Here is a 57,671-nt window from a genome sequence, read left to right on the forward strand (position 1 = left end):
CACTATAAAATTTATCCTCATGCAACGTTTCTTTTTTCCAGCAACCATTTTACTTGCAGCACTGCTCATCTACAGCTGTGGTTCAGACACTAAACCTGCCACTGATAAAGCAGCGGCCGATTCCAGTCTGGCTTCTTCAGGCGCCAAAACAGCTACTGCTGCAACTGACGAAGCGAAAGGGCACGGCAAATTCACACAGGTAACGCTAACAGATCCTCCAGATCAGGCTATGGCTGGTAAAGGCAAAAGCACTTATGACGTCAAATGCGGCGCCTGTCATAAGCTCACCAATGAAAAACTGGTGGGTCCCGGATGGAAAGGTGTAACCGAAAGAAGAAAGCCTGAATGGATCATGAACTTCATCACCAATACAGACGAGATGATAGACAAAGATCCGGCTGCACAGGCCATGCTGGAAGAATGTATGGTACGTATGCCCAACCAGCACTTATCTGATGATGACGCCAGAAATGTGCTCGAGTTCATGCGGTCTAACGACGTAAAAAAATAATTACTGAATCTTATCCCATCGCTATATGAAAAAAACTAGCCTCATGCTGGGCCTGGCCGTAATTGCTGCTGCCACGCAAAGCTGTAAAATGAAAACGGCCGCTACTGCCGTACAAGGGGATGCTGCCGCTAAAACCTATGTAGCTCCTGGTAAATACGATGAGTATTATAATTTCGTTTCCGGTGGTTTCAACGGACAGGTATCTGTTTATGGATTGCCTTCCGGCAGGCTGCTGAAAATCATTCCTGTATTTTCTGTTTTCCCGGAAAACGGTTATGGCTACAACGAGGAAACCAAAGCCATGCTCAACACCACCAATGGTCCTGTTCCCTGGGATGATCAACATCACCTGGATCTGTCGCAAACCAACGGCGAGCAGGATGGACGCTGGCTTTTTGCCAATGCCAATAACACTCCCCGCGTAGCAAGAATTGATCTGACTACTTTCAAAACAATGGAAATACTTCAGATCCCCAACAGCGCAGGTAACCACTCCTCTCCTTTTATTACCGAAAATACAGAGTATGTGGTGGCCGGTACCCGTTTCTCTGTGCCACTCGGCGCTGAAGACGTTCCTATCAGTTCTTTTAAGGATAATTTCCACAGCACGGCCTCTTTTATAAGCGTGGATAAAAATACCGGGAAGATGAATATTGCATTCCAGATTGTGCTGCCGGGCATGAATCTCGACCTGAGCCATGCTGGTAAAGGGCCTTCTCACGACTGGTTCTTCTTTTCGAGCTATAATACCGAGCAGGCCTATACGTTGCTGGAAGTAAACGCTTCGCAGAAAGATAAAGACTTTATTGTTGCCGTTAACTGGAAGAAGGCAGAAGAATATGCCAAAGCCGGTAAGGGCAGGAAAGTCAATGCACCGTATGCCCACAATACCTTCGATGAGCATAAACAAACTGCTACCTCTGTTATCGAAAATGAAGTGTTGTTATTAGATCCCAAAGATTGTCCCGATATGGTGTATATGATACCCTGTCCGAAATCTCCGCACGGTTGCGACATTGATCCATCCGGAGAATATATTGTCGGCAGTGGTAAACTGGCTGCGCTTATACCGGTATTCGCATTCAGTAAAATCACCAAAGCTATCAGCGATAAACAATTCGAAGGCGACTTTAAAGGTATCCCCATCATCAAATACGAAGCTGCTCTGTTCGGAGAAGTGAAGAAGCCCGGTCTTGGGCCACTTCACACGGAATTCGATGGCAGAGGCAATGCTTATACTTCCATGTTTCTTTCTTCCGAGGTGGTGAAATGGAGCCTTAAAGATCTCAAAGTGCTGGATCGGGCACCTACTTATTATTCCGTTGGGCACCTGATGATACCCGGAGGCGATACCAAAAAACCTGCAGGAAAATACCTGGTGGCGTACAATAAAATTACGAAAGACCGCTACCTGCCTACTGGTCCTGAGCTGGCGCAATCCGCCCAGCTGTATGACATTTCCGGCGATAAAATGCAGCTGATACTGGATTATCCTACCGTAGGGGAACCTCACTATGCCCAAGCATGTGCCGCTGGCCTGATCAGGGATAAACAGGTGAAGTTTTATGATATCAATAAAAACGGACACGATTACGTATCCCTTGGGGAGAAGAATGCCAAAGTAGTCCGCAAGGGCAACCGGGTTGATGTATACATGACCGCTATCAGATCGCACCTGGTGCCGGATAATATTGAAGGGGTATATGTGGGCGATGAAGTCTACTTCCATGTCACCAACCTGGAGCAGGACTGGGATATTCCGCATGGCTTTGCCATCAAGAACAATCCGAACGCCGAGCTGCTGATCATGCCGGGCGAAACAGTGACCATGAAGTTCATGCCTGATAAACAGGGTATCTACCCGTTCTACTGCACCGACTTCTGCTCTGCCCTGCACCAGGAAATGTCGGGCTACCTGCGCGTATCTCCCAAGGGCAGTAATGTTCCGCTGAAATTTGGCACCGGAGATAATATCCAAACTGTTGCAACAAAATAGTCTCATATAACCGGCAGCACACGATGTGCTGCCGGTTTCAAGCTGGATGTATGAAGCGATTATCTAATGCCGGACGTATCAGTATTCCTGTTGTGATATTCTTCCTGGCCACTTTATGGCTCTTCCCGATGTGGCGCATCGATCTGAGGGCCCCGCAGTACCCGGATGGTTTGACCATGCATATCTGGATCAATGATGTAAAAGGCGACGTACCAATTATCAACGGGTTGAATCACTATATTGGTATGAAAACAATCCATAAGGAAGACTTCCTCGAATTTAAATTCATGCCCCTCGCTATCCTGGGATTTATGGTAACAGGAGTATTCATCTATTTTTTCAGGAAGAAGACATTTTACTATATATGGGCCGTCCTATTCGTTCTTATTGCGATTGCTTCGTTTACTGATTTCTATCTCTGGGAATATAATTATGGGCATCACCTGGATCCGGCGGCACCAATAAAGGTACCGGGGATGTCGTATCAACCGCCACTGCTCGGCTATAAAAAACTGCTGAATTTCGAGGTGCTGTCGCAACCTGATGTTGCCGGATGGTTCTACTGTGCCGCCGGGCTAATACTGGTTTCAACTTCGTTCTATGAATGGAAAAAGAAATAACATGAGATATATCCGGTATGCAGCCACTGCATTTTTTTTATTGTTGATGAGTTGTCAGTCTGGATTAACACCTGTCGATTTCGGGCATGATGCCTGCGCTCACTGCAGGATGACCATTATAGACAAACGTTATGCTGCCGAGCTTATCACCGCTAAAGGAAAGGCCTTCAAGTTCGATGATATCATCTGCCTGCTGCAATACCAGGCTGCCACCGGCGCACAACCTGGTTCCCGGATTTTTGTTGCCGGGTATAATACTCCGGAACATTCCTTTATGGAAGTACAACATGCGCGCTTCCTTCATAACGAGTCCTACAAAACGCCTATGAATGGTAACTATGCAGCCTTTCCTGACACTTCTTCCCTGAAGGAAGGACAAGATCAAAAACTATTGAAATGGGACGACCTGCTTCGATTAAACCGCTGAAATATCTGCTCTGCCTTCTTTGGCTGATGAGCGGTAACCGGCACAGCCTTGCTGCTACCATCCATATATATCCCGGCCCCGGCGCTATTCATAATGCCATCAAAAAGGCGAAACCCGGCGATACGCTGCTACTGAATAATGGCAGGTACAACGAAAACAATATAGAAGTCCCCCTCAGGATAACCATCCGCGGGGTTGGGAAACCTGTTGTAGATGCCGCCGGTCAATATCCCGGATTTATTATCAGGGCCGACAGCGTTGTAGTAGAGAACATCCAGGTGCAGCATACCGGCCGCTCTTCGATTGCAGATATTGCCGCTATAAGGATAGTGGATGCAAAGAATGTGACCGTCAGCAACAATCGTATATATGAGAGTACTTATGGTGTATATCTCCAGAATGCGCACAGCTGCGTAGTACAGGGGAACCTCATACATACTGCCATGAAAGACGAGATCAATGGAGGCAACGGTATACATGCCTGGAAATGCTCCGGCCTCAGGATATCACGGAATAATATCTCCGGTCACCGCGATGGTATCTATTTCGAATTTGTAACCGATTCGAACATAGATGGCAACCTGTCGTACGATAATCAGCGTTACGGGCTGCATTTTATGTTCTCGCACCGCGACAGCTATACTGGTAATACTTTCCGGCAAAATGGCGCGGGAGTAGCGGTGATGTATAGCAAAAATGTAACAATGTATGGCAATACTTTCATTCAGAATTGGGGAGATGCTTCCTACGGATTGTTGCTGAAGGAAATTTCCGATAGCCGCATCGAACATAATCAATTCCTGAAGAATACCATTGGCATTTATTTAGAAAGCACCACCCGGGTAGACGTGCTCCGCAATCTTTTCCAGGATAATGGCTGGGCATTAAGAGTCATGGCCAGCTCCTCAGGCAGCCGGTTCGATGAGAATAATTTCATCGGCAATTCCTTTGATGTGGCTACCAACGGCACATTAGTAATGAACACCTTCAGTCATAATTACTGGGATAAGTATGATGGTTATGATCTGAACCGCGATCATATCGGCGATGTACCTCATTATCCCGTTAGCGTTTATGCTATTGTTTCAGAGAAGATTCCTCCTGCCATGATACTATATCACAGCCTGCTTACCAGTGTTATGGACCAGGTAGAAAAGGTGATGCCCAGTGTTATCCCGGATCAGTTAAAGGATGACTACCCCATGATGAAAAAATTACAACTATGATCCGCATCAGTCATTTAACGAAGTCATTTAAAAAATTCAAAGCGCTCAATGATATCAACCTGCAGCTGGAGCGGGGGCAAACCGTTTCCCTGCTGGGTCCGAACGGTTCCGGAAAGACTACACTGATCAAATCTATTCTGGGACTGGTTATTCCCGAAAAAGGTATGATCACGGTGAATGGTCAGCAGATCAGCTCCCATTGGGATTACCGCGCCAGGATCGGATATATGCCGCAGATAGGACGCTACCCGGAGAATATGTCGATCCGGCAGGTGTTTTCCATGCTAAAAGAAATCAGGAAAGACTGCCGTCATTACGACGAAGAACTGATCGAAAGCTTCGACTTACCATCATTCGATGGTAAACTGATGCGTAATCTTTCCGGCGGTACCCGGCAGAAGGTAAGTGCATGCCTTGCATTTCTCTTCTCCCCCGACATTCTTATCCTCGATGAACCCACTGCCGGCCTGGACCCCATATCAGCGGAACTGGTAAAAGAGAAAATCGCCCGGGAACGGGCTAACGGCAAACTGGTGATCATCACCTCTCATGTACTCAGCGACCTGGATGATATTACAAGCCATGTTGTTTACCTGCAGGAAGGAAAACTCATCTGCTTTGCCACCATAGATGAGCTGAAAAGATCAACAGGGCAGCGCCAATTGAGTAAAGTGATCGCCAATATGATGCAAACAAATTCATATGAGAACAATTATTAAATATATACTGATAGACCTGTTAAAAAACAGGACAGTGCTGATATACACTTTGGTATTAGCTGTACTGACCATTAGTATTACCGGCATGAGTGACAATATTTCCAAAAGTATGCTCAGCCTGTTGAACATCACGTTGTTGTTTGTTCCGCTGATCAGTATTCTCTTTTCTACCATCTATTTTTTCAATTCGGCAGAGTTCACGGAATTACTGCTGGCACAGCCTATCCGGCGTAAAACCATGCTGCTGGCGTCTTATGCGGGTATCGCCATTGCCCTGGGGCTGGCTTACCTCGTTGGTGTAGGCATCACTGTATGGATATTGTACCAGAGCCTTGCCGCAATGATCCTGGTTTTCAGCGGTTTATTGCTGACATTGATATTTGTATCGCTGGCGCTGCTTGTTTTTGTACTTTTCAGAGATAAAACAAAAGGTATCGGAGCCTCCATCATCATTGCCCTTTTTTTTACGCTATTGTTTGACGGACTGCTGTTAGCCTTTATTTTTTCTTTCAATGAATACCCCATTGATAAACCGCTACTGGCATTTATTTCCCTGAATCCCGTAGATCTGGCGAGAATATTAGTCTTGTTACAGCTGGATGCAGCTGTGATGATGGGATACTCCGGTGCGCTCTTCAAACAATTCCTGGGGTCTGTAACAGGTAGTATATATACCGGTATTTGTATGATAGGCTGGGCTATCATACCATTGCTGGCAGCGTTGTGGGTTTTCCGGAAAAAGGATATTTGACGGTAGAATATTTACTATCTGAAATTCCTTCCGCCATAGAATATCTTCCCGGGTTCCACCGTTGCCGCATCAGGTACCAGGTTACGTGCAGGCGCCATCAGGTGCCGCAGCATCGGGGATAAGTTATAACAACGTTGCACCACCACATGTATCACCTCTCCTTCTTTCTGTAGCTTTCCTTCCACCATGAGTAATTTGGATTGCAGGATTTCCCGCCGGTATTTGTCGAACAGTTGCTGAAATACCACCAGGTTGCAGCATCCGGTTTCATCTTCAATAGTGATAAAACAAACGCCCGAAGCAGTTCCCGGTCTTTGGCGGACCAGTACCAGTCCGGCTACCCGTACCGGCATACCATCACTGAGATGATCCAGCTCGCTGGCGGTAATAATATGCAGCATACTCAGTTTTTCCCGGACGAAGCTGACGGGGTGAGCTTTCAGCGACAAAGTAGTGGCGGCATAATCCTGGATAACATGCTCGGAGATGGTCATTTCAGGTAATTGTACCACTGCTTCAGTGGTACTCTCCGAAGGCTGGCCGGTATAAATGCCTGTGGGCCTGTCTTCCAGGGCACTCACCTCCCACAATGCCTGGCGGCGGTCGAGCCCCATAGAGCGAAAGGCATCCGCATCCGCCAGTTTTTCCAGGGCGATTTGCGGCACCCCGGCATCCCGCAGCTCCTGCACATATTGGTATCCGGCCGGTGTGGAGGTACGTCCGGCTATCAGCATTTGCATATCCTCTTCTTTCAGTCCTTTCACCTGGCGGAAACCCAGGCGTAGCGCGCAGTATTTATCCACTTTCTCTTCCAGTGTATTATCCCAGCAGGATAGATTTACATCTGCAGGACGTACCGTAACGCCATGCTTCCTCGCATCGATGACCAGCTGCGCAGGCTGATAGAAGCCCATTGGCATGCTGTTCAGCAATGCACAGGTGAATACATCATGATAGTGGCATTTGAGCCAGGCAGATACATATACCAGCAGTGCAAAGCTCACGGCATGGCTTTCCGGGAATCCGTAGCTGCCGAAGCCTTCCAGCTGCTTGAATACCCGTTGCGCAAAATCAGCCTCATAGCCATTTTTCAGCATGCCGTTCATGAACTTTTCTTCAAACTGGCTCACCTTACCTTTTGCTTTGAAAGTAGCCATGCTGCGGCGAAGTGCATCTGCTTCCGTAGGGGTAAAGCCAGCTGCATCAATAGCGATACGCATCGCTTGTTCCTGGAACAATGGCACGCCCTTCGTTTTATACAAAATCGCTTTCAGCTTATCTGAAGGGTATACTACATCCTCTTCGCCGTTACGCCGCTTCAGATAAGGATGTACCATGTCTCCTTGTATAGGGCCCGGCCGCACAATCGCCACTTCGATCACCAGGTCATAAAAGTTCTCCGGCCTTAATCTTGGCAGCATAGATTGTTGTGCGCGGCTTTCGATCTGGAATACACCGATTGTATCTGCATGGCTTACCATTTCATACACGGCCTTATCATTTCCAGGGATATTGGCCAGCGTAAACTCCTGCTTATGGTGATCCCGCGCAAGGTCGAAAGCCTTACGGATACAGGTGAGCATCCCCAGGGCCAATACATCTATCTTCAGAAATCCTAATGCTTCTATATCATCTTTATTCCATTCGATGCAGGTACGGTCTTCCATACGTGCATTCAGAATGGGGCACAAATCCGACAACTTACCCTGTGTGATCACGAAGCCGCCGGTATGCTGCCCGAGCTGCCGGGGGAAGCCAACATAGGCATCCGTCAGCTCCAGCACTTTCCGCATGTAAGGATCTGTATCGTCTACATCAAACTGTTCATCTGAGTGACCACGTATGGAGGCCGACAGGCGGTTGACCATATCTACCGAAAGGCCCATAGCCTTTCCCACATCGCGGATGGCTCCCTTCTGATGCACCTGCGTAACGGTAGCCACGATGGCGGTTCTGTCGCGGCCATATTTCTGATAGATATATTGTATCACTTCTTCCCTGCGCTCGTGCTCAAAATCCACATCTATATCGGGCGGTTCATTCCTTGCGGACGACAGGAACCGTTCAAACAGCAGATCGAATTCTTCAGGATTCACAGAAGTAACCCCAAGGCAATAGCAAACAGTGGAATTAGCTGCAGACCCGCGCCCCTGGCAGAGGATATGCTGCGATCTGGCGAAACGCACAATATCGTGTACGGTGAGAAAGTACGCAGCATAATTCATCTCTTTAATAAAATCCAATTCGTATTTTATAATCTCTTTCGTCTTTTCAGTAATAGTATCTCCAAACCGCTGCTCCGCACCTTTCCACGTGAGCATCTCCAGTTCTTCCTGCGGAGTACGGCCATCGGTAGTGAGTTCCTCAGGGTATACATATTTCAGTTCATCGAGGGAGAAACGGCAGGCGGCCGCCACTTCCTGTGTGCGGGCTATCGCTTCCGGATACTGGCGGAATAAGCGCAACATTTCTTCTTTCCGCTTGAGGTAACGTTCCGCATTCTCATGCAGGCGAAAACCGGCGGTTTGTATTGTGCATTTTTCCCGGATACAGGTCAGTACATCCTGCAGCTCGCGACGTTCAGATTCATGATAGTGCACGTCGTTCATGGCTATCAGCGGCACTTTCAGCTGCGCAGCCAATTCCGACAGGCGGTAAAGTTTCTTGAGATCATCGCCCTGATAAGAACGGATCGCGCCGAGGTAGAGCTCTCCGCCCAAAGCAGCCCTGTATTCCCGCAGGGCTATCCCAAAAGCCGGATCCAGTTCGAAGTAGCTGTTCAGGGCTGCCGGAGGTATAGCAATGAACTTCATGCCTTCAGCATGTTCGAATACGTCCGCTTTATACAGGTGACATTCACCTTTTTCAGCACGGAGGTTTCCTTTGGTCAACAGGGCGGAAAGCCGGCCATACGCTTCGCGGTTTACCGGATACGCCAGCAACGACGGGCCATCCAGCAGATCCAGCCGGCAGCCGGGGATAATACGTATCCCTTTGTCTTTTGCCGCCACATGTGCCCGTACAATACCCGCCAGCGTATTACGGTCGGTGACAGCAATTTCAGTATAGCCATAGGCGTTAGCCCGTTCCACCAGCTCTTCCGGATGGGAAGCTCCCCTGAGAAAACTGAAATTAGTAGTTACCTGCAGCTCCGTATATTTCATGACCTATATCTTTTATGCAAAAAAACCATGGATAAACCAGCTGGCAGGATTATCTTCACTGTAGTGTCCGAGCCTGAACAACCAGTAGCGCGCGCCCGCTTCATCTTCCACCACATAATAATCCCGGTGCTCCCCGTTTTCCAGCCACCACTCGCTGTTAATCCTTTCCGGCCCATCTGCTTTTTTCACGGTATGCAGTTGCTGCTTATACCTGAACAGCATGGGCGGATAATCCGGTATAGGAGCGGTTACCTCTATCGGTTCCGGTTTGCGAAGCAGTCGTACCGGCCGGGGCCTGTCTGTACGCCAGCTGGCGCCCGGCTTTTCATCGAGCGAAGCCGCCGGTTTAACAGAACGCTCCGGCCAGTGATGCTCATCGGGCAGATAACGGCAGATCATCCCCGTGCCTATGCGGCCTTCCACTCGGTCGAGCAATTCCGCGATGGCATCGGTTCCGGCGATACCTCCTATGCTCCACAGCTGTTCCTGTGCCGGCGTAAATGTTTCAGTTACCGGAGCTGTTAGTACAAACAGCTCAATACCCAGCTCCGGTGCGATCGCTGATATTTTCTGTTCAAATAATTTCAACAGGTGCTGCCTGTTGTGTGAAGCACGGGTAGTACCAATCGTTATCTGCTGGAAGTTACCATCTACCCGGTAGCATTTGAACACAGCAGTACGAAGTCCCCGGCCTTCTTTGAGCAGCCGGCCGCAAATCGCATCCAGCAAGCGTTCCAGCGCTATTTCTATACCTGTGCGGGTAAGGATAGGTTCCAGGCAGGGCAATCTTTCCTGGAATGGTACAACAGGTTCCAGTGGCTCCAGTATCTCCGTTTCGAAACCAGTAGCCTGATCGAGCCGGGTGAGCAGTGCTGCCCCAAAACGGCGGCGTAATGCCGAGCGTTGCAGGTAGATAAAGCTACTTACCTGGCAAAGGCCCAGTTTCTGCAACTTCTCCACCACCACGGGTTCCAGCCGCAGCGCCGCAGGCGGCAGCGACAGCAGGGCATTTGTTTGTTGTTCGGGAGGGATCACCTGCAGCCCATTTCCAAGGTGCGCGAATGCCCAGGCAGTACCAACTGTATCGGCCATGGCAGTACGTACCAGGTAGCCCATAGAAGTTAAGCGTGTAGTGATTTCCGTTAGATAAGGCTGTTCTCCGCCCCAGAGATGCGCACAACCACTCACATCCAGCAACAGGCCATCCGGCGGATCAATGGCCGTAACAGGTGTATACCGGATACACCAGTGTCCGATTGCCGTCAGTAACCTGACCGGCAGCCCGGGAATATCATCGAGCACCTGCAAGGCGGGGTATACCGCCCTGGCATCAGCTACCGGCATCCCTGTAGTGATGCCCTGTTGCTGAGCTGCCACGCTGGCAGCTGTGATCATCATCCGGCCGTGATCAGGCGCCGCCAGCACGAAAGCAGTATCTTTCAATGCCGGCTGACGGCGGATGAACCAATCCGTCAGTAACCGGGGAAACCATATGGCTACAAAACGACGGCTCATACTAGCCTATTTTTCGTGCAAACGAAGGCACTACCTGTTCATATGCTGCAGCTATCTGTACATCCGGTGCTGATACTGCCGCTGATTCGTATGTTGGTTGGAAACGGCCTGCCACCCATTCCATCTGCCATATGCCCGGCCTGCCATTCCGGATCTTCTGCAGCTCCACCTGCCACCTGGGAAAACCTACTCCGGGCAAACCATCTTCCAGCACGCTCGCCAATGGTGCAATCTGCCAACGCGCCACGCAGGCGGTAGTACCGATATTACGGGGCTGGTTACGTAATATTAAACCGGTAACCCGGCTTTTCTCCACTGCCAGCTGTAACCTTCTTGAAGCAGTGAAACTAAGCTCCCTCACTTCTCCCACCACTGCGGCCACGCCATCACAACGAAGGGCTTCTTCTACTATCCATAAGGCATCTGCTTCTCCCTTAGGATATATAAAAATGATCCTGTCGGGCGATACACCAAAATATTTCATAGCAGGAGGAAAAAGCATTCCGGTAGTACTGACCCAGATACTTACCCCGCCACGCTGCATCAGGTTCCCCAGCAACCCTCCGATAAACCCGGAAGTAGCAGCGGCCTGCTCAGCACCTGCACTCACAAACTCATGTACAGCTCCTACCGGGAAAACACCTCCTGGAAAGGCCATCCTCACCGGCCCAAGCCCCATTTCCACCACGTCATCATCCTGTGGCTGCCGGTGCCCCTGTAATAACAGGATATCCTTTTGAAGCCGGCTGATGATCTCATCTCTGCTCGACGCCATGAAATACTAATATTTTTAGCAATTATACTAATTATATTAGGATTATACAAAAAAGTTTTTGGTGATTATTTTGTATTCCCCAGGCTTAGAATATACTGGTCCAGCTGATCATCTTTCGACAAACCCAGCTTCTGCTTAATACGGTACCGGGCCATGCGTATGCTTTTGGCTTCTATGCCCAGGCGCACCGCTATTTCTTTATTGGAGAGCCCCATGAGGATATAGGAGCAGTATTTCAGATCCAGGCGGGTCAGGCCATTTTGGGCTTTTTGTTGCAGCTGGGAAAAAAATTCGGGGTGTATTTCCGAAAGATCTGATTTCAGGGCTTCGTAGTCTTCATCCAGCCGGCGGTCTTCATTGATGATACGGTCCATTTGACGGAGGATACCGCTGTTGTTTTGCTCGCTGGTCAGTTTATCGCGCAGGCTCAGGAGCAGACCGCTTTTCTCCTGCGCCCGCAGGGTGCCGGCCAGCAGTTCTTTCTGGAGGAGTTGCTGCCTCTCCTGCAACAGCTGCTGTTCTACCTGCATACGGGCAGCTTCTTCTTCTCTCAACCTGGCTTCCAGCTCAGATTGCAAGGCCGCATCTTCTTTTTCCTTTGCCAGTCTTTTTTGTACCTGCTGTGCAGCTTTCAGCCGGAAATGATATGCCCGGAAAAGGAATACCAGCACCAGCAAACAGGCGATGATCAGGCATATATAGAAGAAATTAAGCTGCTTATTAAACGCTGCCCGCTGTTCCAGCGCCGACAATGCCTGTTCTTTCTTATCAGATTCGTACTGGGCTGCCAGTTTGTTAATATTAGCCAGTTTACTTGCATTGAAATAGGCCTTATCGTATTTGACATAGTCTTTGTAGTATTGCAGGGCCTTCACCGGGTTGCCGCTTTTTTCAGCGACCCGCGACAGTGCACTCAGCATACGGGCCCTGGTAAAATCGCTGGAGGCGGAGTCTTCATCGGCGCGGGAAAGCCCCATCAGTAATGTTTTCTCGGCCTCCGCATACTTCCCTTCTCTTATAGCGTATTCACTCAGGATACCATAGCAATTGGCTACCACTTCCGGGTAACGCGATTTCCAGGCGATGTCCAATGCCAGATTTATATATTTAACTGCACTATCTTTATAAGCTACCGGATAAAACTCAAAATATATATCCCCATTATTCAACGCAGCTACTGCTGCAGTATTCCGGAACACCAGCCGCCCCTTTTGCTCTTCTGCCACCTGCAGGCACCGGCCATTATAATAAAGTGCCGAATCCAGCATGTTGCGTTTAGCCGGATCGGCACGGAACTGTTCCAGAAACCAGTTCCCGCGGGCCTGCCAGGCCCGGCATATATCGTCAGGGTCTTTACTTTTCAGTGCCGTCTGCCAGCTAAGCTGTATGTATTTATTATAATTACTGATATCGTGATTACTCCAGTAAATGCCTGCGATATAGTAATAGACCAGGTTTTCGTAGTTGTAGTCGTTGCCGTTTTCCAGGTAGTGCAACGATTTCAGCAGGCTGTTCATCGACTGATCATATTTCTCATATGATGATTCCAGCATGCCTTTCCGCAGCCATACAAACCCCTTCACAGTTTGGTTACTGGTCCGCTCCGCATACCATAACGCACTGTCGATCGCATTGTGTACTGCCGCATAATCCTTCACTTCCATATACAGGTACGCCAGCGTGCCATAAGTAAATGCCTTATACTGCCCGTCTTTCAACGATGCCCCCAGTACCAGTGCCTGCTGTTCCAGGTTAATCGCCATTCGTATATCCTGGTAAAACAATGCTCTCGCCAGCTTCGCCGTCGTCATCATACGATCTTCCGGCCGCACTTCCATCGTCAGCGCATGCCTGAGAGAATCTATGAGCACTGACTGGGCAAAAAATTGCCCCGGCCACAAACTTATTATTAAAACAAGAAGCGTGTTACGTAGATGCCTGGCTTTCGTCATGTTGCAAAAATAACTGTTCTGACGGATTCCATCTACATACATATATATAATAATAAATTCATAAACAAATAATTATAAACAAATAACAAAAACCGTAGACGCTTTGTAGACTCCTTTTTTTCGGCTGGTAGCTGCTCTGTAGTACCTCAAAATTAGTTGGAGGAGGATAGGGCTCCTACTTTTGTAAGCACATAAAAACCAAAAACTATGACAAACAGAACACTCGCCATTATCAGTTACATTACCCTTATCGGGTGGCTTGTTGCTTATCTTGAATACAGGAAAAGCACGGACCGGAGCCCATTGGTTCGTTATCACCTCGGCCAGAGTCTGGGCCTCATGATTGCTTCCGTTGTGCTTGGTCTTGCCGTTGGCATTGTTACCTCTATTGTACCCGCCCTTTCTACCATTCTGATGGCTGCCGGCCTGATTCCATTGATTTTAGCCATATTCGGTATTATTGCCGCTAATAATGAATCTACCAGCCCGGTTCCGGGAATCGGGAAAATTTTCGAAGGGAAGTTTGGTTTTATAAATCAGTAGTCATGCGAACAAGTAATATATACCGGCTGCTGCTGTTAACCATCCTGTGTTGCGTCGGCGCTGTTCGCCTGATGGCCCAGGAGCCGCCTCTTGCAAAGATGAAGATGATCATCAATGATCTTACCGGTAAGCCGCCGGCGGAATATGAGCTGCAAACCTGCAGCTGGTCCGTAACGCAACGGGCCGACTTTGATGGCAGAGATAAAGGAGGCACCCCGCAGCAGGGAAGTATCACTATAATTCTCTCCTTCAATAAGGATAAACGAATCCTGCAATGGGCTGCCGATCCCGCTCATTCGCTCAGTGGAAAGCTCATTTCTATTGACACCACTGGCAAAGTTCAGCGGGAAATTGTTTTTAAAGGGGGCAAAATACGCTCTATGGCTGCCAATATGAGCGTGCTCAATGACTTTGGCAATAACCTGGAACTTTATATGGATCTTGAGCAGGAAATGCTGGTGGATGGCGTGCCATTCAAATTGAAACTTACGAATTAACAATAACGCTATGGCCTGGTCCAGAAGAGGTTGGGATTATTAGTGAGGTAATAGGTGGATTTCATATCCTTATGCTTTTCTTCCCAACCTTTCTGGTTTAGGGCATCCAGCGGAACCAGCTCTATATATTCCAGTTGCTTGCCGGCTGCGTAGGTTTCAGTATCATATTGACTGAACACTGCGCAACGCAGACGGTACAGGTTCTTGGCCATATAATTATTCAGATAGCCTTCCACTGTTTGCGAATTTTTCCGGTTCCAGTTGGCATCCGGATTCAACAATAAAGGTTGTCCGCTGATCAACCGTTCTCTCACTTCCTTCAGTCCCAACAGTTCTCCTTTCTCATCCATGACATAAGCTCCGAAAGTAGGATCCATCCATACCCATTTTTCCTGTTCCGGCAGATATACCATGTCGATGACATGACAATCCTCGAATTTCAGTTCCCGGGGCATACAGGTGACAAAGCGTGACTTGTAGCCCATGGCCAGGTAGCATTCATTCAGCACAGTAGCCATCATACGGCAATTCACGCCACGCTGCTCCCGCTGGCAGATACTGATAATATCCGGTGCATTAAGCAGTTTGGGATTATCGCTGCCTCCATCGTGCCGGATCACCTGGTGCACCCAGTACATGAGGTTGATCACTTTGGAGGCATCATTTCCTGTTCCTGCAATAGAATCCAGTTTCAGGGTTTGGCGGAGCTTTTTCAGGTGTTCATCATCCGCCGGCTGATATGAAAAGGCAGGCAGGCCTTGTTTGTCTTCATAACTATATTTCTTCCCGTTCCTCAGTTTCTCCAGATAAGGCACTACACAACGGATCTGTGTGAAAGCCGAATCCCGGCCATTCAGCAGGATGCAAAAATTGTATTCCTGATTCCTTTTGGTGTGAAATGTAATGCTATCCTGATCTGTGTAGAACGTTATTTTCCTTCCTGAGGTAACATAAACATCCGGGCGTGTTGCCGGCACGATAGTCCAGACATTCCGGTTGTAATGGCCATCGTCGCGGATACTTACCAGTGAAGATGCAGCTTTGATCAAAGGCAGTTGGGTTTGGGAGAAGGCCGACGCAGATAGTCCTACCAGGGCTACAGCCAGTTTGAAGGCATTTTTCATATTATCGCGGGTTATTTTTTTATTAAAGACGATCCATTGTTGAAAAAGTTGCAATTTTTTTCAACTATTTTAAGACAATTGTTAACTGCCGATAACTTAAAATGCCGTTAACATTGGAATCATAAATTCGGGCATTAACACCCCGTATATGATGAGCATTATAATTCTGTCTTGTGTTAACGTCCAAACCTGTATTGCTATTTATTTGTTCAACATCCTGCGGCCCAGGGACAAATTCGGGAATACCCTGAATGCTTTTATGATCATTCTTGGTATTCACCTGACGATCAAGTTATCCCTGCTGCTGGTGTTGAAAAGTGATTTTCTGTATAACAACAACTCCACCGGATTTGGAGTGGCATACGGGCCATTGCTGTATATCATCACTCGCTTCCATCTTGGTAAGGAGGTACGTTTCCGTATGCTGTTACTTCATATGCTGCCGTTTGCGCTGTTTACCCTGGTATTTTTGGTGAACAGTGCCGGCTACCTGAGAGGTATTATTGCACCGGGCTTTATCAATACCTGTTCTATTGTTTACCAATTGGTAGCCGCCGTGTCGCTGATCGTTTACCCGTTGGTGTCGCAACGTTTGCTAAACCGGCAGGCCGTTTCCAGCGATCCAACGGTATCGCACCAACGTAAACTGCTGATATCCATTATCCGTATTATGCTTACCGGTATGTTGCTGGGCATACTGGGTATTACAGCCTATTATGTCAAAACCGGCAGCTGGCAGCTTAATTTCTGGATACTGCCTTATGTCTGTTTCGGTATATTACTGCTTCAGATATTGCGGTATAAAATTGAAACCGGTATAATAGAACAGGGGCTGCTGGAAGTACCCACCCTTGTTATTAATGAAAAGGCTACAGAGATGTTGCCAGGCAAACAATACCGGAAATCCGCGCTGGATGAAGAGATGATGGATACTTATGAAGACTGTCTCAAAAAATTTATGGAAAAAAGCAGGATCTGGCTGGAACCTGAATTATCACTGGAAGATCTTTCTGAGCGGGTAAAAATACCCAGGCATCATATTACGCAATTGTTAAATGAGCGGCTGAAGAAAAACTTCTATGTATTCATCAATGAATACCGGATTGCAGCTGCTGTTACAAAATTGAAAGATCCATCGCTGGATATTAATATACTCTCGCTCGCCTATGATTGCGGGTTTAATTCGAAATCATCTTTCAATAATTATTTTAAAAAAATAACAGGGCTTACACCATCTGAATACAAACGTACTGAACAGCACAACATTACCATAACAATTCCGTAAGAATTAGGTAACATCCAATTTTCCTGATAAATATTTGATAATCAATACCATGTAATTAGGAAGACGTATAAGCCATCGGGCTTGCACCTGATTTCGACCTTCCCATGTGGCTTTGTCGTAATAGTTCACCTGCCTGTTCATTTTTGTGGACGGTACCTATTTCAACTATTACTCAAACCAAATGAAAATGAGATTATCAACTTTACGCAGTGTATTTCTCTTTTTATGGCTGGCCTTTGTGTTTATCGCAGGCGATGCCATTGCGCAGGAAAGAATAATCAAAGGCAAAGTATCAGCGGCCGACGGAGGTCCTGTGCCCGGCGCCAGCATCCGCGAAAAAGGCAGGAATGGCGGTGCTTTTACAGATGCCAACGGCGAATTTACCATTAAAGCCAGTAGTCCTGCTGCCATACTGGTGATAACCTATGTAGGTTATGTACCCCAGGAAATCAGTGCCGGATCAGCATCCGGTTTTAATATTGTGTTACAGGAAGATAACAAACGCCTGGACGAAGTAGTAGTAACGGCCATGGGTATACGGAAAGAGGTAAAAAGACTGGGCTACTCTGTACAGGAAGTTAAAGGATCGGATGTAACGAAAGCGCGCGATGCCAACCCTATCAACGCATTGAGCGGAAAGGTGGCTGGTCTTACGGTAGGCGCCAACCCGGAAATGCTGGGACGTCCGGAGATCGTGCTTCGCGGCAGTAAAGACCTGCTCTTTGTAGTAGACGGTGTACCTATCAACTCCGATACCTGGAACCTTAATCCTGATGATATCGAATCCTATTCTGTACTGAAAGGCGCTAATGCCGCAGCGTTGTATGGTTTCAGGGGTATCAACGGCGCTATTGTGATCACTACCAAGAAAGGCAGTAAGAACCAGAAAGGCTGGCAGGTGGATGTTAACAGCAGCACCATGCTGGAAAAAGGTTTCCTGGCGCTGCCTAAGATCCAGGAAGAATATGGCCGCGGTACTACGTTCAAATACAGCTACGGCGATCGTTTGTACGACAACAGCCAGCGTTTGCCGGAATGGGGCCCGCACTTTGAAGGACAGTCCGTGAAGCAATACGACAGTCCGTATGACCCGACCACCGGCATCAGAACGGCCACTCCTTGGCTGGCCCGCGGGAAAGATAATTTCAAGCGTTTCATGGAAACAGGCGTACTCAATACGAATAATATATCGCTGTCTTCTTCCAACGACCGTTCTGATATCAGGATCTCACTGTCGAACATGAATCAGAAAGGCATGAACCCCAACACCAAGCTGCATAGCTATTCCCTGGCCATCAATGCCGGTTATAAGCTGACAGAAAAACTGAGAGTGGAAGCAAGCGCCAATATCAACAAACAATATTCGCCCAATATCCCGGATGTAAACTATGGTCCTAACTCTTACATCTACATGTTCCAGGTGTATGGCTCTGCAGATTACAACATCGACGATCTGAAAGATATCTACAAAGGCCCTATGGGCGTGCAGGATCTGATGCCTTACGCACAGGAATATGGCCGTGAGAACAGTGCCTGGTTTATTGCAAAGAAATGGTTACGTGGTCATGATAAAACTGACATCAACGGTTATGTGAAAGCCAGTTATAAGATCAGCGACGCCTTTGATCTGAGCCTCCGTACGCAGGTTACCACCTGGAATCAGCTGAGAACAGAGCAGGTACCTTCCGGAACTAACCTGAACACCTACACGCCATGGTACTATTTCGGCTGGTATGGTGACTACAGAGAAGACAAAAGGAATCTATTTGAGAACAACACCGATCTGATCCTGAACTTCGACAAGAAAATGGGCCGGTTCAATGTAACAGCCCTGGCAGGTACCAGTATGCGGTCGTTCAATTATAACTCCTCCTGGGCTACCACCAAAGCCCTGGCTGTTCCGAATGTATATGTGCTGACCAATTCAAAAGAGCAGTACTCTCCTTACACCTGGAACTCCAAAATGCAGGTGTACAGCGGCTTCTATTCGTTTGATGTGTCTTATGACCACTATCTGACCTTATCGCATACCGGCAGGGTGGATCGTATATCCACACTGGCAGATGGATACAACACCTTCTACTATCCATCTGTATCACTTAGTTCTGTTATCAGCGACTATACCAGTTTGCCGGCATTCATCTCTTTGCTGAAAGTACGCGGGTCATACGCAAACGTAAAAGGAGCCCTCACCTCTCCTACTATCCCTTCCGCCTATACGCAGATCACCGGCAAGAGCACCAACTCCCTGCTGGGATATGGCACAGACTTGTATACCGCTTACGATGGCCCCACTTATGCCAACCAGATGGCATACAGCCTGGCCAACTATTATAACAACCAGCCTTCAGTAGATTTCTCCGGTACCATCAGCAATGCCACCCTGAAGCCATTCTCTGTTTCCTCTTATGAGGCGGGCGTAGACCTGCGGTTATTCGGCAACAGACTGGGCGCTGATTTCACATACTTCACCAGTCTGAACGGGCCACAAATATTTCCATTAGCCTTACCATCATCCACCAGCTATAGTGCGCATAACGTAAATGCGATCACCACACGGAAACGCGGCTTTGAGGTATCACTGAATGCAACGCCGCTGAAAAGCGCTAAAGGACTGAACTGGGATCTGTCGATGAACTACGCTACCTATAAAGAAACACTCAATGAAATAGGCGCCGGTGAAGATGTAGTTAACCTGAACAACCACAACTACAAGAAAGGAGAAAGACTGGATGCTATTTACGGGCCTGGCTTCGTACGGGATGGCAACGGCAATATCATCTATAGCGGCGGGTTACCCCTGCGTGCACCATCCGATATCAGCAACAACACCTTCCTCGGATACGCCAACCCTGATTTTACTTTCGGCTTCAGCAACCGGTTTTCCTACCGCAATTTTTCGCTGAGCTTTCAGATCGATGGCCGTATTGGTGGTAAGATCTACGACGAAGTATACAAAGACGGGATGAATGGCGGTACCGCATGGGAAAGTGCACACGGTGCATTTGGAGATTCACGCCTCGTTGAATGGCAATCTACTAAAAATGGTACCGTAGCGCCAACAGGCAACTATGTAGCTCCTGGTGTAAAGATCAAGTCGGGTACGCCGCAATACGAAGGTGGTAAGATCACCAATATGAAAGATCTGCAGTTCGAAGCAAACGATGTGGCTACTACTGTACAAACCTTCATTTCCTCCGGCATAGGTAACGTGAACGAATACTGGATGACCGACCGTTCTTTCGCCAAACTGCGGGAAGTTAGTCTTGGTTACACCCTTCCGGCAAAGCTGCTGGCCAATCAGAAGCTCATTAAGGCAGCTACCTTCTCCTTAGTAGGCAGGAACCTTTTATACTGGGCTAAGCGCAAGGATATTGACCTCGACCAGTTTGCTTCCGGCTACAATGATACTGACCGCTCACTCGGCAACGGGGGTATTCTGCAGAGCATGACAGCCAGAAGATTCGGCTTTAACATCAATCTTAGTTTCTAATCATTCAAGTCATTTATTATGAAGTTATCATTCAAATATATGGCAGTGTCGCTGCTGATAAGCTTATCCGTCATCACCGGCTGCCAGAAGGGCGATCTGCTCTCCAATCCCAATGTGACACCGGCTAATTCTATTGTAGCGGTTTCATTGCTGCTCAACCATGTCACTGCCAACCTGATGAGAGAGGAAGAACCGGTTATCTCCACCGTTTACCGGTATAATCAGAATATCGTTTCCAACTACTCTTATTATTTCGGCAGTAATTCCTACAACTGGTCTAATACCAATCATACCTACGATATGATACGCTATTGCAACCAGATGGAAATACAGGCTGCCAGGCAGTATAACAATACCACGAACGTATACTTTGCGTTGAGTAAGTTCTTTAAGGCATATGCCTACATCTGGCTGACACAGCGTGTTGGTGATATTCCCATGTCGCAGGCAGGCGATGTCAACAACCTGACACCGGTATATGACAAGCAGCACGATGTTTATAAGAACTGTCTTGCCCTGCTGGACACTGCCAACACGATGTTCGGTAATCTGACCACCGCCAACAACATTTCTTCCAAAGTAGATGCCAACGGAGATATCTTCGGATTAACTTACCTGCAATGGCGTAAAGTGATCAATACTTACCGGTTGAGAATATTGATCAGCCTGAGCAAGAGAGCAGACGACAATGCTGATCTGAATATCAAAACACAGTTTGCAGCTATTATCAATGATCCGGTGAAATACCCGGTGATGGCTTCTACCGACGATAACATGATATACCGTTATACCAGTATCACGCTGTATCCGCCTAACCGCTCCGGGAATGCACCGTATAATAACTGCGCCAATATCAGCAAAACATTCTTCAGCGTTACCGCTGCGTATAAGGATCCCCGTACTTTTGTGCTGACTATACCGGCTCCGGTCCAGCTGGCAGCAGGAAAACAGGCAGGCGATTTCTCTGCTTATGTTGGAGAAGACAATGCCAGGTCGCAGGGGTTAATGTCGAACTTTTCCGCAGATGGGAAGTATTCATCGCTCAGCTTTAACAGGTATATGTCATCGTCTACCGGCACCAATGCAGAGCCATATGTATTGCTTGGTTATCCGGAGTTGTGTTTCAATATTGCGGAAGCAGCGTATCGTGGCTGGATCAGCGGTGTGAATGCGGGCGACTGGTACCTTAAAGGTATCAACGCTTCGCTGAACTGGTACGGGCTGAAACAGGGACAAACAGTCACCATCGGCAACGTAGACGGGTCTAAACCGAACATTGGTACTGCTACCATCGATATCAATACTTTCCTCGCAGATCCCAACGTAGCCTATGATCCGACTAAAGGTCTTACTCAGATACTGACGCAAAAGTATGTGGCCTTTTTCATGAACTCAGGCTTCGAAGCTTACTACAACTGGCGCAGGACCGGCGTGCCGACGCTAAGTCAGGGTGGCGTGGGAATAGGCACCGCCAACAATATGATCCCGCTGCGCTGGGAATATCCCCAGGACGAGATCAACTATAACAAGAGCAACTACAATGATGCTATCACCAGTCAATTTGGTGGAACGGACGATGTTAATGGAAAAATGTGGCTTATAAAATAGTCTTTAGCTTTTAGACTTTAGCCTTTAGTTAAATGCAGCGAAGATGATGTTATATTAATCTTCGCTGCATTTAACTAAAGGCTAAAAGCTAAAGGTTAAATACGCTACTACTATAAATGGAACGACTTTTTCATATTAGTACCGATCCGAAAATAGCGGTTTTCGAGCCGCGGCCTGCCTCTTTTTATCCGGAGCATGTATTGCGGCGTGCGGTATTTGCAATCTCTGATAGTTTGTTGCATAACTATCTGTTGCCGAGGAATTGTCCGAGAGTAGCTTTTTATGCAGGCCCGGAAACGTCAGAAAAAGACAGTGCACAATTTCTGGGGGCTGGCACAGCCACGCATGTAGTGGCGGTGGAATCGGCCTGGCTAAAGCAGATACAGCAGGCGATCATCTATTGTTATGAATTTCCGGTAGAATCATTTTATTTATTTGATCACGTTGCGGGATACTATGTATCACAGCTGCCGGTGACGCCGATTTCCGTCAGGCCTGTTTATAATGTGATGGAAGAAATGCTGAAACGGAATGTGGAATTGAGGTTTATGCCTTCCCTTACCAGGCTGGCAGATGCAGTAAGATCGTCGACCCTGCATTTTTCACTGATCAGGATGCAATATGCGAAACCTTGAGATTGCCGGCTAACGGTAACCCATCTACGTAAGGATACGCAATACCTACTACTAATCGAGGAACAATTTCATGCCTTCATGTGTTGAGTGAAATCCGAGATTCTCATAAAACCGGATCGCATCATGACGGCTCTTATGAGTAGTCAGCTGAACGATGTGAGCACCTTTTTCCCTGGCGCGTTCCATTACATAGGCGAACATTTGCTTACCGATTCCCTGGCCACGATATGCTGAATGGGTTCTTACAGCTTCCACCTGCGCGCGGATACCGCCTTCGTAAGACAGGCCCTGTATAAAAGTGAGCTGAAATGTACCTACCACCTCCCCGTTCAATACGGCTACTGTCAGCTCCTGGTTGGAATCATTACTGATCCTGTCGAATGCGGGCAGATATTTATCCAGGGTATTGCTTTCCCTGGCGGTACCTAGTTTATCGTCTTTCAGCATATCGATAATATCTTTCAGATCTTCTTTTGTGGCAAGCCGGAATTTCAGTGCTGTCATGGTTTCGTTATTATATGCGAATGTAAGAAATAGCTTTTAGCTAAAAGCTATTTCCAATTTTTCCCTTAATTTTGCCAAAATCTTACGGGGGCCATAGCCATTCGTACTAACCCAACGGTATAATAAACATATGACACGTTCTTTTGTATGCAGATCTTTTGTCGCATCACTGGGGTTGATGCTGGTATTTCAGTACAGCCATGCCCAGTTTGGTGGTATTCTTAAAAAAGCGCAGGATAAACTGGAGCAGAAGGCTAATGACGCCATCGATAAAACCGTTTCCGGCAAGGACAAAAACGTTACTACCACTGCTGATGCCGGAGCTGGTGCCAACACAGGTAAAAAGCGCATCTCGATGGGTGCCGGTTTCGATTTTAAAGCCGGAGACTCTGTGATGTATGCCAGTAACTTTGAGAAGTTCAGCACGGGCGCTATGCCTAATACCTGGAAAACCAATGGTAGCGGGCAACTCGTAAAGTCAGGAGAAGTAGCCGGCACCTGGCTGGAATTGCAGCCCAGCGCTACGTACAAACTGGCGCAAAACTACAAACTGCCCCAGAACTTTACAGTGGAGTTTGACCTGCTGACCAGCTGCGAAAAAATCACTGATATCAGCCCTGTACGTTTCGGCTTTGCAGAAACCAACAGTGTTGGTAACTTCAATGACGGCGATATTGCGCATACGGAGCTGGAGTTCTACAATGCCAACAAAATCACCAGCTTTGCCGGCCCGGCGGATAAGTATATCAGTACAGAGTATGACCTTACCCGTTATGCCAATGATAAACTGCATGTATCCATTGCAGTAAATGGCGATCAGATGAAAGTATATCTCGATAAAACCAAAGTACTCGATACAAAGATGTTCAAACAGGATGTGCGTAAATACTTTTTCATCAGTGCTCCGATAGACACCAAGAACGATGCGAAAGTGTATGTTACCAATGTTGTGATAGCAAAATAAGCGCGGGCATTAAGTTATAAAACAGACAGGCTGCTTCTCTGAAGCGGCCTGTTTGTTTTATGGCAGTAAGCTCCCATTCCTCTGCCGGTATATTGAAACAGATATGTGTATCGTTACTGCCAACGCTGCCGGCACTCCAGGCGTGATTGACAGTGTGATAGTTACGCGCTGTTGCTTTCAGAAGGTAATAGTTAATCCCCCGTCTACTGTTATAACAGATCCTGTAATATAGCTTGCATCAGCGCCAGCGAGGAAATAAGCCACCCCGGCTATTTCTCCTGGTTCACCGGATCTTTTTAGTGGTAAATGACCGTATTTGATATAATTATCTCTGAACCAGTCCGTATCCAGTTCATTTCTGCCATCTGCTTTTACCGACATAGGGGTATTGACAAATCCGGGTGCAATGGCATTTGCCAGAATATTTCTCGGCGCCAGTTCTACTGCCAGTGACCTGGTGAACTGCGTAATGGCAGCTTTCGCCATGCCGTAAGCGGAACTGCCTTCCGCTACCCGCTCATAATGAATAGAAGTAATATGCACGATCCGGCCACCGTTTACTATCAGCGGCGCGAGTTCCCTGCAACTCCTGACCGTGCCGTATAACATGACTTCCAGGGAATTATTCCATTGTTTAAAATCGCTTTCCAGGACCGGGGTTCCTTCCGAAATACCAACACTGTTTACCAGTGTATGAATACTTCCGTATTGATTTTTCACAGCATTGCAGAACTCCCGGATATTATCTTCATATCTTACATCCACATGATAACCTGCATGTCCACTGCCTTCCAATTGTTGTAGTACTTCCTGCACCCCGTATTCGTCTGGTGCGCCTATAATTACCTGCCATCCTTCTTTTGCAAACCGAAGTGCAGTAGCCCTGCCTATACCGGATGATCCTCCTAAAATAACTACATTCTTATCTGCTGTTGCTTTCGTCATTTTGTTGTATTTGCCTAATAGGTAGCCCTTCCTCCAGAGAGATCAAATATGAATCCTGTAGTGAAGCTCGCTTCGCGTGAAACGATCCAGGTAGCTATAGCCGCTACTTCTTCCACAGTTCCCAGTCTTTTCATCGGGATCTTACTGGTCATATAGGCCAGCTGTTCCGGCGCAGTATTATCATTAAACGCCGTTTTAATAACTGCCGGGGCCAGCCCGTTTACAGTAATTCCTGTTTCAGCATATTCCTTACCGATGCCTTTTACCAGGCCAATCACGCCCGCTTTCATGGACGAGTAACCCACCATAAAAGGGTTGCCTTCTTTACCTGCGATAGAAGCGATAAGCAGGATGCGCCCATAGTTCTGTGGCTCCATGAGGCTCACAGCATATTTGGTTACCAGGAAGGAGCCACGCAGGTTCACCGCATAAATTTTGTCATATGCTTCCACCGGATAGTCAGTGATCCTGGTGTTGGTGGGCCCTACAATACCAGCGGCGTTGATTACTATTTCCACCTTGCCGCAGGATACTGCTATTTCGTTGAACACCTTTTGCACGGCTGCTTCATCAGAAACGTCTACTACATGCCCCGATATATCCGGATATAGTGGTTTCATTTCCTGCAACGTACGCTCCAGCATTGAAGCATTGACATCCAGCAGCACCACGCGGCCACCTTCTGCTGCAATTCTCTGTGCAATGCCTTTTCCCAGGCCATCTGCGCCTCCTGTGATGACGGCAGTTTGCTGATCAAATCTTTTATTCATATAATTTTACTGATTGTGTACCAGGATGGATCCCGGAATGTTCTTATTATGGTTGACCGGATTGCTACTTATTGTATCACTAAATTAGTTTTCATTTACAGAAGATTGAAATACCTCATTTGCCATTTACTATACAATATTTACATCTGTTTATTCTTTTTTATAAAAGACTGTAATTAAAGAATTAAATTGGTGATATGAAAAGCATCTTTCAACACCAGGCGTCTGCAGAAGGTATGAGTTTTGTCGTGAAAGAGTACTACCAGACTCATTTTACTTCTCCCTTTCACTTCCATGATTCCTACGAACTGATACTGATCGCCAAAAGTTATGGGAAATTGTATGCAGGTAATAAGGTACTAAACTTTAATGAAGGAGAAGTATTTCTGTTTGGGCCGGGTTTTGCTCATTGCTTCTATAATGAGAAATCCTTTATAGCATCTGGTCAGGCGGCACATGCTATTGTATTATTTTTTAAAGAAGACTTTCTTGGCAAGGATTTTTTCCAGGCCGGGGAGCTGGCCAGGATCCGGGAATTACTGCAGCGGTCGGAACATGGACTGAAACTGGAAACAGATGATCTGATCCGCTCTTATTTCTATCAGCTCACCGGTTGCAAAGATATGCACGCGCTCCTCTTATTGTTGCAGCTGCTGCATCAGTTATCCGGCCTGAAGAAAAGCGAGGTCGCTTATATCAACAAAACTATTCCCAGGTTATTTGCCGGCAGCAGTGATGCCAGCAAGCTGGAAAGCGTTTTTAAATATGTAATGGATAATTTCCGGGAAGAAATCAGCAGTAAGGAAGCCGCCTCACTGGCATGCATGAACGAAGCTGCCTTTTGCCGGTACTTTAAGCGGCGAACCGACAAAACATTCTCTCAATTTGTGAATCATGTGCGCATCACGCACAGCATGCGGCTGTTGCTGGAAAATGACCTGCCGATTACAAGTATCTGCTTTGAATGCGGATATGGCAATATTTCTTACTTCAACCGGCAATTTAAGGCCATCACCGGTAAAACGCCCTTTGAATACCGCAATATCCATGCTCCCCGGGAAGCTGACCTGCTGGAATAGCAGCCTGTGCTAATGCGAATCGCGGGCCACTTCACTACCCGACATACCTTTCAGAAAGTCAAAATCGGCCCCCAAATGAGCTTGCTCCACGTGTTGCTGATACAAATACGTATATCCCCTTCCGTTAGCCGGTTGTGTGACTTCCTGCCGCGTCCTGCGTTGAGCGATTTCTATTTCCGACAAATGCACATGCAGGGATCTTCCGGCTACATCCAGCGTAATCAGATCCCCGTTTCTCACTAATCCCAATAATCCGCCTATGGCGGCTTCGGGCGATACATGCAGCACTACTGTACCAAAGCCGGTTCCGCTCATCCTGCCATCAGAAATACGCACCATATCTGTTACCCCTTTTTCCAGCAGCTTCCGGGGAATGCCCATATTACCCACTTCCGGCATGCCGGGATATCCTTTGGGCCCTACGTTTTTCAGCACCAGCACACTGTTCTCATCTACCTCCAGGGCAGGATCATCAATACGGGCTTTGTAATCTTCGATATTTTCAAATACTACCGCTTTGCCGGTATGCTGCATAAGCCGGTCACTGGCAGCAGATGGCTTGATCACCGCACCATCTTTACATAAGTTACCCTTCAATACTAATATGCCGGAAAGCGCGTTGAACGGCTCTTTTACGGTTGTTATCACATCCCGGTTGTAACAGGCTGCCTCCCGATAGTTCTGTGCAATTGTACATCCATTCACAGTCATAGTATTCCTGTTCAGCAAATGATCCAGCTCTTTCATCACCGCCGGCAGTCCGCCTGCATAATACAGATCTTCCATAAAATATTTTCCGGAAGGCTGCAAATTCGCGATCAGTGGGATACCGGCGCTGACTCTTTCGAAATCGTCGAGCGACAGCGTTACACCAATACGGCCGGCAATAGCCATCAGGTGAATGATAAAATTCGTAGAGCCGCCAATAGCTGTATTAACCATAATAGCATTTTCAAATGCCTGTTTGGTAAGTATGGAAGATAACGTGCGCTGTGTTTTTACCATTTCAACGATATGCATACCAGAAAGATGCGCCAGTGTTTTCCTTCCCGCATCTGCGGCGGGGATGGCTGCATTGCCGGGGAGCGACAAGCCCAATGACTCTACCATGGCGGCCATTGTGGAAGCCGTTCCCATCACCGCGCAATGCCCGGCACTACGACACATACCGGCTTCAGCAGCCATGAGCTCTTCCTGCGACATCCTTCCTGCCCTGTGCAGCTCACTGAAACGCCAGATATCGGAGGTGCCGATTTCCACGCCTCTGTGGCGGCCGGTAAGCATAGGTCCGCCCGATACTACGATTGCAGGCAGATCCACACTACAGGCGCCCATTACCAATGCCGGTGTGGTTTTATCACAACCGCACAACAGCACTACGCCATCCACCGGATTGGCCCGGATGGATTCTTCCACGTCCATACTTACCAGGTTACGATATAGCATGGCAGTAGGCTTCATCAACGTTTCGCCCAGCGACATTACCGGGAATTCTACCGGAAAGCCGCCTGCTTCATAAATACCATTTTTTACTGCAACTGCCAATTCCCGGAAATGGCCATTACAAGGCGTTAATTCCGACCAGGTATTGCAGATGCCTATTACGGGCCTGTTTTGAAAAAGATGAGCCGGACGGCCCTGATTCTTCATCCAGGCACGGTAAATAAACCCATCCTTCCCCTGCCGCCCGAACCAACGGCTGCTTCTTAATACTGAATGTTCCATGATCATCATTACTACGGCAACGTACGCAGCCGGTTACTTTTTGTGATTATTTACTTCTTCCTATACAATATTTACATTACTCATTGCTTTACTAACCGGCGTGTTACTTTTTTATTTCCATCCACCACCTCCAACAGGTAAACCCCGGCTGGTACACTATAAAATACCAAAATAAGTACCATCAGATAATGTTACATACCAGTCGCCATTGTTGAAATAAGCCACCGCATCGTCTTTACCATCTCCATTTACATCTTTCAGGAAAAAACGGGAAGCCCCCACACCTACGCCCTGTAAGCGTTTGTAAGGCCTTTCTTTAGCAAAAATAGTAGTGTAGAAAATACCGGCATTTTTCTGCGCCCGTACTATCTGTGGCAGGAATAGCGCTGCGCACCAACAAGTAAACAGTAAAATTGTTTTCATAAAGGGAACATTTGATGGATACACTTCTACCAGAAAACCGAGTATAATGCAATTAATATCCCGCAAATAATCATTGCACCAGCAATGAATCCGGGAGTAGCGACGAACATGCGCTTATCCACGTCCATACTTTTTATCTGTGTCGCATCTTTCTTTCCATATATACTGATAAAATACATGACTATTATGCAAAGTATAAATACAATACCCATCCTGTCCATGAAAGGAATTTCCCAGATACCTTTCTCATTCATCACCGCCAATCCTGCCCGGGAGAGAAAGGAAAGATTTGCAAATGCCGGCAGGAACTTAAACAATACGGACAGGATAAACCCTCCAATAGTAGCGAACAGGGCAGCTTTGGCAGTTGTCTTTTTCCAGAAGAATCCTAATATAAACATGGCAAAAATGCCGGGCGATACGAAACCTGTATACTCCTGTATATATTGAAAACCGCCTTTTTTGTCGATGCCCATATGCGGAGCGATGATCACCGCGATGAGTGTACCGGCGAGTACTGTCATCTTTCCCGTAAATACCAGTTCACGTTCTGAGGCGTCGGGTCTTATCACCTTTTTGTAAATATCCAGGGTAAAGATGGTAGCGATACTGTTGATTTTTCCCGCCAGCGAAGCCACCACCGCAGCAGTCAGCGCGGCGAATGACAATCCTTTTAATCCGGTGGGCAATATATTCAGTAATACCGGATATGCCCGATCGGGGTTAACTTCTCCGTTTGTTGTCATCAGCGTTTTAAAATCCGCGCCCTGATACAAAACAAAAGCGGCAATACCAGGCAACACTACAATCAATGGCATCAACAATTTCAGAAAGGCGGCAAATAAAATTCCATTGCGGGCCGTAGGCAAATCGGCGCCCAATGCACGCTGGGTGATATATTGATTACATCCCCAGTAGTTGAGGTTAGCAATCCATAAACCGCCTATGAGCACGCTCAGGCCGGGGAGATCAGCATAGCCGGGATGACCTTTCGATAAGATCATATGAAAGTGATCACCGGCGTTTTCTTTCATCTTTATAAAACCTTGTAACAATCCTGCTGAGCCATAATGCTCAGCTACGAGATTCAGTGCCAGATAAGTGGTAGCAAGTCCTCCCAGTACTAAAAAAAACACCTGCATTACATCGGTGTATCCGATTACTTTCATGCCGCCCAGGGCAATCACTACCGCAAATATTGCAAGCCCGCCCATACAGGCATGCAGATTTATACCGGAAATACTATTAATAGCCAGTGCTCCCAGGTATAGAATAGAAGTCAGATTTACTACTATATACAATAACAACCAGAATACTGCCATGATCATGCTCACCGTTTCATTATACCTGCTACGCAGGAACTGTGGCATTGTATATATTTTATTTTTCAGGTAGACAGGAATAAAAAAAACTGCGACTATGATCAGTGTCAGGGCCGACATCCATTCATAGCTGGCAATGGCCAGACCAATCTTAAATCCTGATCCGCTCATGCCTATGAACTGTTCGGCAGAGATATTGGAAGCGATCAATGAAGCTCCGATGGCCCACCAGGTAAGAGACCCTTCGGCGAGGAAATAATCGTTTACACCGATGACTGCCGGGCTTCTTCGTTTGTATACCCACCAGCCATACAGCGATACTACAATAAAATAGATCAGAAAAACAACGTAGTCGTACTGCGAAAGTGTATCCATTTTTCAGCGTGGAATAATACTTTATGTATAATTCTTTATGCCGACTAAGTTATTACAAGCATTTAGCTAAGGAAAACATTGCATTTGCCAATTATGATACAATATTTACAGTGGGGTATTTAGAATGCTGGCATTACGCTCCCCTGGGCACTTTCAACTGATGGACCGTTAAAGTGGATCTACAGTAATTCCTTTTTCAGCCAGCTGACTCTTTATTTCTTCAAAGTTATCCGCATAGAAGAGCGTCATCGTTTTCAGGTTTTTGAAATGCCGGGTATCCTCGAAATTTGTTATGTTAAATGTATCATCTTCGCCGTCCCAAAAACGGAAAACATGGCCGTATATGTCGTTGCCACCGTCTTGTTGTATGTCTGTTATTTCATCAGCATACTGCGCATCGATTTCCAATGCTTCAAAGTAAGCGGTCACTTCCGGGATAAAGCCATATCCTTCTTTTTCCACGTCTATCTCCCGCTCCCGGTAGTTCTCTACGAAATCGTAAAGGTCGAATTCCGGTTTCAATAGCTTCTTTTCGTACATCAATTCCTGTATGACAGCCAGTTTAAAATTGAAATCGGCGAACTCAATCTTCGCTCCGTTAATTTTTTGATATTGATATTTATCTGAATATACTTTGGGGGGCTCCGGCTCATGATGGCTGATAACGATACTGGCGATTTCGTTATCTTCAATATCTATCCATACATCAAAATCACCGGCAACCAATGTACCGCTATCGTCATATTTAGAAACTTTCCTTATAGTTTTAATGTGCTGCTGATAGTACTCCGGATAGTTAGTTCCGTTAATATTAAATTCCAGGGCAAAAAGCGAGGCCGGCGAATAATCAAGATCATGCGGCCTGATAAAAAGTGCCAGGCTTTCTGCCACTTTTCCTTTCTTAGAAAAGGCCACCAGGCCGGTTTGATCCCAGGTATAAATGTGGTTATATTTCTTTTGGGCATACCTGGCCTCTCCCAACAATGTTTTCAGCTGCTGAATATCAACGGGGAAATGTATTTCGGCTCCGTTAATAAGTAATTGGTTTCCGGCGATTGCTATCTCCATAACTTCTTCCTGTTTTTAATTTTCAAATGTAACTACATTTGAAGACATCGCCCTACAGATCCATGAAAAACTGTACCCAGGGAGATGTCAGCCCAAACTGCTTCAGCATTTTTGCAGTGAGGGCATTGAACTCCTTATTGGTGACAGGAGCCCCCTTGCCGGGAAGCGGGATCTTCCACTTCGCGGGAGCAGTATCCATACCTGTAACGCTTTGGGCGAAGATGGTGATGTGCTCATGAGGAATGGCCACGCCCAGTATCATACCCGGTAGCCCGTTGAACGACTCCGGCCCGCCCTGGGTTGGGATTTCGTCTGTATAAAAAGCTACTACATAAATAGAATCAAAGAACAATGCATTAGCGCGACGACATTCATACCCGGCAATTTCCCTGGTTTCATCTGTCAGCTTCCAGCGGATTTTTTTTGTGGAATCTTTAACAAAATAGGATTTCTCGAAAGCCTGCTTCTCTGTATTCACTTCATTTGTTTCGAAATTGCTGTATATGCTGTTCTTATATGCTACCGGAACAGGAAATGTTTTCGAGTACTCAATATTGGAATTCGCAGGCTCATAGAGGCTATGCATAGGATCGAAGTACAGGTTAAAGCTATCCGCCCAGAATTGAGGCGACGAGCTCCTGTATTGCTGCATAAAAGTATTTAACTGCTCCTCCGTCATTGTTCTGGTTTCACCTAAAAATATCCGCATCGTTGCGAAGGTATTTATCTTCCTTTCAAAAGTAATCCTGCCGCTTTTTATAAACGTTGCCTGTTGCGCATAAGCAGCACAACTACCCATCAGCGTGATCAATATAAAAACTATTCGTTTCATCATTCTCTCTACTTAATACTGTTAAACTTTGAAAAATTCCAGGTGGCCCCTACCATGAAAAAACGCCGGATGGTAGTGTACCTGTTCTCAGAGAAAAATGTGTTAGTTGCCGTACGGGCGTACCCGTTATTCTGATTCAGGATATCATTGCAGGAGAGCTTCACCGTCAGCTGATCCTTTTTGAAGAAGTTACGCCCTATCCAGGCATTCCAGAGTACCCTGCTGAAATTGTCGCTGAACGTTTGTGTTTTCTGTTGCCAAAGACAGTTTGCATCGGTATGCAGCTGAAATTTCTTCAGGAAGTAAATGTCTATAGACGGGTTGACGGTATAGGAGAAATAGCTGTTACGCGAATCGGGCTGTAACGACGACTTATTTTTCGTATATGCTCCGGTTCCAACCAGGTACATACTGTATTGGCGCTGTTTGTTTTTAAACAACTCCACGGTAAGCGTGTAAGTGTTATAGTTCAGTTCGTTCACCGCATTATTAATAGGACTGAAAGATTTCCCGCCATTCAGACTCAGGCCCCCTCCTGCCTGTAAGTCGAGCTGCTGTATTTTCCTTGAATAATAAGTATTCAGGTAATAGGAGCTATTCGTATACCCGTTCATGTTAATATAACGATAGGCATAAGCGCCTGAAGGATCCACGGTTACTGCCTGTGTGAGAGGGCTGGATACAAGCGTATAGCCGGCATTTCCGCCAAAGTAAAGCTGCGAAACTATCCTGGTGGCGTAATAACTACCAGTAAAATTATGGGTGAAGCTGCTTTTCAGATCTGTATTGGGTACAAACACCGACAACTGGCTGTTATTATAATTAAATGGAATCATCTGCCAACGCTGCGGATTATCGTTGTTACCGTTATATCCAAAGTTCAATCCTTCGTAGTTACTGAACTTGTAGTTGAAATTAGCATTAGGGTTCAGGTTAACAAATTGTTTTTTCAGATGTAATAGCGTGTAGATATTATCACTGGTCATCTGAACAAACTTCACATTATTACCCACTTTCAGGATCATCTTTTTCGAAGAATAATTCAATGCGAGCCCTCCCTGGTTACTCCAGACAGAAGAATTCATCCTGGTACTGAAAGCCGTGTCTATTACCTTCTCACCGGGGCTGTTCACGAGGTTATAAGAGCGTTTATCGTCGTGTGCACTTTCATTGTACAACGCATAATTTATCAGCAGTGATAATTTGCCGGAAAGAGGTTCTGTATAGATGGCATTGAGGTTCAGCGTGCGCCAGTCGTCTTTCATCTTCTTACGTAAATGTAATAACGCGGTACTGTCCTGACTGCCCGAGGTTTTATAAAAACTACTGTTGGAAATACTTTCTCCATTAGCCGCATCATTCGAGAAATTATTATTGAAGTAGAAAGAAATCGTTCTGCCATATTTCTTCAACTTCTTCTCCCATGATAGGTTCAGGTTGTAACTTTTCAGGTCGTAATCATTGGAGCTGGAAGCCTGATTATTGTATATCAGGCTGGAATCACCCCGTTTATTCTCTGTAATACTGTTATGCAGGTTTTTACTATTACTGAGAGATCCATCGGCATAAATCGTGAAGGTGGAAGTAGTATCAAACTTATGGATATACTTTGCATTCGCCTGGTTGCGGGTATTGTTGTTTTTAAAATTGCTGTTGGAATTACTTAAAATAACGCCGGAAGGTAAATTGTTCTGAGAGTTGGTAGTTTCATCACCCTCCACATTCATGATATTGAATTTATAGTTGCCGTTCAGGGATTCTTTATCAGCATTCCATTTCTTATCATAATGTAATCCACCGGAATTAACCTGGGGCAATCCTTTGCCGGAGTAATTCCCGTTATCCTGATCATCGTCTCCCATCTTGCCCTTGTCGGCAGATCCCAGGCCGGTTCTGCCAATGTTGCTGGTGGTAGCATAAGCAGCCATTTTTCTTTTGCCTTTGAAGAAGTTGATCATCCCCTGGGCATTGTACCGCTGATCTGTTCCGACGCCGGCATCCACTTTCCCGAAAATGCCATGGTTCTTGTCTTCCTTGATCTTCAGGTTAATAGTTTTATCTTTCACGCCGTCTTCGATACCTGTAAAGGCAGCGGCGTCTGATTTCTTATCGTAGACCTGTACTTTGTCTATCATATCCGCTCTGAGGTTCCGGGTCACCAGTGTGGGATCATCACTGAAAAATTCTTCTCCGTCTACCAGTACCTTCTTTACTTTTTGTCCCTGTGCCGTGATGTTTCCAAATTGATCTACCTGTAAGCCTGGTAGTTGCCTGAGCAGCTCTTCTACAGTGGCATTGGGCTGTACCTTAAAGCTATCGGCCTTGTATTCCGTTGTATCACCATTGATTTTTATAGCAGCTACCTGGGATTTAACGATTACTTCGTGCAATAGTTTTCCTTTCTGGATAAGGCTTATCATATTCATGTCTATTAGGCCATTTTTGGCGTCCCGCAGGTTTATGCGATGCGAATAGCTGGCATATTTGGGATAAGAAAAGAAGAGGATATAAGCGCCGGTATCCGGAAGATGGCGAAAGTCGAATGCACCGTCTTTATCAGTACGCCGACTTTTGACAATGAATGAGTCCCTCGCTTGTAACAGTACTACGGATGCGTTACGGAGGGGTGAATTAAGGCTGCTGTCGACCACCCTTCCTTGGATAGTACTATTCTGAGCGTTTATGTTATAACAGAGCGAGAGTGTCACCAGTACCAATCCCAGGATCTTATTCATCATTGAACAATCAGTTTAAATTCAGGCTGTCTAGGCAATTATGTGTTAGAAAGATGTTTATTAATATGTTTTCAATAATCAGCATAGGCCTGCATTTCCCTGTTATAAAGAAATGGCCTTCCGTACGACTTATCATGTTGCGTGATCTCAGTATTGATCACACGATAAATTCCATAAGCGGGTATGCCTGAAAAAGTAAAGAGTTTCTTTACTTTCTCCTTCTGTAACTTCGCCGGATCGTCCATCAACGTTTGCACCGGTCCTACGGGAATCCAGGACTGCCCGATATTATCCCAATAAACCAGTTGGCATTTTTTGTGGTACAAACCTCCCGACATCCGGGATATATCCAGTGATACATTGATAATCGTCTGTTTATTTTCATTGATATATTGCACACCGCTATTTTCAGTTACCAGGAAAGGAGTTCCCACAGTCCGGGTTTTACTATCGTTACCTCCTAACACAATGATGGGTGCATAGAGCGCTCCTGCAGCTATATTTGAAAAAATGACCGTATCGTTTTTCTTTGTCACTTTCATCCGGAGTGGTTTCCAGTATTTGCCATTCAGTACGCCGAGGAATATTTCATCGGGTGTGGATGCAGGTACTTTAAAAGCATAATCTATGACCGGTAAATACTCCCGCGTTATATCGTAATAAACCTGAAAACTGCGGCCGTCGTTAGGAAAAGAGCTACCATCTGTTTTATAGGTGTAGCGATAAGCTTTTGCGAGGCGTGCACTTTTAAAGGGCAATGAATCTCTTACCGGGCTGTCATATACCGCATTCATCGGAACAAATTTTCCGGTGGTATCCAGGACGCTTAGCCAGGTATGGCCGCCAAAATTACCGTTGGCCCAATACGACGTAAATTCGTTAGCCACAGGAATTCCGATGGCCCTCAGCCAGTAGCCCAATAACATATTCAGATCTTCACAGCGGCCCCCGCGTGTTGCTCTCAGTTCTCTGACGGTAAATGTACCGGGGAAATAATTGATAGCATCATGAATATAGTGATAATATCGGCCCAGGCTATCATTCACTACCGCTGCAATCTTTATCCTGTCGGTCGTATGCCCCGCCTTTTCGAAGATCCATCCGCTATTCTCCCAGAAGTGTTTCCTCCAGTTCTGAAGCGGTTCGTTCTGCACCCTGTGCGGCAAAATGTACTCTTTGAACTGTTCGAAAGTCAGGGAACGGGCCCAGGGCATCTGCCATGCCCTGAAAGCGTATTCAATATCCTCGATCAGTTGCTTAGCACTGATAGTTCTGCTATCCGCCAGGAAAACCGGGTTATCAAACCTGATCGTACCACAATTAAGGGAATCTTCTATTTTCCGTTTGAGCGCATTGATACTATCGATGCCAATGGTATCTCCCACAAACAACTCCTGATTAAATATACCACAATCTGTTACAGACGAATACTTCTGATATCCCTTACCCGGCATATTCTCAATCAGGAAGCGGGCAGCGGCCAGCTTCAGTGAATCTCCCGCTGATTGGGAATAGTGCCCGATCACCTTCTTTAACTCCACAGCATTCATACCTGCATAGTCAAGCGCTGCTGCTAATTTACGATCGGTGGTGTTGTCCCTGGGGCTGCAGGAATTCAAAACAACGAGTGCCAATATATAAAGAAATATACACTTCATCTATTGCCTGTTGAAATTTAAAATATACATCGATGAAAGCAGGCTATACAGCGGATCATATTCTAGCGGACCTTGAAATTAAACTTATCTACCCCCAGCAATCCCTCGCCACTGGCCCCTTCTATGATACCAATAAATTGCCTGCGGATATCGGAGCTATAGAACTGAATAGTTGCCTCACCATTCTTATCAGTCACGACTACGGGTTTCCAAAATAAGGTATTGCGGGTATCAGCAACAGCGGGGTTTTCTTTGTCATAATCGGGTTCATAGAATTCGCGGCTTTGATAGTAGCCTTTTTCTACCACCATTTTAAACTTCTTTAAAAGTTCCTCTTCTGTATATTTAGGATAATGATAGACAACATGTTTCACTTCTTCGGCTTTAAACCAACCATCCACTTCATGTGATACCACTGTGCGTGTGCCCACGAAAACCGGGTATTCCTGGCCTTCAACCGGTTTCGTTGTCCCGGACTTGCACCACGGGCAATTTAAATATCCTTTGGGATTCAACCGGCAGACGTAGTCGGTATTACCTTCATATTTAGCGATACTATCCAGATATCCCAGATAGCGATCTGAAAAGCCGGGGCCTTTTGCAGCAACGTTGATCTCCTTTAATGTTCTTCCGTATTGCAAAAAGCCGGTATCAGGCGCTGGTGGCCTGTTATCCGGAATCCTCTCCGGAAAAATACCGACCGGGCGGGCTTGGGCTTCTGCCTGCCTGATAGCAGTGAAAGGATCTGCTACCTGTATAGTATAGTCTTTATCCGAAAAATACCTGATAAAAAACCGGGGGCCTATAGCCAGGTGATCGGGCGTTACATGAAACGCCCCATTGTTATCTGCGATCGCTAATTGCGTCACACTTTTATTATAATTGAACAGCATGAGAGACAAAGGCTGTTTCTCTTTCCCGCCTTTCTTTATAGCTGTGGCATGAGCATCCAGCGTATCCGACAACACGGGGTGCTGCCGGGATTCGGCTCTTAATGCATCCACATTCCAGGTGTAGCGACGCCATCCCTGCGTGAGTAATAGCAAATCCAGTGCTTCTTTGCGATCCTTATTCGACGGATCGAAATAATAAGCCGGATCGTATATGCTTCCACGTAGTTGGGTAGAGAGATAATAATAGCTTACAATATTGCGGGAATTCCGTTCATTGTTGAATAGATCATCATACACCCGTACACTCAACGCAGCAGGCACGGGATTACCATCGGGGTCAGTTGTTTTGATCTTCACGGAAACCCTTTCTTTTTGTGCATACTGTTCCTTCACCTGGCTCAAACTGACATTCAGTTTCCGTTCCGGATGCAGATAAACCAATCGTTCCGCCAAAGGCCGCAGCTGATCGTCGAAAAGAGTGGCTTCGGCGATGCCCAGCGGAGCATTGCGGACAGGTATACCAACAGCGAGGCTGTCGCCGAAGGCGCCGGCTGCGATCGACTGTACCGCTCCCCGGACCTGTAATCTCAGAAAGAACTTATGCCTGTTGGGATTATGCCGGGAAAGCACTTTAAAAACCAGGCTATCGTCGTCATTCCGGATGAGCTGCATCACTACTCCTTCAGGCTGGATCACGGGAAGCGTATACACGCTGTCGCTGTTGCCGTCCAGCTTTACCTGGTATACCGCGTCTTTCTCCGGGGTGAACAAAAAGCTACCCATTCCGGCATGAGCTGATTTGAAGCTAAGTACAGGCGTATTCCCTTGCAGTAATGTACCCTTTATTTCAGCCGGGCGTCCTTCCCTGGTGACGGCCTTAAAGGCTACCTTGTTTCGGAGTCCGGCCACGAGGTAACCTCCTTCCGGGAATACATTAAATTGGATGTCCTCCTTCCCTGTTGCAGCTTGCTTTTGCCGCGACAGCTTATCCGCGCGTATTTGCTGCGGAGCATTGACCACCTCTATACGACAGCCGGCATAGTAATAGGGCTGATTAGCAAAAAAAGAATGCGCCGTATAGGCTTTAAGGTTATAAAGCCCTTTCGGCAGCGTATCCGGCAGATATACATGGCCGGCTGACAGGCCGTTGCTGACCGGATACATTTCCTGCCATACAACGCTATCGCTGCCTTGCCGTTGCAATTGTAAATAGAGGGTATTGTCGAGTGCAGAAAGCGTAAAGTCTCCCGCATTCAACACAAAAGCATTGAACCAGAGGTCTTCCCCTGAAACGTATATATCTTTGCTGGTGGTCAGATAGACCGAAGTACGGAGGTTGCTCTGCGTAAATGAATCGAGCTGACTTGCCAGCTGATCCATCTCCGGCCGGGTTACCTGTGAAAAGGACCGGGAGGCAATTGACAATAATCCAGCTACCAGATATATCAGATATTTTATCATTCTCTTTATTGCTCTAATTGTATTTTCAGCCATTCAAATGCCTGGCCATTAGCGGGCGATTGAAACTGATGCTTAATAATTTCTCCATCTTTCAGCTGCACAATACATGGGTAAATTACGTTCTTCGTGGGTAGATTAAAAATCCCGTCATTATCAACAAAAACGTTACTACGTCCACTGATAGACTTCCCAATTTTCTGTTGCAGGATTTTAAGAGACTGTACTTTCGTTAATATAAAAAATATACCGGTAGAATCAATGAAATCTCTCATAAAAGCTTCTCCCTCCTGTATGCACCCATTACACCCAAGCCCGGGCAGAATAACCATCCAGGTTTTGGGAGTACCGAACCTGGCTTTCTTCAGGCCTGCCGAAATTGTTGCCGTTTCCGTGTCGCTGTCTGATTTCTTTATATTGGCGCAGTTACTAAAGAAGAATAATGATATGATCGCTATTATATAAACTCGTTTCATAAGACATTTTTTATCGTTAATATTCAAACTCCATCAAAGGTTTGCTGGTTTAAAAATTTTCAAATACAGGTGAGATTCCGACAGATCTTTCTTATCTATATACTCTATGTTTAATCCTTCTTCCGTAACAAAAGCGTTCTCCCAGTTAAAGTTATCGCAGGTACCAATAATAGTTTCTCCCATGTATTTAAAATGCTCATCAAACATTACAACAGACAAGGGTTTATCTTTAAAAGCGCTGGTATAGGTAGCTTCAGGCATTGCCTTTCTGAGAAATCTATAATATACTTTCCGGTAACGATCGTACCTGATCGCTGCGTACAAATCAGTTTTGCAAACCCGCAGCTGTAATTCTTCCGAAGGCATCTTCTTTTCAAAAGAAGTAATAGCGCCGGCTTCATTACTGCCACCATATATGCTGGTATATCCTTCTTTATCGTTATCTGCCACAAACACATCATGTGAAACAGGGAAGCTGTATATCATTTTATTATCAGGCGCTACATCGCTATAAACATTAGTGAACAGCCCTTCATTTTCCCAAAAAATATTGTTCCCGTAAAGTGCCGGCGGATACTGGCGGAAGAACCTGACACTGTCGTTGTTCAGATCAACATGTGCTTCAAATCTGAATCTGCCTGCTATGCTGTCCGGAAGGGAAAGCATGTATTGCCCCGGAAAAATCAATTGCTGGCCCGCCCCCACTACCGGGGCCGTTGTTGACGGATAGTACTGAGGATATCGATAGATCCAGGACAAATCGTGAAATGATTGTTTATTTATCAATGAAATCCGCGACACCACCCTGCCTGAATCATTTATCAGTGCCAGTTCATTGTTTGTTTTATTGTAGATGTAAATAGAATCGAAATTCTTTATATAGTAGCCTAATGGTACGTTAATGCCTTCTTTATCCTTCTTGCTGAATTTAACTATTTTCTTCAGTCCCAAGGTATTGTAGTCATAAACATATATTGCGTTGGCGTACGTATTCAGAAAGGTCAGGCTTTTGTTGTTATTTCCATCGTCCAATATCTGGACATACCGTATCCTGGGAGCGCTTATACTGTCTAACGGGAACTTCTTTTCTCCCGTATTCATTAGCTTGGCAGTTGCCTTCATTTTGCCTTTCATCTGATTTTGCAATTCCACCACATTCTTTTTTTGTGTACAGGAAGCAAGTAAAGCAAGCAGAATAGCGGCAGCAATAATTCTATCCATTATGTCATTTTTTTAAGGGAGGGTCCGTGTCCGAATGAACACGGATACCTCCACATCAGAGTGATGAATTACAGTAATTCCTTACCAACCGAAGTCGCACTCCATATTTCCCGGATCTCCTACACAGATCTGAGCGAAGTACAGGCATTTTCCGCCTCCGAAACCATAGTTATTTGAACATTCTGCACTGGCAGTATTAATCTTTACCAGAGAGTTTAAATCAACACTATTGTTGTTTGCGTTTGTTTTAGTAGCAAAAAAAGCTACAGTTGCGATAGCAGCAATACCAGCTGCGGCGAGGATTTTCTTTTTCATAACAAATTTTTAAAAGAATAACAGATTATAAATGCTTCATGAAAGTCAAACAGGGAATACTACTTTCATAAATACTTCTGCCTGCACATGCTTCGTGTAAGCAAACATTAATGCAATTAATGCCCTGGGGATTAAGTCATCCTGTCATAGTGGAACTTTTGATATTTTAAACAATTATGGGAAACATTCATTAACATCTACGGGCATACCTCGCCCATACCGGCATTTCGTACCAGTGCTCATTCAATAACCATCTTGTTCTTCACACGGAACATTTACACTACCGAACACCAGCTCTCTGCAGTGCGTCCGGATTTCATTTAGCATGAGACGTCGCGTCGTCCCGCCGTTTAGGGTTCATATACTTTCATACCGTGGATCTCCTCTCCTTAGTTCACAAAGGGGTGCTCATCTGAAAAGCATTAATTATCTGCAGTTGTCAGATCAGATGAGGCCGGGTGTTTTTCTTTTATCAGGTTTTCAGCATATCTCTTTATTTCATTTACGGCTTTAGAGGGAACTTTCACTTTTTTTATTTTTATACTCCGTGCCATTTTCACCGCCTTTGCAGGCTCACCATTGTCGTTATATAAGGTCATCAACAGATAAAGCGGATAAAAGCGGTTAGGGATCATGTACATGGCGTGTAAATAGGCACTTTCAGCGTCCTTGTAATTACCCGATTTTCGTTCGCAGTCTCCAATTGCAGTTTCAACAACTCCGGAGCTCAGGTATTTCCGCGCTTCTTTTAAAATGCTTAATGCTTTGCTGTAATTTTCCGTCATTGCCAACGACTTCCCATACTGCATCAGGAACTCTCCGTTTTCATGGAACACCGGATAAACTGACTCAAAGCTGTTATTACTCTCTGTATACAGTTCCCTGACATAATACACTTGTCCATTCCCCCACGCGAGAAAAGATTTCCTCATGCCTTCGATTGCATTCACACCCCAACAGACAAAAAATAATATACATAGTGTAAATACCGGGGCAAGCACGCGTGTGCGGGCAATATGGATGGTCGTCAGTTTACGGCTGTCGACCTGCGACAACACCGCCAATGCAAAAACCAACAAACATTTTATTGCCAGGTTATCGGAAGCATACGTGAACAGACTAAAGACAAAACAGGATAATAATATGCCGTATACAATATTTCGCAGGGGCTCCTCTTTTGCCTTTTCCCTAAACCAGCAGCAGAAAAAAACTGCCACCAGGGCGAGTGCTAATCCTATCAGCCCATTCTCTACGGTAAACTGCAGGGGTTCATTAAAAGCGTAAAAGGTATTATCAGCCAACTGTGCTTCTTCTGCTATATCCCCGCTTTTATGCTCAAACCACTTTGCCTGTTCATCCATATAGCTGGCCCTGAATCTGTCGAACCCAACTCCAAAGAAAGGATGTTCCTGTATTAATACCAGTGATATCTTGTATATCAGCAACCGGCCATCTGCCGAATGCTTTTTAAACTGATAGATGGAGTAAAATACGCCCAGCAGCAGTATACCGGCCACGGCTATACGCTTAACAGGCCATTTTGCTTTAATATCCACCTGCTCACTCTTATACAACAGCCAGATTAGTCCCACTCCTGCCACCACACTAACATACGCGGAACGCGACCGTAAGCCGGGCAGAATGATAATGCTGCCTATAAAGCTCAACATTGGCAGGTAAGTAATCACCCAGGTAACCAGGCTTTTTTTCTTATTCTGCACATCTTCAGAGACGGCCTCCAACAGCCTGTTTCTGTTGATATATATGCCAAATGAGACCACTGCGGTAAGTGATATATACCCTGCATAACCACCCGGGTTAAAGAAATTCCCGGTAACCGGGAAATAACTGTTACGGCTATCCTGTAATCCCAACAACTGCATCAGCCCTGTCAACACCTGCAGAAAGCCACCTGCAGATATGCTCAATAAAATATAGAGATAGTATTTCCGGGGCAATGCTTTCAGTGTAAGGTAACCTATCACCAACCCGGTCAGCTCCAGAAAGCGCATAGAAAAACCAGCAACAGGTTGTATATAATACCGGTTAGTTACTATATATATCAACAGCAACAACAATGAAACATCGACCACTGAAACCTGGAATCCTGACCTGGATCCGGCATACAGCCTGTAACATGCAATAAGGGAAAATGCTATCACAACAGTGTAACCGAAAAACAGAAACTTCGTTGTTTGTGTTGGCTCTATGAATAAACTGCTGTAAACACACGGTAATAAAAAAAATATGCACCCAAGCACAATAAGGCCGGCATTCTCAGTATATTTTAAGGGTTTAAAGGGCAACATCGGGTTTCTTTATTTAGGATTATTTTTTACCGTCGTTGTTCACTCCTCATTTCGTTAGCATAAAACCTAATTTAGTAACTTTTTTCAGACTTTCAAATATTTTGGTTTCAATATCTGCGTGTTTTATCATTAATTATTTCAAGATAATTTAACGATGTGTTTCATATGCTGATTAAAGCTTCCCGATGTACTTTCCTACCAAATTCTCCCTGGGTACTACTCCATAATGCCGCGAGTCAATGGCAATATCACGGTTATCTCCCATCATAAATAAGTAGTCCTTTTTAAAAGTATAGGAATCCACCGTTTTACCTTTTATGAAAACATTTTTCCCAATGTGTTGAATCGACGAATCTTCATAGATCCGGATAGTGCTTTCATACACTGCAGGAAGCTGTTCGCTGAAAAAAATCTTCATGCCTTTGAAAGGAATTTTGAGTGCATTCATATCAGGGATATCTTCACTCAATTCCGGCACATTTATATTCAAACTATCGGGATCACTGTTCCCTTTCCATATTGTAAAAGAATCAATTCCGTTTCTCAATTTATTTTTTTGAAAGTTATCAAGCGCCATAAAAATGTACCGGGGAAACCGTTTGAAGCTATTTCCGAGTTTATCGATGCCGGCTTGCGCTATATCAGTTTTAAGCTGTTGATAATCATTAAACCAGATCTTGTAGTAATGCCTGACGCTCGGCGGTTCTTTAACAGTATTGCCGTCAACGCTTAATACGCCGTTCCTTACTTCTACCGTTGATCCCGGCAACCCGATACATCTTTTCACAAAGAAACCTGGTATCTCTTTCCTGACTGTAAAAACAAAAATATCTCCTGCATGAGGGGTTGCGAGATCCAGTTTATCCGCCAGCACCGAAAAGGCACTGCTGTAAAGCGTTTTATTAATGAAGATGTAGTCGTTACTACTAAACTTATTTTTCATAGAATCGCTGGGAATCCTGTATACATCAATAAAGAGTAATCTGAGCATAAAGAGCAGGATGATCAGGGAGATAAAAACGTAGCCTGTTTTCTTTAATAGTTTCTTTGTAGCAGTTTTCATAGCCGTATATACATTCGGGTTATGGGATCTCAATTCCTAATTCGTAATTCTTTCTCAACGAGCTCCAACATGCTGAAGAATAGCATCCATAACGGTTTCAGCCGGCATATCAGTATCAATTTCCAGATCCGCCGCCTCCCTCAGCAATGGTTCTATCTCACTCTTCAAATAAAGCACACGTGTTCTTTCCTCCGCCTGGTTTCCATAGGTATTATCACTCCTGGTTTGAAGCCTGTTGATCATCACCTCATCCGGTGCAGTCAGCAATATAATATGATCAAACTGTGGATAGAATGCAACCATATTACTGGCGCAGCCGCTGACAAACAAAAGCCCTTTATTACCGGATAAAAGCGATGCTATACGCTCTCCATTCCACACCCAGTCCTTTCCGGGCTGCACTTCATTATCGGGGTACTCAGGGTCAGGATCAGCATCTACCCACATGGAATATGGCGCAGCATCCAGATCTGTTGCATTGAATCCATTTGCCAGCAACTGCCGGACAACAGTGCTTTTGCCGGTTCCGGACATACCGGTAATGAGAATTGTTTTCATTGAAAATAACAGGATTTAAATCTCACTATCATTTAAGCGAGCACATGGTTTAACAACTCCCACGAAGTTGCGCAATTTCTACAGATATTTCTTAACTTTTCAGTAAACAGGTCATCAGATATACAGAAGCACTAACGATCGGAACAATGGTGATGCATTTACACAGACCAGCCCATATTTGAAATTCCAATGCTCAGGGCAGCAACGGGCGAAATGCATAAAATAGTTTTTGACTATTAAAAAATAGAATTAATTGATTTTGTTTATATCTCCAATGTCTTAATTTTATCATCCTGTACAAATAGTAGTGCAGGCAAGTATTCATTCCATACCCTAAACTTACAAAAATGGAAAAAGAACTAAACGACATCAGCAAATGCCCGTTTCACAATGGTACGCTGAAACACAATGTAGGTGGTGGCGGCACCAGGAATCATGATTGGTGGCCTAACCATTTAAAGGTAAGTATACTGCGCCAGCACTCCTCCGCGTCGAATCCGATGGATGAAGGATTTAACTATGCCGAAGCTTTTAAGCGCCTCGACCTGGAAGCAGTGAAAAAGGATCTGCATGCGCTCATGACGGATTCGCAGGACTGGTGGCCGGCCGACTTCGGACATTATGGTCCTTTGTTCATTCGTATGGCATGGCATAGTGCAGGTACCTATCGCGTGGGTGACGGTCGCGGTGGCGCGGGTTCAGGGCAACAACGTTTTGCGCCGCTTAACAGCTGGCCCGATAATGTGAGTCTTGATAAAGCACGCAGATTGCTTTGGCCTATTAAACAAAAATATGGGCGTAACCTTTCCTGGGCCGATCTACTGATCCTGACCGGTAACATAGCTTTGGAATCTATGGGCTTCAAAACATTTGGCTTCGCCGGCGGACGTGAGGATGCCTGGGAAGCGGATGAAGCGGTATACTGGGGTGCAGAATCCACCTGGCTCGGCGGTGATCTCCGCTATGCCAACGGATCTCCCGGCGCACATGAACATCACGGGGTAGTTGATACCGATGCTGCGGCAGACAATGCAGCTCATTCCCGTAATCTCGAAAAACCACTTGCCGCTGTGCAGATGGGGTTGATTTATGTGAATCCTGAAGGCCCCGACGGCAACCCCGATCCTATTGCTGCTGCTAAAGACATCCGTGATACATTTGGCCGCATGGCCATGAACGATGAGGAAACTGTAGCGCTGATAGCTGGCGGTCACAGCTTTGGTAAAACCCATGGCGCTGCTCCTGCTACGCATGTGGGAAAAGAACCGGAAGGAGCCGATCTTGAAATGCAGGGCCTGGGCTGGCGCAACAGCTATGGCACCGGTAGTGGAGCCGACGCTATTACCAGCGGCCTTGAAGTAATATGGACTAAAACACCCACCAAATGGAGCAATAATTTCTTTGAAAATCTGTTTGGGTACGAATGGGAGCTTACCAAAAGTCCCGCCGGCGCGCATCAATGGGTAGCTAAAAATGCCGACAATACTATCCCCGACGCATACGACAGTTCAAAAAAACACCGGCCTGCCATGCTTACAACGGATCTGTCGCTGAGGTTTGATCCGGCGTATGAAAAAATATCCAGGCGCTTTTTAGAACATCCGGATGAATTGGCCGATGCTTTCGCCCGTGCCTGGTTTAAATTAACGCATCGCGACCTGGGCCCGCGCTCCCGCTATCTTGGTGCTGATGTACCGGCAGAGATACTGCTCTGGCAGGATCCTATTCCGGCCGTTGATCATCCGCTAGCAGATGCCAATGATATAGCCGCCCTGAAAGCTAAAGTGCTGGCATCGGGATTAACTGTTTCCGAGCTTGTTTCCACCGCCTGGGCTTCTGCCTCTACTTTCCGTGGTTCCGACAAACGCGGTGGTGCCAACGGCGCCCGCATCCGTCTGGCTCCGCAAAAAAGCTGGCTGGTGAATAACCCCGCCCGCTTACAGAAGGTATTAGACAAGCTTACAGATATTCAGAAAGATTTCAACAGCGCGCAATCAGGCGGCAAAAAAATATCACTGGCAGATCTGATCGTACTGGCAGGTTGTGCCGGAGTGGAAAAGGCCGCTAAGGATGGAGGACATACTATCACGGTTCCGTTTACACCTGGCCGCATGGATGCTTCACAGGAACAAACTGATATAGAATCCGCAGGCTACCTCGAACCATTGTCTGATGGTTTCCGCAATTACCGCAAACCTAAGGTGCCGGTATCTACCGAAGAATTACTCATCGACAAAGCCCAGCTGCTGACCCTTTCAGTGCCTGAACTGACAGTACTGGTGGGAGGTATGCGTGTACTGGATACTAACTTCGATGGTTCTAAACATGGCGTATTCACACAACGACCGGGTCAACTGACAAACGACTTCTTTGTAAACCTGCTGGATATGCGTACTGCCTGGAAAGCCATATCCGACGACCGGGAAGTTTATGAAGGCAGTGACCGGGCCAGTGGTAAGATCAAATGGACAGGCACCCGTGCCGACCTGGTATTCGGATCTAACGCAGAGCTGAGAGCCGTTGCAGAAGTATATGGCAGCACTGATGCGCAGGATAAATTTGTGAAAGACTTTGTGGCTGCCTGGAATAAGGTGATGAACCTCGACCGGTTCGACTTAGCCCGGTCATAGAACAGCATGAATAATCATTAGCAGACAGCCTCCGGTGACGGAGGCTGTTTTGTATTACATATATAATACTGGCCCGGATTGCTGAATCAGCGAATTTTACTCACAGAATTTCTCTTGCTTTATTTGACAGGTACAACTCTGGCCATCGAAATATGCGGAAGGCAATTATTGCGTGATCGGTTGTTGATAGTCGTAATTATATTGTTTCAATATTTTACTATTCTGATCTTTGATTAATTTCAGCCTGCCGAAGCCGTCATATTCATAATTGAGGATATTTCCCTTTGGATCGGTTTCCGATGTCATACCTATGATTGGTTTATAAGTATAGGTAAATACCTGAACCGTAGGAATTGAACTAAAAGCATTTCTCAGATTAGTCAATTGCTCGCTTATTTGTGCATCTGTACCGCTGTTCAGAATTGCCGTATCCAATTTTGTTTTTACGGTATTAAAATCGCTGCCGACTATTCTTGCCACCGGATATTGCCCATTATACCCCCAGAGATAAACTGTAGTCATCCCAGCTTGATCTTTAACCTCCAGTGGATTTCCTTTTCCATCATATGCACCTGCTTCTAAATTTGGACTGATATAATGCAGGTCTTTGGTTGTGCCATCAAACAAGGTGAAAGCACTTAACGAAGAATTTGTTTCCAGTTTATATGACTTGTCCGGTAAAAACATGGTATCTAAATTACCCACTACCGGCTTATACAGGTTAAGGGTACTTCCTATAACCTCAGACTCCAGGTAGGAGATAGACTCGATCGGGTAGTTAAGCATATTTCGCCGTGTCATTGCACTGTATACCGGTGATGTCACATCAAAAGGATAACGGTAGTTAGTTTTTTTGAATTTCCCTGTGCTGGTACGAAGTTCTTTAGAGGAAGGTAATTTATACTGGTTATAGAAATATGTGGAGTATGTCTCGACCCCATTAGATCCTGCTGTATCAAAAGCGATTTCTGTGGAACTGGAAATTTTGCATGTATTAAAATAGTATCTGGTCACCATATAGATAGGGTTAATGGATTGATTGGGATCTTCGCCGTAATTTGGGCGGATCAACACTCCATTGCCAACAGATGAAGGAGGCGAATAAAAGTCATATATGTTTGTCAGCTTTTTCACCATTTTCCCTTTATAGTCGTAGGTAACTGACTCAATCAATTTCCCCCGTTGATAACCTTTATTTCCTCTTTTACCAACTGCAATATAGTTGGTACCTCCGCCGGGCGCCACGTCATCGGGATAAGCGTCAAAATTGGAATACCTGGTAGTTACAAAACCAAGAACACTATCATTTTTATCTTTTGTTATTTCGGTTACCTCAGAATATCCTAAGGGGCTACCCTCCGTTAACGCCGCAGGCCCCTGGGGAGTAGCAAACGACTGTCCGCTTCCATTAGCACCTGGTGACGGCCTAAGCACGAAATTGGGTCTGTTGCCCAATATTCCACTGGACAATTGAGGATTATAAGATTGTTTAGAGTAATCCTTGCTATAGATATATTCTTTAACCAGATCAATACTTGATTCACTGCTTTTATGATATATTTTTTTTACTCTTAGACCTGGGCCGACTTTTTTAGTAATTGCGACTGGTATTATTTTTTTGTAGCTGACAGCATACTGCACATTATCTGCTGTATTTACGGGAATGCCAAGAAATCGTTGTAAGGCTGCAATATCATAATGCCCTACAGGCAAAGTTACATTTCTGGGGTTTGTAAGACCCGGACCTGTGATGGTTGCATAAATTGGCGTTGTTATTTCAAAAAACTGTACAACAATACCTTGGCCATTCGCATTTCCGAACTTATATAATATCCACCGCGATATAGATTCATCCCACCTCCATTTCACCTGGAAATAATGTTGTCCTGTATCAAGTGTATAATCATAGAAATAAGAATAGTCGTTGGGCTCATATTCAAGTAAAACGCTGCCACCTGTAGGGTATTTGATTTGTTTCAGAATATCAGCCTGGACAAACGTCGGATTGGGTTCCCGGTTTAGGGAAAAATAGAATGGCATATTAACACCATCGGGCCAAACCGTTGTGGCGAGAGTTGTTATTTCCGGATTACTATTATAGTATCCATAGAAGTCTGTTTGGCCCGACTGATATGGCGGCAACTTGACAGCATTATTATATACAAACTGATGTGGTGGAAGGCTTCCATTGATGCCTTTTTCCATCACTGAAAGCAATGTTAGCCGCTTGTTGGCTGCAGAGTCATAAGTGAATTCAAAACTTTTTTCTCGAGCTGCTTTGAACTTATTGTACACCACAATAGAGTCTAACCTTTTCCAATTCTGCAGATCCGTTAACCCGTTTTTTAACTCATTTGTGGTTGATGTAAAGAAATCTAACCGGGTCGATGTGCTTTCAATACTTTTTAGGTAAGCATGGAAAGTAGCGGTTCTATAAATATAACCCCTACCGTCCCACGCCGGATAGTCACCGTTGGGAAGCGGGGATAACTGGGAAGTATAATTGACTGTATTACCCGAAGGAGTTCTATTTTGTACTTTGGGGGTATATGTATAATTAACGACTTCTCCATTGGGATAGATGATTTGTTGCAGATACCAGGCAGTGGCATATCCGCTCCCGGAAGGGGCATTATTTACTATGTTACAGGAAGTTTCGATCAACTCTCTCAAATACCCGAATCTATACTTTGTACCATCGTTTTTCGTAATTGTAAACCCTCTAAATGGATGAGTTGTACCACCCTCTAATACATCGTATAACCTTGGGTAATCGGGGGTTCCTGTTCCTTCTATCTCAACTTTAACACTGGGATCTTCTATCATTTGGAACTTACCGTAACTATTTATCATAAATTGGCCACTTAGCCCGTCTGCATTTACATAAAATTCATCCGGACATCCGTCAGCGGTTGTACAAAGATCATTCCAGCACGTTGAACCTCCATCACCTGGGCTCGTAAAACTTATAGGTAATGTGATGGTACCTGTATAAGCGTATTTATAATAATATCCAATTTGCTCGGTTTCATCAGGTATAAAATCCATGATTCTTGTGACGACTCCCCCTGCATTTAATGTCCAGTTATTTCCCACCCATCCGGGATGAACATCAGGTTGTACCCCGCTTGTATTGTAGCTTAGCGAGATAGGCGGTAACATTTTGTCTTTGCCGACATTGATAGGGATATTTGTCGATGCCTTTCCAGTATGCAGACTAACTGGCAAATTACCTACTAAGCCCAAATTGGTAGCTTCCGGGCTGGGGAATTGTACCATTAGCGCATTTTGAGCACTCATATTAGTTGACACGATACAAGCATACAAAACCAAAAGTATCCTGGATAGGGGTTTGAATATTAATGCCATAAAAAGAGGGTTATGATAATTTTAAAATCGTAATAGCTAGTAGTACAAATATTCTGAAGGATGTTTTGCTTTGTTATAGTTTAATTCATTAGATTACTCACCAATAATTTTTATTTTAGACAACTTTATTCATCTAATTAATCTTTGTGTTAATTATAGGTAATACAGCCTTTAAACGCTCCATTTCCTCTTTACAATTGTCTGGCATATCCCGTTCAATAATTAAATTACTATAAGTAGTTACAAGCTGATTTAAAGCAGGATTGCCTGCTAATTTAGCTGCTATAACTCCTTTAATAAACCGAAACAGGTCATTATACATATGTACTGAGTACTCTTTAGGATGCGAATTTAAGAGCTCATCTATCTTCTTTACAGTATTATTAGTAAGAAAATAGGGGAAAGCTACTTCCTTGAAGTATTTCAAGAGCTCCCATGAGACATATGGGATGTTCTTCTTTTCAAAAATGAATAAATCCAAACTCTGATTTCTATTTCTATTAATGCCATCCGGATTGGCCATTAAATCTGCTACGCTATTGCCAATTGTCACAAAATTCCAATCTGTTTTTAAATAGGAGTTTATAGTAATTTCCTTATAATATTTCTCTATTGATGATATGTTGATATAGATTTGTGGTTCAATTTGAAATCCTTTTTCCCCGGATTTGATATTTGTTGTATTATAAATAAGATAGAAATAAAAATAAATAGCATTTTCATCTTTGCGGAAAAATCCTTGTTCTTTGAAATTAGGCTTAAAGTTGTATAACCTCACTCCCTTTTCCATAAATTCCAGGATGCCGTTTAGAATTTCTTTCTTTGTCATAGTTCTTAGTTAACCTACATATTAGACTCCAATCATTGGCCAAATTTCTTTAAGCCGTTGCATTTCGTCTTTGCAATTGTCCGGCATGTCGCGTTCGATAATTAAGTCACTATATATAGAAAACAATTTATCAGCTTTAGGACTTTTGCTTAGTTTAGCTGCAATTAAACCCTTGATAAACCGGTATATATCGTTACTCATATGAACACAGTATTCATAAGGATCCTTATTCAATATTTCGTCTACTCTCGCAATTGTATTATTTGAAAGCATATAAGGGAATGCAGTTTCCTTAAAATGCTTCATGAGTTCCCATGATACATATGGAATGTTTTTTTCTTCAAAAATGAATAAATCGAGGCTTTGATTTCTTTTCCTATTAATTCCGTCAGGATTCGCATTTAAATTTGCAATACTATTCCCTAGTGTCACGAAGTCTGTCTCTTTTTTAAGCTCAGTGTTCTGCGTAATTTCCCTATAAGAATTTTCAATGTCTTTTACATTTATCCAAACATAGGGTTCAATTTGAAACCCCTTTTCTCCTGTTTTTATAATTGTTCGATCATATATCAATAGCTGATATAAGTATATTAGCTGCTCCTCTTGTCTTATGAAATATTGCTCTTTAACGTTAGGTTTAAATTCATACAGTTTCATTTCATTCTTGAGTGTTTCAAAAATACTCTGAAGAACGTTTTTCTTTGTCATAGTTTAATTCATTGGATTACTCACCAATAATTTTATTTTAGACAACATTATTAATCTAATTAATCTTTGTATTAATCATAGGTAATACAGCCTCCATCTCTGGTATAGCATGGATCCCAACTTGCAAATTGATAATATCAATTCTTAAATAAATTCCACCATGATTTTCCATGTTCCATTTTCTTCGGGAAAAAGCCTTCTGGAATATCTCCCTCAAAGCGCATATCTATAACAGTCGTATAGATGTAAGCATATAATTCATCCTCTCCCCCATTCTGTATTCGTTTAATTACCCTTTGAACGGGCCAAATAACTATATTATTAGCTGATATGATTGAAATATTTATTTCTCCATCTTTGTCTTTGTCATCAACTTGCCATTTCGCTGCCTTAGAATTTCTAATTACAACTTCGCCAATATAGGCTCCAATTGCAAAACATTTGTATCCGAATTGGTTTGTAAATAGCCCACCAGGAATAGGTTGACCATGTTTGATTTCATGGTCAAGAAAATCATCTATTAACTTCACGCTTTCTACAGAGTAATCAAGTTCTTTCTGTAATTCTTTAAATTCTTTTATTAACCAAATTGATGCTTTACTAATATCATTAATTAATGTACCCATATTGAAATTTTGTTTACGACCAAAAGAAATTTAGCAACCGCCACATTGGAATGTAATGGTTAGACTATTTGTTTCTGGTTAGCCCAATTTATTCTTTGTATCAATCACTGGTAATATTGCCTTTAATCACTCCATTTCTTCTTTACAATCATCCGTCATATCCCTTTCTATAATTAAAATTACTATAAGTGGTTACAAGATGATCTAACCCTGGATTCCTTGCTAATTTGGCTGCGATAGTTCCCTTGACAAATCGGTACGGATCAAAATACATATGTACCGAGTACCCTTGGGGATGCGAATTAAATAGTTCATCTATCTTCTTCACAGTGTTGCTGGTGAATAAATAAGGAAAAATTGCTCCTTCGTCTTTACGTATAAATCCTTGTTGTTTGAAATTGGGTTTAAAATTATATAACCCCATTTCCTTTTCCATAAATGCTAAGATACTTTTAACAACGTCTTTTTTTGTCATATTCCGTAATCAACTTACAATTTAATTTCCAATCATTGGCAAAATTGCCTTTAGCCGCTCCATTTCTTCTTTACAATCATCCGGCATATCTCTTTCTATAATTAAATTACTATAAGTAGTTACAAGCTCATCTAACTTTGGATTTTTTCCTAATTTGGCCGCTATGGCTCCCTTAATAAACCGGTACAAATCATTGTACATATGTACGGAATACTCTTTGGGATGTGAATTTAATAGTTCATCTATCTTCTTTGCAGTATTGTTGGTAAGAAAATAGGGGAACGCCACATCCTTGAAGTACTTTAAGAGTTCCCAAGAAACATATGGAATATTTTTTTCCTCGAAAATAAATAAGTCCAAATTCTGATTTCTATTTCTATTAATGCCGTCTGGATTGGCTATTAAATTTGCTACACTATTGCCAATCGTGACAAAATTCCAATCCGTTTTTAAATAAGTGTTTATCGTAATTTCCTTATAATATTTTTCTATCTCTGGAAGATTAATATAAATCTGCGGCTCAATTTGAAACCCTTTTTCTCCTGTTTTGATAATTGTTCTATCATAGATAAGAAAAAAGTAAAAGAAAATGGCGTCTTTATCCCTACGAATAAACCCCTGTTCTTTGAAATTGGGCTTGAAATTATAAAGCCCAATTTCCTTTTCCATAAATTCTATAATACTTCTAATAACTTCTTTTTTTGTCATGTTTCTTTTTTAATATGCTATGAAAGTACCGCTCCTCGAATCCCAACGATAAAGTGCCTTTTGGACTCTACTAGGGTCTATTGTTCTTCCTTCAAGGGGTCCTGCATTTTTCCCTGTTAGAACACCTTTTTCTCCATCATTAAAGAATAATTTTTGTCCATTAGTTAAAGTTCCTCCATCTACCTTAGATTCAAATACACCTAATACCTTATTTTCCTTAACAACAACAAAATCTGCTCTCATCGTGGCCCCATCCATTTTGATGGTTACTTGCTCTAGTATTTCGGCCCCGCTGAATTGAGAAGATAATACATCCCTCGTTAGCGCCTCGCCCATTGCTCCTTTCGCAACTGGAGACATTCCTTCTACAAACGGGTTTACTGTGGTAGCCCCCTGAGATAATTTCCCAAATGCGGAACTTAATGCTCCCAGCCCTTCAACTGCTTTTGCCCCCGCATATTCCCACGCAGCTACTTCTACCGCTGACTTAACGATGTTAAAGGCTGCTCCATTCTGTGTCTCCCAAAGTTGACGTTGGTATTCTTTTTCCTGGGCTATTTCTCGCGCGATCACTTTACATTGCGGGCAGTCCATTGTTTCGCGTATCGTTGGTTGCCTGGGATCTGGTGGAGGAGCATTCCTGGCCTGTTCGGTTTGTGCCGCTGTATATAATCCCCGCTTATTCATTGCGGCAGGATCATAAGGCCCCGATATACCTTTAGCTAAACTACCATCTCTTGCGTACCAGGGTTCCAGACCATCAATATCTGTTGCATTTGGAAATTCATTCCCTGCAAATTGATAAGTCGAGTAATATGGAAACTTGTCAGCAAGTGGGTCTACAGCGAAAAAACGTCCTAGTTGCTGATCATAGAAACGGTTTTTGTAATCGTACCATTCAATCCCTGATCCATCTGCAAATTCTTTATTCTGTAATTCTTTGCTGTGAAACTTGATTCGATTCTCCGGATACCCCATTCCCTTCAATGCACTAGAGCTTATTGCTGCCATTGCCAGGCCAAAGGGATAATAGTGTGTTTCCTCTATCACCGGACCTGTGGCCTGTGTTACCACTATATTATCAAAGAACACGTCCTGCGCACTTTCATTGCTCGTGTAAATATACAGGAAACCTGCTCTTTTTATCACCATTCGATCCGTCGCCAATGTTTGTAATGCATCAGATACACCCTGTACCTGTTTTACTCCACTATTCTCATTTACGAGGTTAAATTGATCGTCGAACAATACATAATTCAGATAGGCTTTAGGCTTATCTGGCAGATTTTGTGATGGGTCTTTATCTTTCAGGGTCTGATAATTGGTACTTGAGAAGTTAATATTGATAGGAGAACCCGGGCCTGTTGCGTTATGTACTCCATCATTGATCGCTGTACTTCCATTAAAAGTATTAAGCAGCGCAGCGAGCATATCATTTATTGTGGCGCTTGAAGTATTGGCAGCCGTAGACTTATAAAACGCTTTGCTTCCTATCTGAATGGTATCTCCGGCGATTACCCGTAATACAATGGATGGACCTATCTTTTGTCCATTTTGCGCATTCAATTTTGCTACATAACTATTGGGATTCGTAGTCGGATCAGCAGGATAACCAGGCGGTAAAGGGCTTCTTGTATTATCAATATTACTGAATAAAGCATTTTCTTTGGCCGCATTAGCCGTCTCCAGAGTCGCCGCATATATGCTGAAATCACTTTGTTCAGTTAATACCAAACGAGTATTACCAAGACGATCTTTTACAAAATAATCGTACACATAAGCAGGAGCTACGCCAGTTTTATATACCACTCTTACACGCCCTTCATTATGTGCCATAAACAACAATGTGTCGTTCTGGTATACAAATCCACCAGCGTAATTAGTAGTAGTATTTTTGACAGATGATTGCGTGTAATCAGTTATTTCTTTTTTCAATTTGTTACCGAGAGCATCATATTGATACCGAATGACACCCTTGCCCCCAAAGTTGATTTGCGTGGGGAGGTTGAGATGATTATAACTAATGGTGGATATTGATTTATTGAGATCCTTTGACAGGTTACCATTGGGATCATAGCTATAGTCATCACCATTCTTATTGCCGTCTTTGAAATCGCCAAGTGCACTGGAAACGGCACTGGTATCAAATACCGCAGATAGTTTATTGCTATTAGGAAAATAGCTGTATGCCAATTGGTCTATTGGCACAATATTGACGCCCTCCATTCCTTTCTGTGACATCTTCGTGACGTTGCCATTGGCATCATAATTTATCCAGGAAACGGTGAAGTCTATTTTGTCCCGTGTCCACGGGCTACCATTTGCGTTCTGCTGAGTAAAATATGCCTGGGTCAGACGGTTTACCTTATCATAGCTATAGCCATACGCTCTGGGAAGAGGATCATTCCATCCCTTCCAGCGGGTGCCTGATAAATTGCCGTTGTAATTCCTGGAAGCAAAGCCGTAGTCATAGTTTAGTTCCTCGCCCCAATGAGAGATATTATTCCCATTATTGAGATAGTCTTTGTTCAGGCTTTTTAACCAGCCCCGAATATTATATTCGTAGGATAACTGCTCGATGGACTGGTTGTTAGCTTTCCATCCAAGTACTTTATTTTTTTGCTGCCCTAATTCATTATAATCATTTGTGGCAATAGTTCGTTCAAGATTCACATTATCGTTAAGCCGTTTCTTTAAACTAATCACCCTACCTGCCTGATCATATTCATTCATAGTAAGTACAGTGGTTTGCGGAGTAAGGCCACTGCGGGGATTAGTATGTCGCTGATAAG

45 protein-coding genes (1 of these 45 running past the window's edge) are annotated in these 57,671 nt (G+C 44.8%); 16 read left to right on the forward strand and 29 right to left on the reverse strand.

From position 1 onward, the window contains the following. The first annotated feature begins 19 nt into the window (after positions 1 to 19). From UNH61_RS16530 to UNH61_RS16560, 7 genes are read left to right on the forward strand one after another with little or no spacing between them, the layout of a single operon-like run. On the forward strand, positions 20 to 511 hold the full coding sequence (locus UNH61_RS16530; protein WP_326993076.1) for a cytochrome c: 492 nt from the start codon (positions 20 to 22) through the stop codon (positions 509 to 511). A 25-nt stretch (positions 512 to 536) separates the two neighbouring features. Beyond that, entirely contained in the window at positions 537 to 2,507 is a 1,971-nt protein-coding gene (nosZ, locus tag UNH61_RS16535; RefSeq protein ID WP_326993077.1) for a Sec-dependent nitrous-oxide reductase, read from the forward strand. Between the two features lie 50 nt (positions 2,508 to 2,557). After that, entirely contained in the window at positions 2,558 to 3,127 is a 570-nt protein-coding gene (locus tag UNH61_RS16540) for a hypothetical protein (RefSeq protein ID WP_326993078.1), read from the forward strand. A 1-nt stretch (position 3,128) separates the two neighbouring features. Further along, positions 3,129 to 3,554, forward strand: coding sequence for a hypothetical protein (locus tag UNH61_RS16545; protein WP_326993079.1), 426 nt, complete (start codon positions 3,129 to 3,131; stop codon positions 3,552 to 3,554). Then, positions 3,524 to 4,780 (forward strand): nitrous oxide reductase family maturation protein NosD, encoded by a 1,257-nt coding sequence (gene nosD / locus UNH61_RS16550; RefSeq protein ID WP_326993080.1) that lies wholly within the window; start codon positions 3,524 to 3,526, stop codon positions 4,778 to 4,780. Before UNH61_RS16545 ends, nosD begins: the two co-directional genes overlap by 31 nt. After that, on the forward strand, positions 4,777 to 5,499 hold the full coding sequence (locus UNH61_RS16555) for an ABC transporter ATP-binding protein (RefSeq protein ID WP_326993081.1): 723 nt from the start codon (positions 4,777 to 4,779) through the stop codon (positions 5,497 to 5,499). The genes nosD and UNH61_RS16555 overlap by 4 nt, the downstream gene beginning before the upstream one ends. Next, on the forward strand, positions 5,483 to 6,250 hold the full coding sequence (locus UNH61_RS16560) for an ABC transporter permease subunit (RefSeq protein WP_326993082.1): 768 nt from the start codon (positions 5,483 to 5,485) through the stop codon (positions 6,248 to 6,250). Before UNH61_RS16555 ends, UNH61_RS16560 begins: the two co-directional genes overlap by 17 nt. 14 nt (positions 6,251 to 6,264) lie before the next feature. Here UNH61_RS16560 and UNH61_RS16565 read toward each other — a convergent pair whose 3' ends face one another. The 4 genes from UNH61_RS16565 to UNH61_RS16580 form a co-directional block, all read right to left on the reverse strand. Further along, positions 6,265 to 9,414 carry an error-prone DNA polymerase gene (locus UNH61_RS16565; protein ID WP_326993083.1) on the reverse strand — a complete coding sequence of 1,050 codons (3,150 nt, stop codon included), beginning with the start codon at positions 9,412 to 9,414 and terminating at the stop codon, positions 6,265 to 6,267. Positions 9,415 to 9,426: 12 nt separating this feature from the next. Continuing rightward, positions 9,427 to 10,929, reverse strand: coding sequence for a DNA polymerase Y family protein (locus UNH61_RS16570; RefSeq protein ID WP_326993084.1), 1,503 nt, complete (start codon positions 10,927 to 10,929; stop codon positions 9,427 to 9,429). Between the two features lies 1 nt (position 10,930). Beyond that, on the reverse strand, positions 10,931 to 11,704 hold the full coding sequence (locus UNH61_RS16575) for an Error-prone repair protein ImuA (RefSeq protein WP_326993085.1): 774 nt from the start codon (positions 11,702 to 11,704) through the stop codon (positions 10,931 to 10,933). A gap of 65 nt (positions 11,705 to 11,769) precedes the next feature. After that, positions 11,770 to 13,575 carry a LuxR C-terminal-related transcriptional regulator gene (locus UNH61_RS16580; RefSeq protein WP_326993086.1) on the reverse strand — a complete coding sequence of 602 codons (1,806 nt, stop codon included), beginning with the start codon at positions 13,573 to 13,575 and terminating at the stop codon, positions 11,770 to 11,772. 288 nt (positions 13,576 to 13,863) lie between these two features. On the opposite strand from UNH61_RS16580, the gene UNH61_RS16585 reads away from it, so the two are divergent. Both UNH61_RS16585 and tssD read left to right on the forward strand, forming a co-directional pair. Then, positions 13,864 to 14,199, forward strand: a complete 336-nt coding sequence (locus UNH61_RS16585; RefSeq protein ID WP_326993087.1) for a DUF4870 domain-containing protein — start codon at positions 13,864 to 13,866, stop codon at positions 14,197 to 14,199. 2 nt (positions 14,200 to 14,201) lie between these two features. Next, the gene (tssD, locus tag UNH61_RS16590; RefSeq protein WP_326993088.1) at positions 14,202 to 14,696 is read left to right on the forward strand and encodes a type VI secretion system tube protein TssD; all 495 of its coding nucleotides are present in this window, start codon (positions 14,202 to 14,204) and stop codon (positions 14,694 to 14,696) included. A gap of 8 nt (positions 14,697 to 14,704) precedes the next feature. Here the strand turns inward: tssD and UNH61_RS16595 are convergent, their stop codons facing one another. Then, the gene (locus tag UNH61_RS16595; protein WP_326993089.1) at positions 14,705 to 15,820 is read right to left on the reverse strand and encodes a transglutaminase-like domain-containing protein; all 1,116 of its coding nucleotides are present in this window, start codon (positions 15,818 to 15,820) and stop codon (positions 14,705 to 14,707) included. 148 nt (positions 15,821 to 15,968) lie between these two features. On the opposite strand from UNH61_RS16595, the gene UNH61_RS16600 reads away from it, so the two are divergent. The 4 genes from UNH61_RS16600 (at position 15,969) to UNH61_RS16615 (ending at position 22,841) form a co-directional block, all read left to right on the forward strand. Continuing rightward, positions 15,969 to 17,105, forward strand: coding sequence for an AraC family transcriptional regulator (locus UNH61_RS16600; RefSeq protein ID WP_326993090.1), 1,137 nt, complete (start codon positions 15,969 to 15,971; stop codon positions 17,103 to 17,105). 187 nt (positions 17,106 to 17,292) lie between these two features. Beyond that, the gene (locus tag UNH61_RS16605) at positions 17,293 to 20,598 is read left to right on the forward strand and encodes a SusC/RagA family TonB-linked outer membrane protein (protein ID WP_326993091.1); all 3,306 of its coding nucleotides are present in this window, start codon (positions 17,293 to 17,295) and stop codon (positions 20,596 to 20,598) included. Between the two features lie 18 nt (positions 20,599 to 20,616). Further along, positions 20,617 to 22,206, forward strand: coding sequence for a SusD/RagB family nutrient-binding outer membrane lipoprotein (locus UNH61_RS16610; RefSeq protein ID WP_326993092.1), 1,590 nt, complete (start codon positions 20,617 to 20,619; stop codon positions 22,204 to 22,206). Positions 22,207 to 22,322: 116 nt separating this feature from the next. Then, on the forward strand, positions 22,323 to 22,841 hold the full coding sequence (locus UNH61_RS16615; RefSeq protein WP_326993093.1) for a DUF6886 family protein: 519 nt from the start codon (positions 22,323 to 22,325) through the stop codon (positions 22,839 to 22,841). Positions 22,842 to 22,892: 51 nt separating this feature from the next. On the opposite strand, the gene UNH61_RS16620 is transcribed toward UNH61_RS16615, so the two are convergent. Next, complete coding sequence (locus tag UNH61_RS16620) at positions 22,893 to 23,345, reverse strand: GNAT family N-acetyltransferase (RefSeq protein ID WP_326993094.1); 453 nt, start codon at positions 23,343 to 23,345, stop codon at positions 22,893 to 22,895. Positions 23,346 to 23,475: 130 nt separating this feature from the next. Between UNH61_RS16620 and UNH61_RS16625 the strand changes: the two genes are divergently transcribed. Next, positions 23,476 to 24,309 (forward strand): hypothetical protein, encoded by an 834-nt coding sequence (locus tag UNH61_RS16625; RefSeq protein ID WP_326993095.1) that lies wholly within the window; start codon positions 23,476 to 23,478, stop codon positions 24,307 to 24,309. Between the two features lie 177 nt (positions 24,310 to 24,486). Here the strand turns inward: UNH61_RS16625 and UNH61_RS16630 are convergent, their stop codons facing one another. Together UNH61_RS16630 and UNH61_RS16635 are read right to left on the reverse strand one after the other, a co-directional pair. Continuing rightward, positions 24,487 to 25,254 carry an SDR family oxidoreductase gene (locus UNH61_RS16630; RefSeq protein ID WP_326993096.1) on the reverse strand — a complete coding sequence of 256 codons (768 nt, stop codon included), beginning with the start codon at positions 25,252 to 25,254 and terminating at the stop codon, positions 24,487 to 24,489. A 14-nt stretch (positions 25,255 to 25,268) separates the two neighbouring features. Then, positions 25,269 to 26,024: an SDR family oxidoreductase gene (locus UNH61_RS16635; protein ID WP_326993097.1), complete on the reverse strand. Its 756-nt coding sequence runs from the start codon at positions 26,022 to 26,024 to the stop codon at positions 25,269 to 25,271. A 197-nt stretch (positions 26,025 to 26,221) separates the two neighbouring features. Between UNH61_RS16635 and UNH61_RS16640 the strand changes: the two genes are divergently transcribed. Continuing rightward, the gene (locus UNH61_RS16640) at positions 26,222 to 27,103 is read left to right on the forward strand and encodes an AraC family transcriptional regulator (RefSeq protein ID WP_326993098.1); all 882 of its coding nucleotides are present in this window, start codon (positions 26,222 to 26,224) and stop codon (positions 27,101 to 27,103) included. 9 nt (positions 27,104 to 27,112) lie between these two features. Here the strand turns inward: UNH61_RS16640 and UNH61_RS16645 are convergent, their stop codons facing one another. The 14 genes from UNH61_RS16645 to UNH61_RS16710 form a co-directional block, all read right to left on the reverse strand. After that, a complete protein-coding gene (locus UNH61_RS16645) occupies positions 27,113 to 28,828 on the reverse strand; it encodes an IlvD/Edd family dehydratase (RefSeq protein ID WP_326993099.1) in 1,716 nt (571 codons plus the stop codon). A gap of 156 nt (positions 28,829 to 28,984) precedes the next feature. After that, positions 28,985 to 29,251 (reverse strand): hypothetical protein, encoded by a 267-nt coding sequence (locus tag UNH61_RS16650; protein WP_326993100.1) that lies wholly within the window; start codon positions 29,249 to 29,251, stop codon positions 28,985 to 28,987. A gap of 26 nt (positions 29,252 to 29,277) precedes the next feature. Further along, on the reverse strand, positions 29,278 to 30,948 hold the full coding sequence (locus tag UNH61_RS16655; RefSeq protein WP_326993101.1) for a sodium/sugar symporter: 1,671 nt from the start codon (positions 30,946 to 30,948) through the stop codon (positions 29,278 to 29,280). 168 nt (positions 30,949 to 31,116) lie between these two features. Beyond that, entirely contained in the window at positions 31,117 to 32,016 is a 900-nt protein-coding gene (locus UNH61_RS16660; RefSeq protein ID WP_326993102.1) for a hypothetical protein, read from the reverse strand. Positions 32,017 to 32,068: 52 nt separating this feature from the next. Beyond that, positions 32,069 to 32,851 (reverse strand): GLPGLI family protein, encoded by a 783-nt coding sequence (locus UNH61_RS16665; RefSeq protein WP_326993103.1) that lies wholly within the window; start codon positions 32,849 to 32,851, stop codon positions 32,069 to 32,071. 5 nt (positions 32,852 to 32,856) lie between these two features. Then, positions 32,857 to 35,586, reverse strand: a complete 2,730-nt coding sequence (locus UNH61_RS16670; protein WP_326993104.1) for a TonB-dependent receptor — start codon at positions 35,584 to 35,586, stop codon at positions 32,857 to 32,859. A gap of 68 nt (positions 35,587 to 35,654) precedes the next feature. Next, on the reverse strand, positions 35,655 to 37,241 hold the full coding sequence (locus tag UNH61_RS16675) for a transglutaminase domain-containing protein (RefSeq protein WP_326993105.1): 1,587 nt from the start codon (positions 37,239 to 37,241) through the stop codon (positions 35,655 to 35,657). 62 nt (positions 37,242 to 37,303) lie between these two features. Continuing rightward, the gene (locus tag UNH61_RS16680) at positions 37,304 to 39,595 is read right to left on the reverse strand and encodes a hypothetical protein (protein ID WP_326993106.1); all 2,292 of its coding nucleotides are present in this window, start codon (positions 39,593 to 39,595) and stop codon (positions 37,304 to 37,306) included. 5 nt (positions 39,596 to 39,600) lie between these two features. Further along, positions 39,601 to 40,068, reverse strand: coding sequence for a hypothetical protein (locus tag UNH61_RS16685; RefSeq protein WP_326993107.1), 468 nt, complete (start codon positions 40,066 to 40,068; stop codon positions 39,601 to 39,603). Between the two features lie 33 nt (positions 40,069 to 40,101). Then, positions 40,102 to 41,289 carry a DUF4221 family protein gene (locus tag UNH61_RS16690; protein ID WP_326993108.1) on the reverse strand — a complete coding sequence of 396 codons (1,188 nt, stop codon included), beginning with the start codon at positions 41,287 to 41,289 and terminating at the stop codon, positions 40,102 to 40,104. Positions 41,290 to 41,370: 81 nt separating this feature from the next. Continuing rightward, complete coding sequence (locus tag UNH61_RS16695; protein ID WP_326993109.1) at positions 41,371 to 41,604, reverse strand: hypothetical protein; 234 nt, start codon at positions 41,602 to 41,604, stop codon at positions 41,371 to 41,373. A gap of 422 nt (positions 41,605 to 42,026) precedes the next feature. Beyond that, on the reverse strand, positions 42,027 to 43,766 hold the full coding sequence (locus tag UNH61_RS16700) for an O-antigen ligase family protein (protein WP_326993110.1): 1,740 nt from the start codon (positions 43,764 to 43,766) through the stop codon (positions 42,027 to 42,029). Between the two features lie 319 nt (positions 43,767 to 44,085). Beyond that, positions 44,086 to 44,976, reverse strand: a complete 891-nt coding sequence (gene lepB, locus UNH61_RS16705; RefSeq protein ID WP_326993111.1) for a signal peptidase I — start codon at positions 44,974 to 44,976, stop codon at positions 44,086 to 44,088. Between the two features lie 54 nt (positions 44,977 to 45,030). Continuing rightward, positions 45,031 to 45,534: an AAA family ATPase gene (locus UNH61_RS16710; protein ID WP_326993112.1), complete on the reverse strand. Its 504-nt coding sequence runs from the start codon at positions 45,532 to 45,534 to the stop codon at positions 45,031 to 45,033. Between the two features lie 347 nt (positions 45,535 to 45,881). Here UNH61_RS16710 and katG point away from each other — a divergent pair, with 347 nt between their 5' ends. Further along, entirely contained in the window at positions 45,882 to 48,164 is a 2,283-nt protein-coding gene (katG, locus tag UNH61_RS16715) for a catalase/peroxidase HPI (protein ID WP_326993113.1), read from the forward strand. A 165-nt stretch (positions 48,165 to 48,329) separates the two neighbouring features. On the opposite strand, the gene UNH61_RS16720 is transcribed toward katG, so the two are convergent. The 7 genes from UNH61_RS16720 to UNH61_RS16750 all read right to left on the reverse strand — a co-directional run. Then, positions 48,330 to 51,533: a hypothetical protein gene (locus tag UNH61_RS16720; RefSeq protein ID WP_326993114.1), complete on the reverse strand. Its 3,204-nt coding sequence runs from the start codon at positions 51,531 to 51,533 to the stop codon at positions 48,330 to 48,332. Positions 51,534 to 51,666: 133 nt separating this feature from the next. Then, positions 51,667 to 52,362, reverse strand: a complete 696-nt coding sequence (locus UNH61_RS16725) for a hypothetical protein (RefSeq protein WP_326993115.1) — start codon at positions 52,360 to 52,362, stop codon at positions 51,667 to 51,669. Between the two features lie 21 nt (positions 52,363 to 52,383). Further along, positions 52,384 to 53,070, reverse strand: a complete 687-nt coding sequence (locus tag UNH61_RS16730; protein WP_326993116.1) for a hypothetical protein — start codon at positions 53,068 to 53,070, stop codon at positions 52,384 to 52,386. A 137-nt stretch (positions 53,071 to 53,207) separates the two neighbouring features. Further along, positions 53,208 to 53,696: a hypothetical protein gene (locus UNH61_RS16735; protein ID WP_326993117.1), complete on the reverse strand. Its 489-nt coding sequence runs from the start codon at positions 53,694 to 53,696 to the stop codon at positions 53,208 to 53,210. A 148-nt stretch (positions 53,697 to 53,844) separates the two neighbouring features. Then, positions 53,845 to 54,171 carry a hypothetical protein gene (locus UNH61_RS16740; protein ID WP_326993118.1) on the reverse strand — a complete coding sequence of 109 codons (327 nt, stop codon included), beginning with the start codon at positions 54,169 to 54,171 and terminating at the stop codon, positions 53,845 to 53,847. A gap of 21 nt (positions 54,172 to 54,192) precedes the next feature. After that, entirely contained in the window at positions 54,193 to 54,879 is a 687-nt protein-coding gene (locus UNH61_RS16745) for a hypothetical protein (RefSeq protein ID WP_326993119.1), read from the reverse strand. Positions 54,880 to 54,888: 9 nt separating this feature from the next. After that, on the reverse strand, positions 54,889 to 57,671 hold the 3' portion of the coding sequence (locus UNH61_RS16750; RefSeq protein ID WP_326993120.1) for a DUF6443 domain-containing protein. The gene runs 1,711 nt beyond the window's last position; the window shows 2,783 of its 4,494 coding nt (coding positions 1,712–4,494); its start codon lies beyond the right edge, outside the window; its stop codon occupies positions 54,889 to 54,891.

Source organism: Chitinophaga sp. 180180018-3, assembly GCF_037893185.1.
In the GTDB taxonomy this organism is placed as follows: Bacteria; Bacteroidota; Bacteroidia; order Chitinophagales; family Chitinophagaceae; genus Chitinophaga.

Coding starts and splice junctions, on each gene's coding strand:
- UNH61_RS16530 (WP_326993076.1), top strand. CDS start 20: ATGCAACGTTTCTTTTTTCCAGCAACCATTTTACTTGCAGCACTGCTC.
- nosZ (WP_326993077.1), top strand. CDS start 537: ATGAAAAAAACTAGCCTCATGCTGGGCCTGGCCGTAATTGCTGCTGCC.
- UNH61_RS16540 (WP_326993078.1), top strand. CDS start 2,558: ATGAAGCGATTATCTAATGCCGGACGTATCAGTATTCCTGTTGTGATA.
- UNH61_RS16545 (WP_326993079.1), top strand. CDS start 3,129: ATGAGATATATCCGGTATGCAGCCACTGCATTTTTTTTATTGTTGATG.
- nosD (WP_326993080.1), top strand. CDS start 3,524: ATGGGACGACCTGCTTCGATTAAACCGCTGAAATATCTGCTCTGCCTT.
- UNH61_RS16555 (WP_326993081.1), top strand. CDS start 4,777: ATGATCCGCATCAGTCATTTAACGAAGTCATTTAAAAAATTCAAAGCG.
- UNH61_RS16560 (WP_326993082.1), top strand. CDS start 5,483: ATGAGAACAATTATTAAATATATACTGATAGACCTGTTAAAAAACAGG.
- UNH61_RS16565 (WP_326993083.1), bottom strand. CDS start 9,414: ATGAAATATACGGAGCTGCAGGTAACTACTAATTTCAGTTTTCTCAGG.
- UNH61_RS16570 (WP_326993084.1), bottom strand. CDS start 10,929: ATGAGCCGTCGTTTTGTAGCCATATGGTTTCCCCGGTTACTGACGGAT.
- UNH61_RS16575 (WP_326993085.1), bottom strand. CDS start 11,704: ATGGCGTCGAGCAGAGATGAGATCATCAGCCGGCTTCAAAAGGATATC.
- UNH61_RS16585 (WP_326993087.1), top strand. CDS start 13,864: ATGACAAACAGAACACTCGCCATTATCAGTTACATTACCCTTATCGGG.
- tssD (WP_326993088.1), top strand. CDS start 14,202: ATGCGAACAAGTAATATATACCGGCTGCTGCTGTTAACCATCCTGTGT.
- UNH61_RS16595 (WP_326993089.1), bottom strand. CDS start 15,820: ATGAAAAATGCCTTCAAACTGGCTGTAGCCCTGGTAGGACTATCTGCG.
- UNH61_RS16600 (WP_326993090.1), top strand. CDS start 15,969: ATGATGAGCATTATAATTCTGTCTTGTGTTAACGTCCAAACCTGTATT.
- UNH61_RS16605 (WP_326993091.1), top strand. CDS start 17,293: ATGAGATTATCAACTTTACGCAGTGTATTTCTCTTTTTATGGCTGGCC.
- UNH61_RS16610 (WP_326993092.1), top strand. CDS start 20,617: ATGAAGTTATCATTCAAATATATGGCAGTGTCGCTGCTGATAAGCTTA.
- UNH61_RS16615 (WP_326993093.1), top strand. CDS start 22,323: ATGGAACGACTTTTTCATATTAGTACCGATCCGAAAATAGCGGTTTTC.
- UNH61_RS16620 (WP_326993094.1), bottom strand. CDS start 23,345: ATGACAGCACTGAAATTCCGGCTTGCCACAAAAGAAGATCTGAAAGAT.
- UNH61_RS16625 (WP_326993095.1), top strand. CDS start 23,476: ATGACACGTTCTTTTGTATGCAGATCTTTTGTCGCATCACTGGGGTTG.
- UNH61_RS16630 (WP_326993096.1), bottom strand. CDS start 25,254: ATGACGAAAGCAACAGCAGATAAGAATGTAGTTATTTTAGGAGGATCA.
- UNH61_RS16635 (WP_326993097.1), bottom strand. CDS start 26,024: ATGAATAAAAGATTTGATCAGCAAACTGCCGTCATCACAGGAGGCGCA.
- UNH61_RS16640 (WP_326993098.1), top strand. CDS start 26,222: ATGAAAAGCATCTTTCAACACCAGGCGTCTGCAGAAGGTATGAGTTTT.
- UNH61_RS16645 (WP_326993099.1), bottom strand. CDS start 28,828: ATGGAACATTCAGTATTAAGAAGCAGCCGTTGGTTCGGGCGGCAGGGG.
- UNH61_RS16650 (WP_326993100.1), bottom strand. CDS start 29,251: ATGAAAACAATTTTACTGTTTACTTGTTGGTGCGCAGCGCTATTCCTG.
- UNH61_RS16655 (WP_326993101.1), bottom strand. CDS start 30,948: ATGGATACACTTTCGCAGTACGACTACGTTGTTTTTCTGATCTATTTT.
- UNH61_RS16660 (WP_326993102.1), bottom strand. CDS start 32,016: ATGGAGATAGCAATCGCCGGAAACCAATTACTTATTAACGGAGCCGAA.
- UNH61_RS16665 (WP_326993103.1), bottom strand. CDS start 32,851: ATGATGAAACGAATAGTTTTTATATTGATCACGCTGATGGGTAGTTGT.
- UNH61_RS16670 (WP_326993104.1), bottom strand. CDS start 35,586: ATGATGAATAAGATCCTGGGATTGGTACTGGTGACACTCTCGCTCTGT.
- UNH61_RS16675 (WP_326993105.1), bottom strand. CDS start 37,241: ATGAAGTGTATATTTCTTTATATATTGGCACTCGTTGTTTTGAATTCC.
- UNH61_RS16680 (WP_326993106.1), bottom strand. CDS start 39,595: ATGATAAAATATCTGATATATCTGGTAGCTGGATTATTGTCAATTGCC.
- UNH61_RS16685 (WP_326993107.1), bottom strand. CDS start 40,068: ATGAAACGAGTTTATATAATAGCGATCATATCATTATTCTTCTTTAGT.
- UNH61_RS16690 (WP_326993108.1), bottom strand. CDS start 41,289: ATGGATAGAATTATTGCTGCCGCTATTCTGCTTGCTTTACTTGCTTCC.
- UNH61_RS16695 (WP_326993109.1), bottom strand. CDS start 41,604: ATGAAAAAGAAAATCCTCGCCGCAGCTGGTATTGCTGCTATCGCAACT.
- lepB (WP_326993111.1), bottom strand. CDS start 44,976: ATGAAAACTGCTACAAAGAAACTATTAAAGAAAACAGGCTACGTTTTT.
- UNH61_RS16710 (WP_326993112.1), bottom strand. CDS start 45,534: ATGAAAACAATTCTCATTACCGGTATGTCCGGAACCGGCAAAAGCACT.
- katG (WP_326993113.1), top strand. CDS start 45,882: ATGGAAAAAGAACTAAACGACATCAGCAAATGCCCGTTTCACAATGGT.
- UNH61_RS16720 (WP_326993114.1), bottom strand. CDS start 51,533: ATGGCATTAATATTCAAACCCCTATCCAGGATACTTTTGGTTTTGTAT.
- UNH61_RS16725 (WP_326993115.1), bottom strand. CDS start 52,362: ATGACAAAGAAAGAAATTCTAAACGGCATCCTGGAATTTATGGAAAAG.
- UNH61_RS16730 (WP_326993116.1), bottom strand. CDS start 53,070: ATGACAAAGAAAAACGTTCTTCAGAGTATTTTTGAAACACTCAAGAAT.
- UNH61_RS16735 (WP_326993117.1), bottom strand. CDS start 53,696: ATGGGTACATTAATTAATGATATTAGTAAAGCATCAATTTGGTTAATA.
- UNH61_RS16740 (WP_326993118.1), bottom strand. CDS start 54,171: ATGACAAAAAAAGACGTTGTTAAAAGTATCTTAGCATTTATGGAAAAG.
- UNH61_RS16745 (WP_326993119.1), bottom strand. CDS start 54,879: ATGACAAAAAAAGAAGTTATTAGAAGTATTATAGAATTTATGGAAAAG.